The sequence below is a fragment of the Rubritalea squalenifaciens DSM 18772 genome, from assembly GCF_900141815.1.
In the GTDB taxonomy this organism is placed as follows: Bacteria; Verrucomicrobiota; Verrucomicrobiia; order Verrucomicrobiales; family Akkermansiaceae; genus Rubritalea; species Rubritalea squalenifaciens.
The window spans coordinates 633,227-690,897 of record NZ_FQYR01000004.1 but is presented as its reverse complement, the minus strand read 5'-3'; the positions used below and the strand labels follow the sequence as shown (position 1 = coordinate 690,897).

Below are 57,671 nucleotides of genomic sequence, written 5' to 3'. Positions count from 1 at the left end.
ATGGCTCCAAGAGCTCTTTGATTCGACCAAGGAGCCACGCAACAAACTCGTGGACATTCCCGGTCTTGATGTCGGCGAGATTGGCCTCACTCATGACCATGCGGAGAACTTGCGCAGTATCCGCAAAGCTCTTCAAATTTCAGAAGACGAGCAATTCACAGAGAAAGAACTCGCGCAGCGCCTTCTGGACGCGATGTCTCCAGCAAACGAGGAGCTCGATAGATTTGTAAGTGCTGTCATGAAGTCTACAGACTACGGATCCCAGTATCTCAAAGACTCCAAGGGATACGTCATGGCTCGCATCACTATGAATCTTGTCAATAGACTTACTGCTAGAGGATATGCGCGTCTCGTCCTCGACTCTGGGAATTCTAGTGATCTGGAGGCTTTGATTCACTTCCACAAGCTCGACAAGCAGCATGCTTCACTCACCCTCATCGGCCATACTGTCTCTATTGCCACTGACTTACAAATCACAGGGACCATAGCCGCCTATTCCTTTTCACCAGAGGCGAAAGCTGAAGTGATTGCAAAACTCCTCAAGCAGCACCCACTACACCTCATGCACCCGACTTTCCGGGAGATGTTCCGCGACGAGATTCCTGCAGTACTGGTCATGATGGAAGATGCTTATTTTAACGAAGACCAGCCCCAAGAAAGCTCAGGTTTTGACTCGCTGGGCTACAGTAAGGCCTCTCCGCTTATCATGCATAACCTGCGCTCGGACTATGTGCGCTTCATGATCGACCATTTCCTGCGCCCCAATAGCTCCAAGCTTATCGCACCGGGAGATCTCGACTCCATTGACGACATCAATGACCCTAGGATCAGTCACTACAGCCTCCTCAGCCGCACAGCCATATCCATCGTTACCATTGGTCTTTCCTATTACTACCACAACAGCTTGGATTCCGATATGAAGCTCTCAAGCCACCGACTGGCGCTAGCCACTCGCCTCTATCAGCTCGAGAACGGAGAATATCCAAAAGACCTCTCCCAGCTCAGCCCAGAGTACCTGACTAAGCTTCCAACCATCCCGCACAGCGGGAAATCCTACAGCTATATCCCGCCTAGCTCTCCAGAGGAGAAACCCAACTTCACCGGATCCCTCCAATTTGGCGACAAGATGATTGAGACCAATTGGCTGAATCCTATTCAGGACAAGTAGTCGCCTGTAAAAAAGCGCTAGCCCCGGCCCTCCCAGACCGAGGCTAGCTATTTACCTCACATCAAAATTGGTTGAAATTCACTTGAGTATCGATCGCCGGACATCGACCACCTTCGGACTCTTTCCGCAGGGCTGCATACAAGCAGTCATCTGGGGGGAAAAAATCCGTCTCTTGACCGAACGTTTAGAGAACAGTCCGCAATCGAAAATTTCAAGATATGACGGGGCAGGGTTCATCGGGGGGTTAAGCAGTTAAAAGCTCTATGTAACACACAGGGATCTTATCCAACAAATTGGCCAAAAAGTCAATAAATCGCTAAAAAAGAGCTACTAACACATACAGGAAAGCCCTTTATTTCAGGCATTACATGGACTCACCTTAAGCATTCTAACACTTTAAGAAATGCTTACTATCTTGCATAACTCGTTAATTATAGATCCTCGAAGACACAAAAAAGCCACCCCATGACTGAGGTGGCTACTTTGAATAAAGCGAGGTGAAGGGTTATCGCATCGGCTTACCCTCTGCTTGTCTCACCTTGGTGGGCTTATCGAACTCTAGGTAAGTCACACCAGTAAACTTGTTGGAAGCCGCATCGATGCTCTCCACACGCATGCGGCGCAGGGTGTATTCATTCCCTACTCGCATGATATCCGTGACCTGGAACTGCTTGAGCGGCTTACCAGCAGCATTGTAGCCAACGACTTTCATCAAAGCGCCCTGCTTGCTGTGAACCCAAACATAAACGATCTGGTAGTCACCCACATTCTTATTCGGGTTGATCAGGCGTAGCTTGTAACATGGCTGGCCATTGACTCTCTCCTGCCCCTCGACTTTGGCGTCTTTCCAATACAGGAAGCGCATGGACAAGTCCTCGTAAGTCAGGTCAGTTCCATTGATGGTTTCCGCCATCTTGTTATCATTAAATTTGAGCGTCTTTCCATTCTTGATCTCAAAGAGATCAAACATGTCGTCTTTCAGCCTCATGTGGAAACGGTTAGGCTGACCTTTGATCTTGTAGTGGAACTGGATATCGTCCCCACGAAGGAATAGAGATACCGGCATCTTCTTGCCATCCTTGGTCATATGACCATGCAGATCCTGATGTTGAAGAGTGGATACGTAGCGTGCTGTCGCCAGAATGCGTTCGGCCGCTTCATCAGCCTTTACCACACTTGTCATAGCACCTGCACACACGCACAGAGCGATCATTGCTTGTCTTATCATGCTAGAAAAATAACACTTCATATTTACTTAGACCTCAAGCAAATTCTTTTTATTCAAAAAAAATCGGAGATGCCGTCATGCCGAAGCACTGTATTCTCAGTCACTCGCCAAAACTGCCGACACTTTTTTCAAAAAACTCGCGCACTTGAGGCTTGAAGATTTTACACTTTCCAGCACTCATTGTCGTCAATCGCGTACACCGAAGCACCACATGAGCCTCCGCACACAACTTAACGAAGTCCTTCCAGAAATCCTCCCAGCTAATCCTAAAGAGGCCATCAAGGGGACCGAATTGATCCGACTGGTCAGAATGAGGCTCAATGGAAATTACTCGGACGCCTCCCTGCGCTATCACTTTTCTATCATGTCCTGCGACCCTGGCTCCTCGATTGCCAAGGTAGACAAAGGTCAGGGCTACTACCGCCGCACGGCTCCCGTTCCAGCCCTATCTGGAGCCCAGGAACTCCTCTCTCTGACCCAAGGCCGCCTCGATGATTTGAGTGGTGATCAGAGCACCGTCGACCAGGCTCTTATGCGCGTGAAGAAATTCCGCGCCATCGTGCATCGCTGGTGTGAGGTGAACGGACGCTTCCCTTTTGTTTTCCGTGAGCCATTCCAACAGGATGCACCAATGGGCAATCTCTGGAAATTTCCAGAACTGGTCATGGTAGACTGGGAAGGTGCCGGAGAAGATGACGACGAAAGTGCCATCCTCCAACTCAAGAAAAACCTCTCCCTCCCCCCATTCCGCCTGCATGCTGCTAGACTGCGTATTTTCCCGAGCCATCACAGCTTCAGAGAAGACTTCTTCCAGGCGCTGAGCGCATCCGTTTGGGCAAATGGTGGTGAACTCATCTATGCCGCACCTATCGAAGACGAGGCTCTTACTGAGGCCTACCGCAAGCTCAATGCCGCCTTCGGTGTAGGAGTCACCTCCTTTGGCCTGAATCCATACGCCATTGATGACCTGCCTCGCCCAGCTCATATCCTTAATGCCCACCCTCGTGAAACTGAGGCACTCATGGAGAGACTCGAAATCTCCCGTATCGCAGCTGCCCATTCCAAACCACACATCGACTGGAATGCTCTCGAGGCCATCCGCAACGATTCCTCCGAGGTGGACGCCCTCTTCAGCTGGCTCAACGAAAGCCTCGTCACAGGCAAACGTAAGCCTTACGAAACCGTCTAGGCAGAGGCGTTCCTTCCCCTAACGTTTAATACGGAGATATAATCAAGATGTCTTAATTATCAGCCTCTGGGGACTAATCTCTTTAAAATTCCCTGAATGGGCAGACGCGTTAGAATGGCTTAGGTGGGAAGTTTTTTAAAATAAGGAAAACATGGCCAGATCTCGCTTCAGGGACGCATTTTGCGCTTTCCCAGCGACTCTCCATAGAGACACTTCCCGCCACAACTTCTATGAGCGATACTCCTAATCCACTCGACTTTGTTGGCCGCATCGCAGCTGAGCTCAAACTCCGCGATGCCCAAGTAGCCTCCACAGCCAAGCTCCTTGCCGAAGGAGCTACAGTGCCCTTCATTGCCCGTTACCGAAAGGAAGCCACTGGCAGTATGGATGAGGTCGCCATTACGACGATCAGGGACCGTATGCAGCAACTCGGCGAACTCGAACGCCGCCGCCAAGCTATCGTTAAAAGCCTGGAAGAACGCAAACTCCTCACGCCCGAACTGAAAAAGAAAGTGGCAGAAGCGGATACCATGACCCGCCTGGAAGACGTCTTTGCCCCGTTCAGACCGAAACGACGTACACGCGCCACCATGGCCAAGGACAAGGGACTCGAGCCTCTAGCTGATTTCATCTGGGACAACCGCGACAACGGCAGCACGGATCTAGAAACAGAGGCCGCCAAGTTTATCGTCGAGAGCGATGACAAGGAAGTCGCCGTACCTAGCTCGGAAGAGGCGCTTGCCGGTGCCAGAGACATCATTGCGGAGCGTATTGCTGATGATGCTGAGTGCCGTGCAGAACTCCGCACCTTGATCGAAGACACTGGCATCATCACCTCCAAGGTCCTGATGTCCAAACAGGAGGACCCAGCTGCGCAGAAATTTAAAGATTACTTCGACTGGAGCGAATCCCTGCGTGATGTCCCATCTCACCGTCTCCTTGCGATGCGCCGGGGTGAAAAAGAAGGATTCCTCTTCATGCGTATTTCTGCAGATCAGGATTCAGCGATTGAAATCCTCCGCTCCCGTTTTGGCGGCACCAGAGGAGTAGCTGCAGATCAACTAGAGCTCGCACTAACAGATGCTTACAAGCGTCTGCTCTCTCTCTCCTTGGAGACCGAGTTCCGTATGAGCACCAAGAAAGACGCAGACGCTGAAGCGGTACGCGTATTTGCTGACAATCTTCGAGAACTCCTCCTCGCCTCCCCTCTGGGCCAGAAGCGCACCATCGCCATTGACCCAGGTTTCCGTACAGGTTGTAAGACTGTCGTTCTGGATGCTCAGGGCACCCTCCAGTTTGACGCAGTACTCCACCTAACCACGAGCGCATCCCAAGCCAGAGAGTCCGGTATGATCCTCAAGAAAATGGTCGAGCACTACAAGACTGAGGTCATTGCCATTGGTAACGGTACTGCCTCCAGAGAAGCTGAGGCCGCGGTCAGAGCAGCAGGCTTACCTGGCAGCATCCCCATCGTTGTCGTCAATGAATCAGGAGCTTCCATCTACTCTGCCAGTGAAGTTGCGCGTGAAGAATTCCCAGACAAAGATGTGACCGTGCGTGGCGCCGTCTCGATTGGACGCCGCCTCATGGATCCCCTCTCCGAACTCGTCAAAATCGATCCAAAGTCCATCGGTGTAGGCCAGTACCAGCACGACGTGGACCAGAATATGCTCAAGAACTCACTGGATGACACCGTGATCTCCTGCGTGAACGGCGTCGGTGTCGAGGTGAACACAGCCAGCCGCCAGCTTCTCAGCTATGTTTCTGGCCTCAACTCGACGATTGCCACAAACATCCTCGAGTACCGCAAGCTACATGGCCCATTCAAGTCTCGCGAGGAATTGAAGCAAGTTCCTCGTTTCGGAGACAAAACCTTCGAACAAGCAGCAGGCTTCCTGAGAATCCAAGGCGCTGAAAATCCACTGGATCAGTCAGCAGTCCACCCAGAGCGTTATGCACTGGTTGAAAAAATGGCTGCCGACTTGGGCTGCTCCCTGGAAGATCTCATCAAGTCCAGCGACCTCCGCAAGAAGATCAAGCTGAATGATTACGTGACCCCTGAGGTGGGCCTCCCCACCCTCAAGGATATTCTCGACGAATTAGCTAAGCCGGGCCGTGACCCGCGTGCCAAGTTTGAGGTCTTCACCTTTGCTGAGGGCATCGAAAAGCCATCCGATCTGGAAATCGGCATGAAGCTTCCTGGCATCGTAACCAACGTGACCAACTTCGGCGCCTTCGTCGATGTGGGAGTCCACCAAGACGGTCTGGTACACATTTCCCAGCTCGCCGATAAATTCGTAGATGACCCTAACGAGGTCGTCAAAGTAGGTCAGAAAGTCAATGTCACCGTGACAGAGGTAGACCTGAGCCGAAACCGTATCGCCCTCTCCATGAAGTCAAACCCTGAAACCTCCTCCAGAGGAGGCGGCGGTGGAGGTGGACGCCGTGATTCAGGCGGTGGCAGACCTCAGTCCAGAGACAGACGCCCAAGACAGCAAAACCAGCAGTTTGGCGGTAACTGGTTTGATAATGCCCTACAGAATGGCAAACGCTAGCCATGGTCATTATCTGATCACATCCAAGTCCATGGTGATCAAAGGACGATTATTACACTTATTTATTATACATTTTTGATTTTTTCTGCTTTTCAGCCTAATTTTTGATTGCTGTGATGAGTTCTTAAGGTGTCGCCCCGTAGTTACCCAGACTACAGGGCTACACCGATTACTCACACACTTCACATAGCGATCGAAAAATGAGCCTACATGCACAATTAAGCCCAGAAGCCCAAGCAGCCTTGGCTGCTCAAAAAAGGAATTCTACCATCTCAGCGATCATCATCGCCTTGCTGGTATTTGTCCTTTTGTTGGTGATACTCTTTTACATTTTCATCAACCCTCTGATTAAAGAGACTCCAGAGATCATCACCTTCAATGCTGGGAGCCAGGTTGAAGACAGAATTGAGAAGCCTGAAGTTACCAACCAAGTAGAGCGTAAGCCTTCTGCACCATCTTCCTCCATGGCAAAGGTGATTGCAGCCTCCACAGCATCTCCTACTGCTGTACCTGTACCAGACGTACAAATCACCGAACCACAGCTCGACTTCGGTAGTGGCGACGACTTTGGTAGCGGCTGGGGCGACGGCGATGGCGACGGCACTGGCGGTGGCGGATTTGGCAACATCCCAGCTTCCATGAAAAAACGCTGCTCCAAGGCTGACCGTCTTGAGCGCCTCACCAAAGAAGGTGGTACTCCTGAATGTGAGGAAGCTGTAGTCAATGCACTTCGTTGGCTCCAGAAGACTCAAAACAAGAACGGCTCATGGACCAACTCACAGCCAGTCGGCATGACAGGCCTGGCCCTCCTCGCCTATCTTGGTCACTGTGAGACCCCTAACTCCGCCGAGTTCGGACAGACCGTCAACGACGCCATCGTCTACCTCGTAGGCATCGGCATGAAGAACAACGGCTCTCTCGCTAAAGACCTTAAAGACAAACACTGGCCATATGAGCACGCGATTGCCACCTATGCTCTCGCTGAGGCTTACACATTCTGTAGCAAGCAGAACATCAACATCCCGAACCTTAAAGAGGTTGTCCAGATGGCTGGCAACCACATCCTCAACAGCCAGCACAGCAGAACTGGTGCCTGGGACTACAATTACGACATGACAGGTGGCCGTGGTGGTGACTCCTCTATCGTATGCTGGCACCTACAGGCACTTAAAGCCTGCAACCACACAGGACTGGAGTTCCGCAACATGTCCAGCGTAGTTCGAAACGCTCTCGACTATCTTGAGAAATGCCAAAAAGGCAATGGCGGTGTCTACTACACTCCAGGCGGCGGCAAGCACGCTTCCATGACTGGCGGCTCAATGCTTTGCCATCAACAGTGGGGCAAGTCCGCTCGCTCTACTGTTCGTAAAGCTGCCAAGTTTGCCCGCGACGTCAAATTTGGTTACGACACAGCAGACGCTGACCTCTACGCCCACTACTACTACGGTCAGGCTATGATGAACCGTGGTGGCAGCGAATGGAGAGACTACAATAACAAGTTCCGTGACGAGATCCTGAAGAACCAGGCTGCTGACGGCTCCTGGCGCAAGTCTCCAGGTGGTGGCCAGACACTCAATGCAGTGGCCCCAACCTTCGTCTCCGGCGAATACAGCCTCCACTACCGTACCTGCCTCTGCACCCTCATGCTGGAAGTCTACTACCGCTTCCTTCCTGGTACATCTGCCAAGTAAGCAGCCTGACCAACTGACTCTCTAAAAACAAAAGCCCCGACTCATCTCTGAGTTGGGGCTTTTTTGGTAAATCAAATGCAGCTTAGCGCCTACCTTGCAGAGCTCTGAGTAAAGTCAGCTCGTCAGCATGCTCCAAGCCTCCACCAGCAGGCAAGCCTTGGGCGATGCGTGTGACCAAACACCCCTTGGATGACAACATGTCGGTGATGTAATTTGCAGTGGCTTCACCTTCCACATCAGAACTCAGCGCCAAGATAACCTCTACCTCATCCAGAGCTTCCACTCTTTTCAGGAGCTGAGACAGACGTAGATCTTCTGGCGTCACATTGTCCAGTGGAGACAGCTTACCCCCCAGACAATGGTAATAGCCATTGAATGCTCCGCTACGCTCCAGAGGCAGCACATCAGTAGGCTGCTCCACCACGCATAGCAAATGCTCATCACGGCCTGCATCATCACAGACACGACAACCCGCCTCAGTCGCAAAGAATCCACAAACAGAGCAAGACTGAACATCCCTCTCAGCAGCTAACAAGGCCTCTGCTAGCTCATGAGGATTTTTCCTTTTATGCTGAATCATCCACATCGCAATGCGCTCAGCACTGCGCGGTCCCACGCCGGGCAAACGCTTGAGTTCAGCAATGAGATCCGTAATCGGTTCAGGATAATCTGCTCGCGCCATAGACCTCTACCCTTCTTTACGGCTAGCCTCTTCAGAGGTATTTGGCTTCCAACGACTCACGCCGTCAGACAACTCATCTGTTCCACTGGAAGATTTGGAGCTGACTTCCTGCTCTTGTTTTTTCACAGGCAGCGGAAAAGGCACAGTCTCTACTCTGATATGCTCCTCTTCGACCACCTCCTCAATAATCTCCTCGGAGGTTTTCAGGTGAATGTGTTCTTCACCAAGGTGAAGAGCTATATCACACGGCATCCGGTGCTGGGAGCTATAGACCACGGCACAAAACCATGACCAAATGACCGCTACCGCTGGAACTACAGGCGACCAGAACTTGCCCCAAAGAACAAGTAACGGAGCTACACCAATCAATAGCACCAAGGCGAAAAAGCCCACGAAAAATCGTCTCCAAGCACCTGGTGAATCTAACACCGCGAGAGCAACCAAGATGGCAAGAACCCCGCCAAGAGCCCAATCCCAATGAGGTGCCCACGTAGAAAAGTCTTGCTGATAAAACGGCTTCCCCTGAAACACCTCAGTGAGGCGCTGTTGGGCAACACCTAACACCCCCATTACATCCAGCCCTATAGCCAAGCCAGCGCCAGCCAGCCCACAGAGGAATCCTGGCAGCGCAACTTGACCAATCGGTTTAACGACATGAGTGCTCATAATATCGAGTAGATGCCGCTGACACACTAACCGCTTAGGTTATCATCAGCTGGCTTACTCGCATCATAAGACTGAACTACCAGATCACTCAAGTATTTGTCCGAATCAATTGTCGATTCTTTTGGTAATTCGAAGGTGTCGAGCCCGGTATTACGCTGAACCAACTTCAGCCCGAACTGGTAATCCTTGAATTTATCGTGGCAGATCTGAAGGACACTTCGCCCCTGTTCAGCTGAAATATCCGCCAGACAGGCTATTGCTTCTTCTGAGAATGAGATCTTCACCTTGTGTTTCGCCCTAAATTCCTTCGTGAAGAATTCTACTTCATCCCTCACTTTGGCCATATCAATACGTGTGCCTTCCTCTCGATACTTTTCCAGCACAGCAGATTTATGCTCCATCAGCTCACGATTCACTGGCAGCTCAGTGATCGAGGTCCCCGGCAGCTCAAATTTGAAATCACGTAGCTGCGCTGCGAGCACCGTCATCAGGGCACGCGCACCAGTATTCTCTTTTTCCGCCAGCTCGGCGACGTACTCAATGGCACTATCCTCAAATTTGGCACTAATGCCGTAGGCCTCAAACTCGCGCTCATACTGCCTGAGCAAACTCCCCTCCGAGTACTTCATAATATTGACGAAATCCTTCTTTTCCAACTTCTCACAAACCACCCTGACTGGAAGACGGCCGATAAACTCAGCTTCAAAGCCAAAATCAATAAAGTCCTGCGTATTTACATGCCGGAACAGCTCCCTATCCAGTACTTCCTCTTTCGCATCCACTTGGAAGCCAATGCGGGAGCTCTGCACCCTCTTGGAAATCAATTTCTCCAAACCACTGAAAGCTCCACTCACAATAAAGAGAATGTTTCTCGTATTGATGGTCTCCTTCTGCGGCTTTCTGCCGCTCTGCATGTCCATCATTGCCATCATCTGGCCCTTCATATCCATCGGGTTACGCAAGGCGACCTCCGTCTCCTCCATCAGCTTGAGCAAGGTCGTCTGCACCCCTCGCCCACTAACATCCCTACCGATGGTATTTCCACCCTTGCTAGCCAGCTTATCAATCTCATCGATGTAGATGATGCCATACTCAGCCAGCTCCACGTCACCATCAGCCTTGCGCACGAGATCGCGCACCAAGTCATCGACATCCCCTCCAACATAACCTGTCTCTGAAAATTTGGTGGCATCTGCCTTCACAAAAGGCACGCCAATGAGCTCCGCAATATGCTTCACCAGATAGGTCTTACCAACCCCCGTAGGCCCCACCACAATAACATTCTGTTTCTGGTATTCAAAACCAGCAGGCAAATCCCCGTGGTCACGCTCGTAGGCCTTGATGTATTTTGCGTGATTGTAGTGATCACAGACTGCGATCGACAAAGCCTTCTTGGCCTCATCCTGGCGAATTACAAAACGGTCCAAGTGAGCCTTGATCTCTCGAGGCCTATAGTTGAAGGAAAAGATCTCTTCTGAGTTCTGCATTTTGCTAGGCTCTGCATCCCCCTTCCCCTCAGCAGCACGCTGTTCGCTGAAGGCACTCGCTCCGCCTACAGGAATCGTAATCCCACCCAGACGCTTGAACAAATCCTCCAAGGTCTTCTGGATTTCCTTGGACTCATCTGGCTTATCCTTGTCCTTTTCACTCATACATCGCGACTATCCACCAGCTTTGGAGGGCTCGCCACTGGAAAAAGCCGGTAATTTTCTACCCACAAAAAAAGCCCGATCATAACGACCGGGCTTCTTATTTCAAACTTGTGTAGAGGCTGAATTAACCACCTGTGCGTGGACTACGCTTCTTAGGCTTCTTGTCAGCAGGCGCCTGCGCTGTCGGTTTAGCCGCTCCTCTGGCAGCTTCCTGCTGGGCCTGCACTTCCTCCATCTTCTCGGCAAGGCGCTCAAAGAAACCCTTCTTGCGTGGCTTACCGTCATCGTCTCCGCCACCTTTCTGGCCAGGCTTCTTCTTGCTAAGCTCTGGCTCAGGAAGACGCTGCATCAAGAGAGTCTGACCGATAGAAATAATATTCTGAGTAGACCAGTAGAGAGCCAAGGCTGACGCGTAGTTGTAACAGAAAAAGAAGAACATCAGCGGCATCAGCATGAAGATACGGCGCTGCAGCTTGTCTCCGGTCTGTGGTGTCAGACGCATCTGGAAGATCATGGTCACAGCCATCACGATCGGAAGCATGTTGATAGGCAGTCCCCAAATTTCGTAGACGGTATCAGGCAAGGAAAGGTCATCTACCCAAAGGAAACTAGCACCCCGCATCTCGACCGCAGAACCCAGCATCTTGAAGACACCGAAGAAGATCGGAATCTGAAGAAGCATCGGAAGACAGCCCCCCATCGGGTTCACACCGTACTCACGATACAGCTTCATGGTCTCCTGATTCATCTTCTGCGGGTTGTCCGCATACTTCTCCTTGAGCTCCTTCATCAATGGCTGAAGCTTGCCCATACGCTTCATCGTGCGTGTGGACTTGTTATGAAGCGGCCAGATCAGAATACGGATGAATAGTGTGAGAAGAATAATCGCGGCTCCCCAGGCCCAGCTATAACCCTCGAACCAGTTGTGAATGTGGTTCACCGCCCAGTTCATGAAATTCGCCACGAACCAGAACCAGCCGTAGTTCATGATAGGATCCGTGTTAGGGCCGACAGTCTTGATGATGTCACGCTCCTTAGGCCCCATATAGATATCAAAGGCGTAGCTCTGCTGCTCATCCTTACCGAGAGACTTATCCGGGAAATCAACGCCCATCTCAAACATCCAGCGCTTCTTCTGGTCGTCGTTGTCGCCAAGATCAATCTCACGGCCTGTCGCCCAGATAGAATCGGATGAGAAACCCTTCGGCATGAAGAAGGTGGTGAAGAACTGGCTATTCACACCCGCATATTCAAGGTTGGTCGTTTTTACCAACTCGACAGGCTTGGCGCTGCTGAACCAGCCTTTAGTGAAGGGTCCCTGCTTATCAAATTCAAAGCTGCCGTCCGCATAGTAGAACCAGCCAGCCTTATCTTGAAGTTCATCCGTGTGCAGAGGAGCTGCTGTCCCCGTATAAACACCCCAGTCATTGAGGTTAACACTGGAATCTCCGGTATTTTTGAAAGTAACCGCCAGGTGAAGCTGATACCCTTTGGTGTCTGCGCCGTCCTTAAGGGTCCATTCCTTGGTGACTTGAAGACCATTCTCTAGAGTCGCACGATAGGTAACATGATCGTCGCCTTCTTTGCCGCCGGAGACAATCTGATAGTAGGTCTTATCGATCTTCTTGAAATCATCAGCCAAAGCACCCACCGCATAGCTTGAACGAAGGTTCAGCCTCACGTGACCATCACCATTGACCTCCTTCTGGTTAGGAAACTCCGCATCATTCACTCCACCACCGAAGCTGGTGAAGTTATAGATCACGTCGACTTTCTCGCCATCCTTGCCGATCAGCTGGAATGGAACATCCTCACGTGTTTCTCTCTCGATCTCAGGCTTCTCAGTAATCAGCTCAGGCGCCTTCTCAGTACCTGCAGGAGCTTCAGATTGCTGCTCTTCCTGCTGCTTCTGCCGATCCAGGTCCTCCTGGTTCTTCATCATGAACTGATAGTTCAGCATCAGGCCAAGCCCGCAGACGATAAGTATGATCCAAGCTTTACGATCCATAGTAGATTTAAGTGATTAGATAGTCGTTAAGATTTTTTCGGAGGCACTGGGTCGTGCCCACATTTGCCCCATGGGTGGCAGCGGCAGATGCGGCAGATTCCCAGCCAGCTTCCATAGAGTGCACCGTGTATTTCCACGGCTTCGAGAAAATAGTGGGAGCAACTTGGTGTGAATCGACACCCAGAATGGGGTCCCCCCAAGGCCCGCAAAATCGGGTTCAAGAATTTCTGGTAAAAACGTATCCCCAGACGGATGATAATGACTGGCAGCTTTTTCACTCCGGAACCTCCTTGAGAAGCCCAAAGTGCCTGGCCTGCTTAAGCCAGTCTTTTTCCAATTCATGGAAACTCGCCTCGACAGCCCGCCACCGAGCAATCGTGACAATGTACCGGTCTGTTTTGAGCTGGTCACCATGTTTTTGGATAATTGCCCGGAATCTCCGGCGCAGTAGGTTACGCAGATGCGCCTTACCTACTTTCTTAGTAACAATAAAACCGAGCTTGAAATGATCCAGCTCGGGTTCCTGTAAAACGCTGACAACAAGATAGCGCCCCGGTCTCGACTTCCCATATTCTCTGACACGGGCAAATTCTGCCCGCTGTGTCATGGAGAACTTTCGCGGAAGGCGCATGGGGCGCATCAATCACCGGCTTGTTTCTCTGTAGGCTCACAGTCCCTAGACTATGAGCCCATGTGAGAAACGATGAATTAGCCGTGCTGTGTTGTGTGGCGCTTGAAGTGAATCTCTGCACCCTTCGGAAGAAGGCGCTTGCGTCCCTTTTGACGGCGACGACGAAGGATGTCACGGCCAGCTTTAGTAGCCATGCGTGCGCGGAAACCGTGTTGGCGCTTGCGGGAACGCTTAGAAGGTTGGTAAGTGCGTTTGCTCATGATAAAAATCCCTTGGTGATAAAATTGATGTCCCTTCCCTACTGGAGACAATAGGACGGGGCGGGCAAACTAGATATTTCCAGCCGCTTGTCAATACGTCATTCTTACTTTCTTGCAGATTCAGGCAAATTCAACTGCCAGAGAGGCTATTTTTCTGCCCCTGACCTCATTTTATAGCTGGGAGAGCGGATGTCGGCATGCTAATTTACTACTTATAACAGTGTTATTTTTTGCGAGATAATGATTCCTACTTCAGCCAGTGCCGAGCACCTCAAATCATCTGACACCCCCCGTGTAGAGACCGCAACGATCGAAGACCTGGACTCCCTGGTCGACCTCGTCCAAGAGCTTTTCGAGCTCCAAGGTGACTTCACCCCGAACCGGCAGGCTCAGGAAGACGGCCTTCGTTTGATTCTCGAAGAGCCCAGCCGCGGACGCATTTTCATTCTACGCAACGACCACCAGATACTCGGCATGGTCAACCTCCTCTTCACGATCTCCACAGCGATGGGCGGCATGGTCATTTTGTTGGAAGATTTTATCATTCATCCTACCCATCGAGGACAAGGTTATGGTAGTATGCTCATCGATCACGTGATCAAGTTTGCTAAGCAAAAGAATTTCCGACGCATCACTTTGCTCACGGACAAAATCAGCGCCGACTCCCAAAACTTCTTCAAGAAACTTGGTTTTTCCTACTCCAGCATGATTCCGATGAGAATGACATTAGAATGAAACTAGAACTGGCAGCCCTCTCCCAAAGCGATGTCCCAGCCCTTACCATGCTGGCCTTCTCATTCTTTGCGCTGGGAGTGATCGCCACGATTATCGTTCGACTCATTCGCCACAGAAACGACAAACCTAGTCCAGAAGAGCAACTCATTGAAGAGTGCTCCAAAGAGGAGCACAGTAACAAACGTCAAGCCACCCCTGTTCGTAAAAAGAAGAAACCCAAGGGCAACCCTTGGGAACGAGATCCAGATTGGTGGAAAAACGAGTAAGCTTTGCGTCTACCTATCTCTTCCTAGTAAGCTTTTCGACTCTTCGATGCTAAGCTCCGTAAAATCCTGCTTACTGATGATATCCGGCTGCTTGTACACACCACGCCTGCTCTCTGTTTTGGCATTCGCGGGCTTGGCCAGATAGTGATTTCTGTTTTGAACATTGGCCTGCCCGGCAGCATACTGGTTTGCTCCATAGTTCTGCCCGTTCACTCGAGCCAACTGCCCCTGCGCCATGGCCTGTTGCTGAACAAACTCAGGTGAGTACTGGAAATGGCTACCATCGGTCTTGCCTCCATACTGCTTGTTGGCGTAGTCCGTATTCCTGCCCCAGCGCTTCTTACCGTATTTCTCCGTAGTGTAATCCTGCCCACCGAAACTTCGAGCGGAGAGATACTCCTGTCGCCCATCGTATTGGCTGCGCACATCTTTATTAGGTCTTACTGAGCCATCAGCTTGCTGCTGGTAGCGGACATCACTCTCATACTTGGAAATCCCACTGCTCTCACCCCTGGTGTAGCTCACTTTGCGCTCGGAAGCACATGAGGACAAAAGCAGAATAGCCGCGCCTAAGCTGAATGGTAATGTCTGGAGAAGTCGCATTAGGAAGGGCTTATAGCCTATCACTCCAACCATTCAAGCTCACATTTCCGCGAAACTATTCGTCACAGATATTGTCGATACGGATTGCCATCTCCAGATCAGCCTCTGTCACTCCTCCAATCTCATGAGTCGTCAGTGCTAGCTTCACCTTGTTATAGCGGATATCGATATCCGGGTGATGGGAAGCATCCTCGGCGGCCTCGGCGATCAAGTTCACAAAGTCTATCGCATCCATAAATTCCTCGAACTCAAGTTCTCGAATGATTTTGCTCCCTTTAATCTCCCATTCGGGACATTTGCGCAGCTCTTCTTCTAATTCGCTAGGAGATATAATTTCTTCAGACATAACAACGACACTGTGATTTAAACAATTCACATAATGCTTTCATAGACATACACTTGGCAAGCATGATCGACAGAAATCCGCACTCTTCCGTGAGCTATTGATTTCTAGATGAATCCAAGCTAAACTCCAGAATGATCAAAAAACTTCTCCATGCTGTGTCGGGAGCGTTTTGCTTGTTCGCCTTTGCAAACTGCACTTCAAGCACCCCTGCTGCCCGTATCCAACAAAATCCCGTAATTTACGACAATCTAAGCTCCAAAGATCAAGAGCTTGTGAAGCAAGGTCGCATCGCCAAAGGCATGAGTAAAAAAGCGGTCTTTCTTGCCTGGGGCCACCCCAGCAACAGCATGGCCGGATCTCGCGACGGAAGTGATTTTGAGCGCTGGCTCTACAATAGCTATCGGCCTGTCTACACGAACCGGTTCTATGGTAACTATGGTTACCGTTGGGGAAGATATGGCCACCCATACTCCGGTTTCGGATTCGGCCCGGAAGTTAATTATGTACCGGAACGCACCGCCTACGTGGAATTCCGCAAGGAGCGCGTGACCAGCTGGGCCAGGAGAAGGTGAATGACTTCTGCGTTTTTTTCACCAAAAACACATTGCAACCCATAGCCGGAAATATTAGCTATGTTGTGCGTATGAAGAAGTACCTCCTTATTGTTAGTGGTATTGCTGCAGCTTTGCTTTCCTCCTGCACCAATATGTCGTCCGGATCCTACCACAGCTATGATCTGCCTGCAAAGAAGCCCAGTAACCCTTCCAATGTTAGGGTCAAGGTATCGACCAGCAATCAAATGGTCTATGTGATGGAAGGCCAAACACCACTTCTTGTGATGCCTGTATCCGTAGGTACAGCCAAGACCCCTACCCCTAAGGGAAATTTCCGCATCTTCAAGAAGGATCACTACCACAGGGCAAATAGCCATGGCTACGCTTACAATGGCAACCAGAGCGTGAAGACTTATATCTACAAAAAGCCTGCCGGCTGGAAATTCAAAGGCACTCCAATGCCCTACTGGTGTGAGTTCAAACAGCACTACGGTTTCCACACAGGCTGGATGAAGCATGCCCCGTGCACCCATGGCTGTATCCGTATGCACGAAAATGTAGCTCCTAAGTTTTATAGCCTAGTCCGTGTTGGCACCCCGGTCAACATTGCTACAAGCCAGCCGGAGGACGCCACCCTCGGCCGCAACGTGCCTCGCCCTCCTGATGCAGGCCCACTCAAAGACTACCCGAACGATTTTTACCTTGGGAAAGGCTACTTCACCAAACACAAGACTCCGACCTACAACTAAAGGCCGGATAAAAATTATCAATTTAGCCTCAAACCCGCGCAGGATCACTCCTCGCGGGTTTTTGCATTTTGTGACTCATCTTTGCCTTGGGTGAAAAAAATAGTTGCCATCAGGCGTTCTACGAGCCATCTTTCAGAAGTCTAAACGATCTGACGGAACTACTTTATGAGTCCGTCTTGGGAGTGTCACCCCACTACTTTGCGGCACAATATCTTTATGATATCCGCAAGTGACCACTGCCGGCATTCGGCTATGGAATTGTGGACGCCACCATATCGCCCCCAATCGTACCCTCTACGTAGGTTAAGACCCAAACCAAAACACCTAGTTTTATCACCTCGGACTAGAGATCCTACTCTCAAGCACACTCAGCGCTACGGCTTCAGCTCCCATGCTAGCCATCGCATTCCAATTCCCAATGAAATAGCGCGAAAGCTTTATCCCAATTTTTCACACACTAACCATCCATGAGCGAAGCTAAAACGGAAGGGGTAACTCCCGAAGAAAAAGCGGCACCTAAGAAAAAGACGGCTAAAAAAGCCGCCAAGAAAGCCACCGCTAAAAAAGCAGCCAAGAAAACTACCAAAAAAGTAGCGGCTAAAAAGACAGCCAAGAAGGCTGCCAAAAAGGTCGCCGCAAAAAAGGTAGCTGCTGACTCCGCACAAGCTGAACTTAATTTCGTCGCCGAATCTTCTGCCTCTCCAGCTCCTAAGGCTGAGAAGAAGCCTGCTGCCAAAGCTAAGAAACAACCAGCCTCTGAGACTGAAAGCACTGAAGCTCCAGTCAAAGAAGCCAAAGCCGCCGTCGAATCCAAGTCTCCATCTCCCGAGACACAAGCTGCTCCAGTCAAGGAATCAGATTCCAGAGACAAGCAGCAGAATGACCAGAACAGGGACAACTCCCAAAAGAGGAACCACCACGGACGCCAGAACAAAAACGAAGGCCGTCAGAGACATGGACGCGTAAAAGGCGGTGGCCGAGTCGACCGGAACAATAACAACAACCGCAACAAAGGCCGCAACAAGAAGAACAACCGCCACAATAACAACAAATCTCAGCACGAGGATCGCGAGCGCAAGCCAGTTGAACTCACTGGCGATCCAGTAGCTGTCGGCGGAATTCTCGAACTCAGCTCCAAAGGTTTTGGCTTCTTGCGTGAACTCAACAAGGGACTCGACCAATCTCGTGACGATGTTTTCGTCACCCCTGAACTGATCCGCAGCCTAGGCCTGCGTGACGGCGTCTGGATCAAAGGCGTAGCCAAGCAAGGTCCACGCGGTCTCCAAGTGACCGAAATCAAGGACGTCAACGGCATGAAGCCGGAGGCTGCCCGTAAGCTCCCACACTTTGAAGAACTCAAAGCCGTCAACCCGGACAAGCGCATCCCATTTGAAACTACCCCAGAACGCTTCACCACACGTGTCGTGGACATTATTTCCCCTGTTGGCCGTGGCCAGCGTGGACTGATCGTCTCCCCTCCTCGCTCGGGTAAGACCACTCTCATGATGCACATGGCAGAAGCTGTGAGAGAAAAGTATTCTGAGGATCTTCACCTCATGATCCTGCTCGTAGATGAGCGCCCGGAAGAAGTGACCGAATTCAAACGATCACTTCCCGACGCAGAGATCTATGCCAGCTCCAACGACTCCGGCGCCAAAAATCATTGCCGAGTTGCGGAGATCGCCATCGAACGCGCCAAGCGTCTCGTCGAGGCGGGCCAGCACGTCTTCCTGATGATGGACTCTATCACACGTCTCGCACGCGCCTACAACACTGCCATGGGTGGTGACAAGAAGAGCCGAGGCCGCGGCATCCAGTCCGGCGGTATCATTGGCGGCGCATTGGAAATGCCACGCCGTCTCTTTGCCTCTGCACGCAACACCCGCAATGCAGGGTCCCTGACAATCATCGCCACAGCACTGGTGCACACCAACTCCCGTGCAGATGATGCCATCTTCCAGGAATTCAAGGGCACAGGTAATATGGAGCTGGTTCTCGACCGTCGTATTGCTGAGCAGTACATCTACCCAGCTGTGGACATCTTCAAATCCGGCACACGCCGTGAAGAACTTCTTCTGCCTGAGCACATCCTGCACAAGATTCACCTCATCAGACGCGGGCTCTCAGGCCATCGCCCACATGAGGCAATGGAGCGCCTTATTTTCTTCCTGAAGCGCTTCCACAGTAATGCCCAGATGATGCTGGAGATTAAGGGCTAATCACTCCTCCCATCACATGCCGTCAGCAACCAAGCCAGTCGTCACCCGCTTCGCGCCCTCGCCGACTGGCCACTTGCACCTTGGCCATCTCTATGCGGCTCTCATTGCCCGTGATTATGCCAAGGATCACGGCGGCAAGTTTCTTCTCCGTTTCGAAGACATCGATATCACCAGAGTCCGCCCGCACTTCTACGATGATATAGAAGAAGACCTCCATTGGATGGGTATATCATGGACAGGGACACCACTCAGACAGACTGACCGATCAAGCGCTTATGAACAGGCCTTGGAGACATTAAAATCACTCGGCGTAGTCTATCCCTGCTTTTGCACGAGAAAAGACATCGAGCGCGAACTCCAGCATCTCACACGCGCCCCCCATGGCCCAGAAGGCCCCCTCTACCCCGGAACCTGCTTGAAACTCAGCCCAGATCAAGCGTCCACCAGACTTAGCCAAGGTGAATCACCAGCATGGCGCTTCAATGCCAGCAAAGCCTCCCAGCTCTGTGGACCTCTTAGCTTCGACGATCAAAATTTCGGTAAAATCGCAGTAGCCCCAAATCTTCTTGGCGACACGATTCTGGCCCGCAAGGACATCGGCACCTCCTACCATATTGCAGTCGTCATTGATGACGCCTATCAAGAGATCAGCCACGTCACTCGCGGAAAAGACCTGCTAGCCTCTACCCATCTGCACCGGATGCTGCAGACCCTACTCAAGCTGCCCACTCCATCCTACCTTCATCACGACCTGATAGCCGATGCCGAAGGAAACCGCCTGGCCAAGCGCCACCAATCTTTATCCATCCGTAGCCTGAGAGAAGAAGGCTACTCACCTGAGCAAGTATGGGTGATGCTGGAAAAGGCTCCTAAGATCTAGACCACACCAAGTGCTCACGGGCGCTGACGTGTTGCCTCCTCTGTCCTTTGCAGAACAAACTGGCGCACATCCTGAGGTGCATACTTGAAACTCTCCACCTCTTCCCGAGCGGCCTTCCGGTACCATGAAGGCTTATCGCCCTTGTCCATCCCTCGATACATTTCCGATTGAAATGCCAGATACTTCCAAGAATTGACTTCTGCAGTCGAAGCATCCTCCATTCCTCTGATCGGTTTAGAATCGAGTAGGCTGGCTCCAGAGCTCCCCGCCTGGCTGGCATAGGACTGATCCAGATTTTGCAGAGAGTTCCTGAAGCCCTGCAAATGCAGACTCGGTTCAGTACAACTCACGGCGAGAAATGCCAGAACCAAGATAAGCATTGCTTTCATAAAGATCTTCTTTGCCTAAATTTGACCGCACTCGATACTTTGATTCATCTCCAGAGCTGGAGAATCCTCTGATGCTTGGCCTACAATCACAGCTGGCACCCCAGCCACAGTCGCATGCGCCGGCACATCATTAAGCACCACGCTACCTGCACCAATCTTGGCACAGCGGCCGATTTCCACGCGCCCCAAAATCTTGGAACCCGCTCCGATCAGAACTCCGCTGCGAACGATAGGGTGACGGTCACCCTCCACTTTACCAGTACCTCCCAAGGTCACTTCATGGAGAATGGATACATTATCCTCAACAATGGCAGTCTCACCGATCACCACGCTAGTCGCATGGTCCAGGAGAATACCGCAACCGATGCGCGCTGCCGGGTGAATATCTACCCCGAACACCTCGCTACAGATGCTCTGGAAATACAAAGCCAGTGAGGTACGGTCCATCTTCCACAAGAAATGAGATACACGATAGGTCGCCATTGCCATGAAGCCTTTAAAGAACAGCATAGGCTCCATCGGTGACTTACAGGCAGGATCACGCTCATAAATGGCCATCATGTCCGCTGCGGCACTACGGGTGACCATAGGATTGTTTACGAATACATCCTTTAGCAAAGGCATCAACTCTCCGCGACTCATGTCCTCTCTGCCCAATTTACGGGAGAGACGAGCCGCCAGAGCTGTCCCCAAACATGGTCGATCCAAGATCACATCTGAGAGAAGTGACTGAAGTTGAGGCTCATTTTTTGCCAGACTTTCTGCTTTATTTCTTACTGCCTGCCAGACCTCATCAACCGTGATTGAGTGAGACTGACACAAAGTGACAGCATTAGGACTAGAATTTATGGTCATGATATGATGCTTTCTGCTCGTGAGAGTATCCCAGAAATTAGAATACGCCTGCCGTGCTATGGCTCAACTCGCAAAGCGAGCCGATGGCCAGACTATTACACGCCTTGACGAGATTGCGCAACGTGAAGACGTGTCTGCAAATTTCTTGGTGCAGATTTTGAACGACCTTCGCCGTGCAGATCTCGTTATTAGTAAGCGAGGCAAGCTAGGTGGCTACCTTCTCGGAAGAAAAGCTGAAGAAATATCACTTTACGATATTGTCAATGCTGTAGACCCATCCGTGTTGGGATCTTCTGCTACTACTGACGGTGAATCTGGAGAGCTGATTCGTCAGGCGTGGGACAATGTGGGCAACACTTTAAACAACGCCCTTAAGAATATCACTTTGGACACCCTCCTAAGCCAAGGCAATAACACGATGTTTTACATCTAAGATCCTCTGCACCGATTTTATGCAAGCCGCACCACTAACGTGCGGCTTCTTTGTTTTCACGAAAGCGCTGCAAACCTCAAAAAGTTCTCCCCTCAATTTGCGCCCGTGACATCTGGGCAAAAAAAGAAGCGACCCGAGTGAAATCTTCCCTGGAAAAACCCAAAAACCAGATGAGACATTCAATCGGGCCGCCTGCTATTGTCGCGACACGCAGAGAATAACCTCAGAATCGGATCCGTCAATACTTTTCTACTAAAAAATGTAAAAAAAGTTTTCAGCACCAGTTTTTTACAAAGAATGACTACATTTCCCCCTTGTCACGACACAGAACAGAGAAGCATCATTCGTCCGCTCTACCGCAAACCATTCACCGCCTCATGACAACACTGCTAATCGCACTGGGTTCCATGATCCTCTACCTCATTGCCTACAATACCTATGGCAAGTGGCTGGGTCAGAAAATATTCAAGCTAGACCCCAACACCAAGCCACCATCGATCGAGCTGGAGGACGGCAATGACTACGTCCCCACAAAGAAAGGCATTGTCTTTGGCCACCACTTTACTTCGATCGCAGGCACAGGCCCCATCGTAGGCCCCGCCTTGGCGGTCATCTGGGGCTGGGTCCCCGCCCTGCTCTGGGTCCTCTTCGGCTCTATCTTCATTGGAGCCGTGCATGATTTCGGTGCTCTGGTCGTTTCCATGAGAAACAAAGGGAAGACGGTAGGAGATATCGCCGGTAGCGTGATCAACCCCAGAGTGCGCTTCCTATTCCTGCTGATCCTCTTCCTCGCCCTGACAATCGTCTTGGCCATCTTCGGACTCGTGATTGCCTCTGTCTTCAAGCAATATGAAGCAGCCATCATACCCTGCCTGATCCAGATTCCACTGGCTATTATTATAGGCTTATTTGTACACAGAAAAGGAGCCAATATTCTCATCCCTTCCCTCATTGCGCTAGCCATCATGTACCTCTCTGTTGCCTATGGAGACGTTGGCGTCCTTCACGATTGGAACCATCATATGGGAGAAAAATGGTCACCACTCACCTGGTGCTCACTCCTGCTGATCTATTCCTATGTGGCCTCGGTTCTTCCCGTCTGGACCTTGCTCCAGCCACGTGACTACATCAATTCCCTGCAGCTCATCTCTGCGCTCGCACTCGTGGTGATCGGACTACTCGTGGCAGGCCTCTGGGGTGGAGCTCCCGTCGATGGCGTACGTCCTCCTCTGGAAATCGCCGCTCCAGCCATTGAGGAAAATGTCAGCCTCAAGCAGCTTCCTCTCATTTTCCCCTTCCTATTCATCACCATTGCCTGTGGCGCGATCTCAGGTTTCCACTGTTTGGTCTCCTCAGGCACCTCCTCCAAGCAACTGCGTTGCGAGACTGATGCTCAATTCGTAGGCTACGGCTCCATGCTTACCGAAGGCTTTCTTGCGGTACTGGTCATTTTAGCCTGTGTGGCCGGTCTCGGACTCGGGGTTCACCAAGAAAATGGCACCCCCCTCCTCGGGTTAGATGCTTGGAACTCCAAATACATGACATGGTCTACCTCCAGCGGCCTCGGGGCCAAAGTAGGAGCTTTCGTGGAAGGCTCCAGCAACTTCCTCACAGCCATGGGAATCTCCTCCAACTTTGCCAAAGCTCTGATGGGAGTCTTTGTCGCCTCCTTTGCGGCAACTACACTAGATACGGCTTGCCGCCTCCAGCGCTACGTCGTTCAAGAACTGGCCACCTGCTTCGACTCCAAAAAAGAAAGCACCGCAAGCGCCCCCAAGAATCCACTCTCCATTCTCAAAAACAAACACGGAGCCACGATCTTCGCGATCATTGTCGCCTTCGGCATGGCCGCCCTCCCCGGCAAGCCTGGTGCAGCCTATGGTACGGGAGGTCTCATCCTCTGGCCCCTTTTTGGCGCCGTCAATCAGCTGCTAGGCGGATTGGCCTTCCTCGTCATCCTCTTCTGGATGCGCAACCGCGGCCTTTCCACCTGGTTCGTGATGATCCCCGCTGTATTCATGCTCGCACTTCCCGCATGGGCCATGCTTTACCAAATCTTTGTAGCCTCCATCGGCTCTGAAACCAGCTGGATCGAAAATGGACGTTGGTTACTCGTAAGCATCGGCCTTACCACCATCATTCTGGAGATCTGGATGATTGCCGAAGCCCTGATGGCCTGGCGTAAACTCACCAAGCAAAATGAAGCTCTCATAGAAGGCGTCACCGAATAAATCTGCGCGTTCTGGATTGATTGACGCAAAAAATCCGCTACCACCCTCAGCGTGCTAGCGATCAAAAAATTGCGCGTCGAATTTGGCGCTCGGGTTCTCTTCAACGACCTCTCTTTCACCGTAGCCGCCAAGGAACGTATTTCCTTCGCGGGCCACAACGGAGCGGGTAAGTCCACGCTCATGAAGTGCATTGGTGGGGTCATCGACGCGAATGCGGGCGAGATTACCAAACCGCGCTCATGCCAGATCGGCTACCTTCCCCAGGAAGGCATCCATATTTCAGGCGTCACTCTCTGGGAAGAAACAGAATCCGCCTTTGGCGAAGCCAAGCGTATTCAGGAAGATATCGATCGCCTCTCCGAGCGCCTACCCACACTCGACAGCTCCACAGAGGAATACATGGAGCTCCTCCACCGTATCGGAGACCTGGAGCTGAAACTTGAGCACTTCAACCCGGCCACCATGAAGCCACGCATCGAGTCCGTCCTGACTGGTCTTGGCTTCAAGCGCAGTGATTTCCAGCGGGACTGCTCGGAATTCTCGGGCGGATGGCAGATGCGTATCGCCATGGCCAAACTCTTCCTGCAGGAGCCCGAAGTTCTCCTTCTCGATGAGCCTACCAACCACCTGGACATCGACTCCCAGACCTGGATGGAGCAATACCTTTTCAACTATCCAGGCGCGATCATCATCATTTCCCACGACCTCGCCCTGCTCGATGCCCTGACCACCCGCACCATCGCTTTCTCTCACGGCCGTGCAGAGGAATACGCCGGCAATTACTCCTTTTACCTCAAGGAATCCAAACTCCGTAAAGAGATTCTTATCAAACAGTACGAATCCCAGCAGCGCGAAATCGAGAAAACCAAGCAGTTCATCGACCGCTTCCGCGCCAAAGCCTCAAAGGCCTCCCAAGCCCAGTCACGCCTGAAGCAACTGGAAAAAATGGAGCTCATCGAGATTGAACAGGACGATGCCGTCATGAGCTTCACCTTCCCTGCTCCTCCCGCCTCCACCCAATCCGTGGCCAAGCTGGAGAAGGCCACCAAGTGTTACGGGGAAAACACCATCTTCTCCGACTTCAGCTTCGAAGTGGAAAAAGGTGAGCGCCTAGCCATCGTAGGCCCTAACGGTGCAGGCAAATCAACATTCTGCCGCTTGATCACCGGACAGGAAGAACCGGACTCTGGCGTCTATACCTTGGGCCCCAAGAGCGCCATCTCCTTCTTCTCCCAGAACCACGCAGACGAACTGGATCCGGACAAGACTGTGCTCGACATCTGCACTGAGGCAGCCTCCCGCGAGAACGCTCCTGTCGTTAGAAACATTCTTGGCTGCTTCCTCTTCCGCGGAGATGATGTCTTCAAGAAAATCGGTGTCCTCTCTGGAGGTGAGCGTTCACGTGTGGCCCTTGTCCGCATGCTGGTCCAGCCCGCCAACTTCCTGATTCTCGATGAGCCTACAAACCACCTGGACGTCCAATCCCAGGAGGTTCTCCAGAACGCCTTAAACGACTACCCAGGCTCTTACCTGATCGTTTCTCACAACCGCTCCTTCCTAGACCCCATTGTCACCAAAACTCTGGAATTTAGACCAGGAGAGCATCCCACACTCTATCACGGGAATGTTTCCTATTATCTGGAAAAGAAAGAGGAAGAGAAAAATGCGGCTAAAGCGCAAGCTGGCGCTACTAACAGCACCACTGCCGACTCTGGCTCTAAGGTCTCCCGTAAAGAACAGCGCAGGCTTGAAGCTGAAATTCGCCAAAAACGCAATAAAGTCCTCAAACCCCTCCAAGAGGAATTTGAAAAACTGGAAGGATCCATCGGTGAAATCGAAGCAGCTCAGGCAACCCTAACCGAGCACATGTCGAAACCAGATGTCGCCTCGGATTCGGCAAAAATGCAGGAGGCATCGGCCGCTTATCAAAACCTCAGTAATAAACTTGAGAAAGCCTACAGCCGCTGGTCTGAGTTAAGTGACGAAATCGAGAAACTAGAAGCAACTCTGGGTTAGTGCGTAACAAAAGAAATTTTGAGATATATCAACGCTTTCTTGATACTTTGCTAAGATTATGTAATGGTAACCGCGGGTAGAAGTTTTACCCTTTTAGATATGTGTCCGAGCCTTTGTCCCCAAGAAAAGGTTTGAACGCTTCTATCCGTCTAACAAACGAAATCAAATAATAGAATGGATTACGCTACACCAAACCCAGAAGCTCTTGATAATACTACGCCCCAAACCCCTGCCCCTACAGTAGGTCAGGCTGCCGCAGACTTGCGTCACGCAGCTTCAGACAAAGCTCGTGAGGTAGCTAGTGAAGCAAGCAGCAAGGCCAAGCAGCTGAAGTCAGCCGCTACTGAGAAGGCTCAGCAGTTCCGCTCCTACGCAGGTGAGAAGGCAAGTGCCATCAAAGAGACAGCCGTAGCTAAAGCTACACACGTAAAAGAAGCGGCTAACGAGAAGTTCATCCAGAGCAAAGACAAAGCCAAAGAAGTTCACACCGCTGCTGAAGACTACGTCCGTGCACACCCTACCAAGTGTGTACTCGGAGCATTCGGTCTCGGCATCGTGATCGGCCTGATCTCTCGCCGCTAGTAAATGCTTGATGCATTAGATTCAGGCGAATAATACTTTCAAGCCGGCTCCCCTGTTACCGGGCTGAGCCGGTTTTTGCTAACCACCCCAATCGTACCCATGCAAGAGCCAGAAACCCAAAACAAGCAAGATACTATCAGCATCAAAGACACCGTCATGTTTTTGAAAGACTCTGGGGTTGATTACCTCAAGGTCAAAGCTGAGCTTGCCTCGCTTGAGGCAAAAGAAGCTGCACAATATGGTGTCAGGAAAGCCACCATTGGAGCCATAGGCGCCTTCTTTGGCTTCATCGCCTACTTGCTTCTGTTAGCGACAGTGATTGGGGCTGGCAGCCATTATCTGGAAGGGAAAGTTCCTCAGGCTGAAAAATACATCGGTACATGGCCATTGGTGGCCTTGGCTCTTTTGATCATCCATGCTCTTGTGGCCTTCATTTGCCTGGACAAACTGAAGCGAAAGACCAACCAAGAATTCTTTACCCTCACCAAAGCTGAAATAGAAAAAGATAAATTATGGCTGCAGGAAATGAAATCGAACAGCGAAAGCTAGCGCTAGTTCAGCAGATGGAGGAGCACCGCAATTCCATCACAGGTGCCAAACTTCTCCTTAACGACCAGATTACCTCCCGTAAATCCGCCCTCAAGGAAAAGCTTAATGTTCCTAAAAAGATCAAGCAATCCATCCAGGAAAAGTCGACCAAGTGGCTCATAGGCGCCTTGGCCTCCGGCACGGTGATGGCCTTCCTAGGCAGACGCCGGTCCAAACGCAAGCAGGAGAACAAGAAAAAGAAATCTATCTTTCTCACTCTCTTGATCGCACTCTCGCGCCCATTCATCAAAAAGTATCTCGTCAATGCCCTTAGGCAATACTCTATGGCGAAGCTCCAAGCCAAAACCGGGCTACCCATCGGACGACGCGGCTATGACTACCAGCAAGCTGGCCAGGTAGAACATTACTAGGGGGAACAAGCCTCCCCCTGACTTCTTCCTAACTCCTCTTTCCCTGCTGTCAGATAGAGGATAGATTCAGTCTCAGCTTCCTTATTTTTTATCCGAATGTCATTCAGACGCCTCATCATCAGGCTACGCATGCTACTCACCCTCCTCATGGTGCTGGGCTGTGCTGCGCTGGTTGGTGGTGCTGTCTATCTCAATGAGGTCGGCCTCAATGATACTGCTAGGGACCGTATCTCCAAAGAACTGGAGGATTTCGGGATCTACACGGATTTTGACAGCTTACGTTACGACATCACCAAGGGTCTGACCGCTGACAATGTCACCATTTACAAAACCAAGAAGAAGCTCACTCCTGTAGCAAAACTCCCCAATATCGTCATCTCCGTCGATAAGACCAAATTGATGAGAGGGACGTTAAAAATCGAACGGATCTCACTGATCGACGCTTTTCTCGATCTGCCGGTAAACCCTACCGATCCAAATAGTCCGCGTCTGGTACTCCATAACGCCTCAGGCACCATCAACCTTCCGGACAAGGACGCCATCAACACGAGTGACCTCTCCGCAACTTTTCGAGGCATCCACATCAAACTGGCATGCAATATTTGGAGAGACCTGGCCGCAGAAGCTGAAGAGCCAGACGCTGAAGCATCCAGACTAAGGGCTGAAAAATACCAAGCCTTTCTTGACCACCTCTCTAACTGGACCTGGGATGAGGGCTCCCCTCCAGATATCAATCTCTTCTTACAAGGCAATTTATCAGCCCCTGAAAATATGGAGCTGGCTTTCAAAGTACGCTCCAGCGACCTCTCCTATAAGTCCTACCAAATGGAACAAGTAGACATTGAGGGGGACTACAAGAATGACCTGATCACCTTCGACAAGCTGGCCTTTATCAACCAGGATGACGACTTCAGCACGACTGCAGACTTTGACCTGATTCATAAAGAAGGAAGATTCAAAGTGAACAGCAGCATTCATTTCCAGAACTTCGCCAGACAATGCTTCAATTATGAAGTCGCGAGCAGCTTACTTATCACTGGAGGGAATTACATTCAGGCCAACGGCAGCTTCAAACTACCTGCCAACAAAAATGAGAAGCTGAATTTGAAAATGATCGGCCACGCTGTACTCCGGGAATTTAATTACAGAGGTACGCTGATCAACCAGATGGAATCTGATTTCTCTTGGAACAATGGTGATGTCTACCTCGACAAACTGGAGATTGACCATCCGGAAGGCACCATCACAGGACGCATCCTCATCAAAGACGACCTGACGAAGTTTGACGCTGTCTCCAGCCTCAAGGCCCGCACCTTCTTCCCCTTCCTGAAAAACGAGAACCTAAAGAGAATCCTCTCTCGTATCGAATTCACCGAAGAGTCCAAGATCAGAGTAACCGCCACAGGATCCATCAATAGAAATGACCCACGAGACTGGGAGTCCACCGGCCACGGGTCCTTTACAAACATCACCTACAATGGCGTCGCCTTGGACAGCTTATCCAGCGACTACAACCTGAACCGCGCCTCAAGTGACTTCTTCAATATCCGGGCCATCCTTGATTTCAGGGATTACGAACTACGTAAACAATTTGGCGGATCGGCCACAGGAACAGTAGAGGTCGCCAAAATCCATTTCGACCGGAATGAGAAATACGTGGATATCGACGAGATTAAAGCCACCTCTTGGCCATCCCCTGTGATTCGTCTTTTCAACACACCAGCTGCAGATCATGTGGAAAGTTACCGCTTCCATTCCCCTCCCACCATCACAGGTGGTGGGAGAATCGGCACCGTCAAAGGCTCTCAGGACACCAAACTCAGTCTGAATGTTGTCGCTAATAGCACTACAGACTACAACTTCCTCAAGCGTGATCTCAACCTCCGTGGACTAAAGGCTAAAGTCATTATCAGCCCGAATCTCGTCGAAGTGAATAACCTGAGCGCTAGAACCTTCAGCGGCCCGGTGAGCGGCTATGTCCACGTGGCTCTCCCTAGGGAGAAAGGAGACCCCAGCCACTACAGCGGCAGACTACAGTGGGATAAATTGCAACTGAACCAACTGGGGAGAAAATACGAACTCAACAACACCAAACAAGGCCACCTCACTGGAGCCTTCAAATTCACCGGAGAATCCACCTCCGTCAATAAACTCAACGGTCACGGCAACATTGCCTTGGCCAACGGCAATATGTTTTCAGCCCCTGTCCTGGGCCCACTTTCCACGCTGATTGACGGCGTCCTGTCCCCGGTTTCCAAGCAAAAGATGCTGCATGAGCGAGCGAAAAACGCGTCTTGCAATTTCACGGTCAAAAATGGCGTTTTCTACACGCGTGACCTCGTCTCCACTACGCCAAATATCACCTTCACAGGTGAAGGATGGATCGACCTCAACAGAGAATTGATCGATCTCACCATCCGCATGAACTACCGCGGACTCATGGGATTGGCCGAGGTCCCCATGAAAATCATCGAACTTCCATTCCAGGCACTCCGCACGATCTTGTCAGGCAAGCAGGTCAAGGGTTTGCGACAGTTCCGTGGCACCGGAAAACTCAGCGACCCGAAATGGAGATTTACGCCATTTGAGCCCCCGAGAGACGGGAAAAATGACCCGATTTTCAAAAAACCGCCACGGGCTCAAATTGTCGAATAAAGCAAATTCATAGTTTCTTAGACAATTTGCCACTACTGTGCCGATGATGTTATAGCACCACCCTAGATTTTCTTTGGAATTTTAGGCAATTAATAGCATGCTATAGGCGTATATACCTTGATACCCATAGGGGTAGACGAGTATTATACCCAGATCCCCTCCCAGAGAGTTTAATCCATCCAGACATGTCAGAAGAGAAACCCAAAACCGAACATTTGGCTCCACTACCTGAATCTCTCAGAATTCAGTTGGAGCAGTTCCGTAAACAGCTCTGGAGAATCAAGATACTTGAAGCCACTATGGCAGGCTTATTTGGCCTCTTGTTTTCCTACATTCTCGTCTATGGTTTGGACCGCTTCTGGCCCACTCCCCCCCTCGTTCGCCTCATCATCCTGATCACCGGCGTCTCACTTTTCGCTATTTTCGCACCAATCTGGATCAACCGCTGGGTATTCAAGCACCGCCGGGAAAACCAGCTCGCCAGATTAATTGCCAGACACTACCCGCGACTCGGTGACCGACTACTCGGAGTGGTGGAGCTTCAGGACCAGAATGAGGCTGCCACCTCCATGTCTCCACGGCTGAGGGCCGCAGCTATGGAAGAAGTCGCCAAAGCAGCGCGCGAGCGCGATCTTGACCGCGCACTGCCCGCATCCAGCCACCACAAGTGGGGACTGGTAGTGGTCCTGCTCTTTTTCCTGACAGTCATCGCTGGCGTGATGTCACCGGATGCCAGCTTCAATGCCTTGAAACGCTGGTTGCTGCCACTTTCTGACACCGAGAGATTCACATACACTAAGCTGGATAAAGACCAGTTACCCCAGCCCTATCATGTTCCCCATGGTGAGGACTACTCCATCGACTTCCAGCTCACCAAGGATTCAGACAAGCCAGATGAAGCCAAGGCCCGCCAAGGCATGCGTGAATGGCAAACCGTTAAACGAAACGACCGTACTTACGCCTTTGACTTTAAAGGGCAAAGCAAAGACGAAACGGTCAACCTGCGCATTGGCGATTCTTATCACGATATCCTCGTCAAGCCAGTCTATCGCCCTACCCTTACTGAGATTTCAGCCAAAGTTGAGTACCCAGAATACCTGCAGCGTAAAGCTCAGGTCATCGATCTTTCTTCAGGTGTGGCCACGATCCTCGAAGGCAGCAAGGTCACTGTCATGGCAAAAGCTGACAGAGACCTCTCGGCTGTCGAAGCAGGACCAATGGAAATCACCCCCATCTTGGAAGCCATCGATGCACAAGAACTTCCAGAGCCACCTTCTGCTGAGGAAGAAACTGCCAAGCCAAGTGCTGAAGCGTCTCAGCCCACCTTCCAAGAGCTGAAGGCCACCTATTCAGGCAACCATATCAAGACTGATTCTTTCCATGCCGTTTCAGCCAACATCAAGCTCCCTCTCAACTGGACGGACAAATATGGAATCACGGCCAGAGAGAAGAGTGTCCTTACTTTCAATAGCCAGAAAGACATGGAGCCTCATGTTTACATTCAAGGCGTCCCTTCGGAAATTTTTAAACTAGCTGAAGAAACACTCACCTTTGAGATCCAGGCCGAAGATGACTACGGACTGAAAGCTGCCGGTATCGAATGGCAGGGAGAGTTCACTAAGCCGACCGCTAAAACCCCAGCCAAGGGAGAGCTGACACTCATCCAAGGTGCACCTGACCAGACTACACTCACCGATATTGTCGACTTCTCCTTTGAGGCCTACAACATTGAGCCTCAAAAGCTCACTCTCAGGGCATGGACAGAAGACTACAAGACAGACCGAGGCCGCATCTATTCGGCTCCAGTGACTGTTTACATCCTCACTCGCGATGAGCACAGGCAACTCATCGAGCGTCGCACCAAGGACGCCATCAACCGCCTGGAGGATCTCATGCGTAACGAGCAGGAAAGTTTGGACGAGAACAAACGCCTGGACCGCAAGACCGGAGAGGAACTCCAGAAAGATGAGAACCGAGACAAGCTAGGCCAGCAGGAAAACGCGGAACTAGACAATGCTGACCGCATGAAAGACCTCGCGGAGGAAATGGAAGACATCTTCAAGGAGGCCACGCGCAATGGAGACATCGATACCGATACGATGAAAAAGCTGGCTGAAAGCGCTGAGCAAATGAAGGAAATGGCGGAGAAGGAAATGCCAGACATTGCCCAAAAGCTGCAAGATTCCCAGAACCAGCGTAACACGCAGGAGAAAACCGACCAGGACGTCCAAGACGCTGTAAAGAAGCAGGAAGAGCTACTGCAAAAGATGCAGGAAACCATCAGTAAAGCGAACGAAGCCAACAAGCAACTTGAGGCTGGCACCTTTGTCAATCGCTTGAAAAAGGCTGCGTCTGAGGAAGATGGCATCGCCAACATACTGATTCGTGAGCTTAACCGCTCAATGGATGCCTCCGAAATGCTGATCGGCCTCAGCTATGAAGATCTTGATCCTGAAGACCAGCGCACCTTCCTGGAGCTTTACACTCAACAAGACCAGACCAACTCAGATGTTCGATGGATTCAGGAAGACTTGGGGCACTTTTACTCCAGAACCCAGAAAGAAGTTCACAAGAAGCTCCTAGACAGCATGCGCGAGTCAGCCATCGACGACCGCATGGATATCCTCAAAAACGACATCAAAAAAGCACAGGCCAACCTCTCCATGAACCAGGCCAAAGACATGGCCGAGCAATTGCGAAAATGGGCTAAAGAGCTCGAGAACGCCAACGACCAAGGTGGCGGTGGCGGCGGCGGTGGTGGCCAGTCCAACAACGAAGACCAAGATTTTGAGTTCATGCTAAAAGTCATGAAGATGATTCAAAAGGAGCAAGACATACGAGCCCGTACTCGTTCACTGGAGCAACTCAAGCGTGCCCTTGAGAACAACCCCACTGTTCCTAGCCCAACCCCTATCCCATAGCCTACCGTGAAAAAGACTTTCCTCTATCTAACTGCAGCCGCTGCTATGAGCGGAATCGTGCACGCCCAATCCGACTTCGAGAAAGACTTGGAAAAGTTCAAACCGAAGAAGTCTGAAGGCTCCCCAGCAGAGATTCTCAAGAAGCATGCTACAGGTTCCAAGAAGACATCCTACGATCAGGATGAACTCTCTGCTGACGTGCAGGACCTCATCCAGGAGCAGACAGACGATAAGGTCATCCAACTTCTCGAGAAAGCAGAGATGCTCATGGGTGAAGCTACCGACAAACTCGAGGGCAAGGATACGGGCGGTGAAACCATTGCGATCGAGACGGAGATCATCGAACTTATCTACGAAGCCGCAAAACAAAAGCAGCAACAGCAATCATCCAATGGCCAGCAGCCACAGGACAGCGCCATGATGGAGATGCTCCAGCGCATGATGGGCAAACAGCCCGGTGAAGGTGAAGGCCAAGGCGAGCAACCAGGACAACAACCTGGCTCCAAAGGTGGTGAAGGCATGACTGGCGATTCAGATATGGCTCACAAAGACGTGGACGGCAATGCCGATGGCAAAAGCAGCGTGCGCCGCGTACCAAAGAGCTCTGGCACTGCAGGCTCCGCTCTTCCACGCGAGCTTCACAAAGCACTCGATGCCTTTAACAAAGCCACTTCAGAGAAAGCCAACCGCTAATACCCGGGATTCATGCGCAAATCTATCATAGCCTCTATTCTTGCATCCTCCATCCTCATGGCTGGTATTTCCAGTGGTCAAGGGATTCCCCGCCGTCAAAAAGACCCCATCCCTGCATCGGTGGAGACAGTCTACACGAAAGGTCTCCGCTATCTGGCTAACACTCAGAATGACGATGGTAGCTGGTCCGGCACTTACGGCAACTATCCAGGCGTCGTTGGCCTGTGCGTACTCGCCTTCCTAGCTCATGGAGAGGATGCCAACCACGGCCCATACGCTGACAATATTCGCAAAGGTCTCGACTTCCTGCTCAAGCAACAGAAGGAATCTAACGGGTACATTGGCAATAGCATGTACAACCACGGCTTCGCCACCCTCGCTCTAGCTGAATCCTACGGCATGGTGGAAGACAAACGCCTCGCTCCAGCACTGAAAAACGCCGTGAAATTGATTCTGACAGCTCAAGAGAACAACCCTAAAGGAGGATGGCGCTACACCCCTGAAAGCAATGATGCTGACTCCACAGTCGCTGGTTGTCAGCTAGTCGCTCTTCTCGCAGCTCGTAATGCTGGTGTGCCGGTGCCTGACGCATCGATTGAAAAAGGTCTTAAGTATATGGCCTCATGCCGCGGCAGCAATGGAGCCTATGGCTACACATCACGTGGTGGCGGCAAGCCTACCCTCACAGCAATCGGTTCGCTCTGCTATTCCCTCTCTAAAAATAAAGACGCCAAAGGCTTCCAAGAATCCCTAGAGTATCTCAAGAAGCAGATGGATTACAGAGACAAGTATTATCCATACTACTTCGAGTACTACATGTCCCAGGCTTTGTTCCATGCAGATGAAGATGTCTGGAAAGCTTGGAATGAAAAAAATGTACGTTACCTCTCCACGATTCAGGCAGCGGATGGCTCATTCCCAGGTAACAAAGGCCAAACTTTCAGCACCGCTGGCGCCCTCCTCTCCCTCGCATTGAATTACAGATTTCTTCCCATTTACGAAAAATGAACCGCATTCTTCTACCTACACTTCTATTTTCTAGCCTTCTCCCGCTATCGGCTGAAGAAGACCTTCTGAACTTTAAAAACAATGATACCCTTCACGGTTCATTCAATGGATTCTCAGCTGAAGGCAAACTCGTGTGGACAAATCAGCAGGCGGAGAAGCCCATTTCCTTTGCCACCTCTGAAATCCGCAGAGTCATTTTCAACAAAGGCCTACTGACCAAACCTTTCACACATACCCATACAGTTACCCTCATCAATGGAGATGTCCTCCCATGTGAGATACTCTCCATCGACGAGAGCAAATGCACCATACGCACTGACTATGCGGGCACACTACAGATCAATCGCAATCAAGTTTACAACTGCGAGATCCAGCCTCACGGACAACAAGTTCTCTACCAAGGTCCCTTTGTCGAAGATAACTGGAAAACGGTAGCCTTCAAAGAAGAAGAAGAGGATGAAAGTCAAAAGGTATGGGAGTACGCTAACTTCAGCTGGCTCAACGATGGCCACACTGGTGCCATCATCAACCAAAATACAGAACTGCCAGATGCATTCCGCATGACCTTCAAGGCAGAGATGGCTCGTTACTCAAATATCTATCTCGCCTTTCATGCCAATCTCTCCATTCCAGAAAGGAAAGAAGAGGACGATACCAAGGTGCATGCTTATACCAAAAGCATCACCGAAAACTTTGGCTCCTGTCTTCTCCTCCGTATTACCTCCGGTGTAACCTACCTCAGCCAATACTCATTCGATGAGAATGGTGCACCTATCGTCACGAAAATCCCTACTACTCTGGGCTCTACCTCTGCCAGATACTCCAGCGAAGATTATGCCGACACCCATTTTGAGCTGCGTGTCGATAGACAGAAGAAGGTGGTTTCCAGCTATGCAGATGGAGCCCTTATCGCACAGTGGAACTTGAGTGACATTGGCTACGAAGCAAAAGGTAATAAGTTTGGCTTTGCCAACCTCAATGGCTCAAACCGCATTTCCCGAATCTCTAACATTGTCATGACCCCCTGGAATGGCATCAAAGACTCCGCCCTGAGTCTACAGAATGAACAGAGGGATATCGCTCTGCTCAACAACGGCACTGACCGTTTCTCGGGCAAGATCCTCAAACTGCAAGACAATGTGGTCACACTCAAAGGCCCCTATGCGGAAATGGAAATCCCTACAGACCAGGTCAAGAGTCTGAACTTCGCTACTGAAGGTTTCGCTAAAAAAGATGAAGCTCGCTCCAATGATGTTGCATTCCGCTTTTATGGCAGTGGCCGCCTCACAGCGAATCCTGTCTCCGGAAATGAGGAAGGTGTAGAACTCGAGCACCCCATCCTTGGCAAACTCAAGCTCAAATACACCTATCTCTCCTCTATCGACTACACTCCTGACGCTTCAATCATTGACCGCTGGAACTTACAACTGAAATAATCGATCAGTCATGCTTCGCAAACTAACAGCCGCATCTATCGCCCTCACTTGCGCGGTCAGCGCCAGCGATACAGTAAAGTTCAAAAATGGCGACGTCATCTCAGGCACCATCATCGATATCACCGACACAGGAGCGGTTCGATTCCAATACCCGGAAGCCACAGAGACCCTGGAAATCAATGCTGAGGGCCTCGACTCACTGACCTTCGAGCAAGAAGGAACAAGCACTCATAACCATGGCGAGCGCATTTACCTGAGCAATGGTGATGAACTTCCGTGTGACCTGAAGAAAATGGATGATAAATCCATTGCCTTCTCTACTTGGTACGCTGGTGATTTCAGCATCCCACGCTCCAAGGTGACCAAGATCAGCTTTGAGAATAAGCCTGAATCCCTAGTCTATAGTGGACCGAATAGTCTCAAGGAATGGACTACGGCAGAAAACTGGGTTCTCGAACAAGGAGTACTTAACGTCAATGGCAAGGGACTGCTCGCCAAAGAGTTCGAACTTCCCAATAATTTCATCATTCGCTTCAACCTGGAATGGGATGGCAGTAGTCCGCGTTTCAGATTGCATCTCTGCGGTAGAGAGAACACCACCGTAGACCGCATCGACCGCTACTACCTCGACTTCACCTCTTCCGGCTTTCAGTTCAACCGGGTGACTCCCCGAAACTTTGACAAATTGGGCCGAGTAAGCATTCGCTCACGTGAGATCAAAAACTCCACGGTCAATGTGGAACTCAAGGTGGACCGCCAGAACCAGCAGACTGTGCTTTATCTGGACGGAGTCGAGCACGGTACATTCGATGACAATGCCGCTTCCGCCCCTCTCGGGTCTTTCGTTATTTTGGAATCCAACCAGCGGGACGGCGACACCCTGAAAATCAAAAATCTTCAAATCTTGGAATGGGGAGGAAATGCCATCACCCGTCAGAAGAATGAGGAAATTCCTAATAAAAAAGCAGATACCTTGTTTGATCGTGAGGGATTCCGCTTCTCAGGAGAATCTCCAAAAATCGAGAAGATCAACGACCAGTTGACCATCTTCTTTGATTACCAATTTGCTAAGAAACCTATGCAGGTACCGTCATCCAGAGCCTCCATCCTCTATCTGAAAGAGCAGGAGCCTTCTGAGGAGAAACTCAAATCATCCTATACCGCTACACTTGCTGGTGGTGGCAAGATTTCCTTAGGGCAGACATCTCTGAATAAAGATGTGGCCACCACACGCCACCCTATCCTCGGTGAGTGCAACATCAAGCGAACCGCTTTCAGCACTCTCAACTCCGCAGCTAGCCAAAACAAGTAGCACCCAATTAAAGACCCCAATTTGCCATGAAAACCAAGCCTACAAGACGCTTTATCTCCATGATGGCTGTTGCCTGTCTGGGTACTGTTACCAGCCCTGCTCAGGATGCTGCACCAATGACTACCCGCCTCAGTTTCCTGAATGGCGATAGCTTCTCTGGCCAAATTGAAAACTGGAAAGAAGGCCGTATCGTCGTCAAGAATCCCTCAGTGAAACAATCGGTGGACTTGAGAACTGACAACCTTCTCAAGATCGATCTCCAAAGCTCTGAATCAGAAGACAGCAAGCCCGAAAAGAAAGATCACGAAGCGATCATTTCTATCCAGCACCGATTTGGCAACGAACAAGCCCATGACCAACTCAAGGGCCAACTCGTCCAAGTGACTGATGAATCCATCACGATCGACACTGACTACGCTGGTGAAATCACGGTAGACCGGAAGTTCATCGTCAACATGGAGATCACCTCTCAAAACTCCCATATCTACTCTGGTCCTAACAGCCTCGAAGAATGGTACCAGCACGATGATGACGGCAGCTGGAACTATAAAAACGCTTCCTTGATCAGCGGTGGCACCAGCGGCGGCCAGATTTCCAAGGACATCGGCTTGGATGACCTCTCCCACCTGAGCTTCTACATGGACTGGAAAAGCTCTTTAAACCTCAAACTCTTGCTCTATTCGGACGACTTTGAGTCAACCAGGCCATCCAACTACTACGAACTGGTCATGCGCAACAGCTACATCTACATGCGCAAGGTCACCTCTGAAGATGGAAGTGACCCCATGGATGGATCCACTTCAGTCCGTCAGCTCAGTGGCATGGATACCACCTATGTGGAAATCTTCATGAACAAGAAAAAGGGCACCTTTGAAATCTATTTCGATGGCGAAAAGATCGCCGAACTCAGCGACCGCAATGCTAGCCCTGAAAACTTCGGCTCAGCCCTCCATTTCCTGAGCGATCAGCGTGCCCCCATCCGTATCAGGAACCTAAGACTCTCCCGTTGGTCCGGTCGGCTCCCTACCAATGATGACGAGAATGCATTCAAGAAACTCAAGGGTGAAGGTCAGCGTATTCTCTTGAAAAATGGAGACGCCATTATCGGTCAACTTGGAAAAGTTCAAAATGGTGTCCTCAAAGTGGAAACCAAATATACCCCCATTCCTATTCCAGTCGCAGCGATGCGCTCCATTTACATGAAGTCGTCTGACAAGCATCAGCCTAAGAAGGAACCTCAAGACGTTAAGGCCTATTTTAAAAATGGCGGCTGGGTGATCCTGAAGCTGATCTCACTCGATGCGAGCAAGCTGACCGGCTATCATCAAGCATTTGGAGAGAAGACTTTCAGTCTGGACGCCTTCAGCCAAATCGAGTTCAACATCTATGACCCGAATATGAATGCGGTCAGGGTAGGCCCAAGCTGGTAATTCCAGAGTTTCCCACTACTCGTATCACATGCAGCCCCGCTCTATTCTTGCGGGGCTTTTTCTTGCTCGGCATCTTCGCCACTTTCTTCTGCTTCAGCCGCAGCATCTTCCTCTACTTCGTCGGCAGCCTCTGGTGTCTTGGCTAACAGATCCTCCCATTGATGAAGTTCGTAGCCCTCACCTAGCCCACCGATCTCCTCTAGCAGACTGCTGCACTCCTGGTGCCACTTCTTGTAATCAGGTGCTGACTTGTCAGCATCCCGGCTACCACTGAAGACGATGTAGGTCACCGTGAGATTGGACACAGGTCTTCTGTAGGGAGAGGAGTTCGCGTTAATCTCTTTAGCCAAGCGCAAGGATGCTTCACCCACTTTAAAAGTAGGACCTCCGTCCCCTACGATCGCTGGATAGACCTTTCCGTCATGAATCACAACTGCGTAGTCGCCCACCTTGGCAGCATGCTTATCATCCCGGTTCGTGATCACATTCACAGGCATCACGATGAATGGATCATACTCTGCTATCAGGAAACTTCGCGCCTTCATATCAGCGATCCCGCGCTTCAGCATTTCGATACGATCCTTGAGCCATTGCTTGCGAGCCTCCTTGGTAGCAGGGTCGGCAATCTCCTTCTTGGCATTTTCGATCCGCTTCTTCCAGCCAGCTACCATTGGATTCTCCGTTCTAGTCTGCTTCGGCCACCCATAACTCGTAAAGGGCTGGTAATGCGTTGAGTTGACTATCTCATCAGGCATTGTCGACAAACGGTCCCCGTCCGAACCGTCAGACACTACATCCATATCGGCCTGCATCAGCAGTACTTTGCGCTTACTCTCTGGATGGCTAAGATTGAGAATTGTCTCACAATCATAGAAATTGTGCTTCGTGGTAAGGACGTTCAATTTCAGCGCATCCCGTTTCAACCTATCGACCTTGTTCTGATAAAGGTTATAGTAAAACCCAGAAACCTCAGCATCCTCTACCATGGAGGCAAGGCCCGGCAAGATGGCATCCAGCTTAGGATTCACCTTACTGAGTTCACTCATCGTCTTGGAAGGCTGTGGCAGGTTGATGTTCAGGGTGTACTCGGCGGTATAGCTTTCCTCATCCCCTCTCTCCTGAGAGGCCAAGTCGCCCTTGTCCACATTGACATGAGTTTTTAACTTAAAACCTTTGTACATCTTGCGGATGTCTCCGCCTGATTCCACCGTATGATCCTGTGGTGGAACAATCTGCTCTTCTGGCTCCTCAGGCTCCACCACGACAGGCTTGGGAAGTGGTGGAATTTCTTCCTCAGGCGTGGTTTCTGCTACAGGTTCTTTAGGTGGAGGCAATGGGGTATTAGCCGCCCGTCGAGCAGCATAGACCTCCTTAGCATAGTCTTTGAGTTTCTCTGGTACTGACGTAAAGGGAACAATGACAGCAAAACACACCAATACAAAAACAGACGCTCTTATCCACGGAAAGCCTGCTGCTCCAGCTTTCTGCTCTCTGTTTTCCTCTAGTAAAGACTCCTTCGACCGATCACTCATATTCAGACACTAGAATCTGCCACAGGATTCTAGTCTGAAAACCTAAAAATCAGGAATCTACTACATCTCTTGAAAGTCAAATGCTTCGCGGATGCCATCCATGGCCAAGAGATGAAATTCATCCCACTCTTGCTCCGCTCGAGGTAATTCAGCAGGCTCAAAAAAGCGACCTTCCTCGATTCCTTTGACGGCTCCTAGCGTCCATTCTTTTGCCGAATCCAAGAGAACCTCATCAAAGCCGCTCCATAGCGAGAACTCAGTCTCGGAGACGGCCTTAGGAAGGTTGATATATCCTATCTCTGGGATCTCATCACTTTTGAAATGCTCCATCGCAAACCAGGCGTAGAGAGGCAGCTGCAGATCTTTCCACCGATTCTCAATAAGCTTTTTACCTCTGCCTGTAGCCAATGGTAGAAGCTCTCCTAACAAAGGCCTGCACTCTTCCTCTACCCATTTAGTCAAATGAGCCATCATTGGAGTCTTTGCCTTGGCTGAAGTCTTATAGTCGAGAATACGTATCTGCCCAGTGACTTCGTGACGGTCCACTCTATCTAGTACCATGTTCACGGGATGACCTCCCACCTGCCAGGGCAGGCTTTCTTTTCCTTCCTTCCGCTCGCCTATGGAGAATTCCACATGCTGGATCCTCCAGCCATCAGCACGCTGATCAGCTTGTTTATGAGCCAAAGCTCTCAGGCGTTCACGAGCACTCTCTACCTGAATACGAATCGCGAGACTCGGCTCTGATCCATAGCGCGACTCCAGGACGCGATCCAGAACCGCATCAAAATAAGCTGCGATTTCCTGCGCCTTTGTCGACTCCCTGATTTCCTCATCACGACCAAAAGTCTCTACAACCTCGTGCACCACATTACCAAAATCCATGGCATTAAGTTCCATTTTTCCTGCTTGGTAGCGCTCCATCTTAAGGACTCTCTTAAGATAGAATCGGAATGGGCACTTCAAGTAATCACGTAGTGCACTTGGCGACAAGGTTCGCACCTTCTCATTGTCCTCCACACGATACGGGTTATCGCGCTCAAGAATCTTAAGCTTCCAGTCCCTCGTCCACGCACTTGGATTCGGTGCCTTCTCTTGGGCTTCACCGAAAAGTAACTTTACCCGCTCCGCAAGATCCTGACCGGAAGTTCTTAGTAACAGTCTAGAAACAGTCTTGGGATCTCCCGCGTCATTTACCTTACAGACAACCACATCTACACTAGCGCGGCTCTCCCATAATGCATGCATGAGATAGCTGTCTCTGGCATAGCGCTGCTTGGCTCCTGGCATTCCAATCGATTCCTTAAAATTTTCCGGCAAGAAAGAATTCTCCGGAAGGCTCTCGGGTACCGCACCTTCATGCATACCTACCAAAAAAACATGAGGAGCCGGATCATAGATCAGCTCCAGCCAGCCCTCCATGTTAAGGACAGCACCTTCCAAGTCTCCATAGACCCTGAGTCCCTTGCTGGCTTCCAGAAGGTACTCGACAGCATGCTCTACCTGCATTGAGCCTTCTTTGGACTCGATCCCCTCTAACACCTCAAAAACCTCTGCTAGGGGCTCCACGAGCACTTTGGCCACCTCTCTATCTCCACGACCAAGAATTCGTGCTACCCACCCACGTAGTGCGCGGACACCGCTCCCTTCTTCCAGCTTTCGGGTCTCATCCAGAAAAACCTCCATGGCTGACCTTAAGTGGCCAGCGGGCATTCTTCCCACCGTGTCCGTAGAACTCTCGGGCAGTCTTTTTTCCAGATACTCATCCAGCTCTTTAACTAGAAGATAGCGGTTCGCCCCCTCTGGCAGGAACCCTTCCATTTCTACCAAATTGAGCATACTTCGGAATGCCTTGATGGGTCTCCACGGCTTAAGCCACTCTAACAAAAGCCTCAAAAATTGGACAACGTTTGAAGCTTCCACTGATTTACCATCGGGGTCATAAAGCTTCCATCCGGCGTCACCAAAGGCTCGCTGAAGACTAATTCCCAACTCACGGTCGCAAAGTCCTAGGCCTAGCTCCTCAGGTCTGAGCGATTGCCGGCCAACCTTCCGCACCACATACTGAGCCGCAAGCGCAGGATCCTCCACCACACGGATTTTATCCTTCCAGTCCTGCATTGGAATTTCCTCTTCGCACCACGAATCATTTGGGCACCCCCACTCATCAAAGCGTGATTTCAAAAACTCTGGAGCATGAACAAGAGCTGTCACCAAAACGTCCCGGCCTGACAAGCTCTTCAGATCTGAGCGAGTTACCGATCCCAGCTCACAGATCCCCGCAAGAACGACCTGCTTAACACCAGCTCCCAGATTCAACTCCGAGAGAGTCTTTGGCTGTCCCCACTTTTTTAGTTGCTGTGTCACCTGCTGATCTAAGCTGGAGAGATCCTCCCAGCGCTCTGACTCCATGGACTTCCAGCCAGCCTCACGCACACTGACACCACAATCTTCTAGATCCCATCTCAGGTCCGCTAGCTGCCGCCCCATAGACAAGGCCCAACCAAAACCTTCGCTGGCCCCATCCAAAGGGTCCTTGGGAAACAAACCACGAAAATCCTCGGGTCTGCTCTTCCTGAGCACTTTCACCCAGGCTGCCAAATCCATAATCTGCTTACTTACATCGGTACGCTTACTTAGCGAGCCAATCGTCATCACCTTGGGGGCGAGTACACCACCACTGCGAGCCAGAGCCTCACGTAGACGCCGTCCACTCTGACCAGTAGGTACGACTACCGCCATCTCTGCCAGTTCATCGCGCCGAATCATCAGCCAGTCCACAAGCAGATTCAGCAAGGGAGACTCCCACCCTAGAAATTCCCGCTTCACTTGCACTCCAAAATCGAGCTCGCCTTGCATCACGCGGATAGTAGAGGCCATCCTCCCCCGACAGCAAAACTATTCTCCAAGAAATACATTCCGGGCTGTGCCGTGGCAGGATTTCTGCTAGCTATGCAGTCGTAGCCATGACCACGACTCAACTTCTCCAAGAACTCATCAGGATCCCCAGCGTGAACCCGGACAATGATCCCGGTACAGACCAAGTAGGCGAGCAACGGATCGCTGAATACCTGAGAGATCTCCTCACCTCTCATAGTTTCGAAGTCACTCTAGAAGAAGTTCTTCCCGGCAGGCCAAACCTGATCGCGCGCTGTCCCGGCCCCACAGACAGACCACGCATCTTTTTCGGACCTCACACAGACACCGTGGGAGTCAGCGGCATGGTCTTTGACCCGTTCTGCGGGGACGTCGTGGACGATACGATCATCGGCCGTGGTGCATCGGACACCAAAGGCCCCATGGCCGCCATGCTCACGGCCCTCATCGAAAACAAAGATCTGCTCGCCACTCTACCGATCGCTGTCGACTTCGTCGCCTTCATGGCTGAGGAATCTTCACAACATGGTTCCAAGCACTTCGCCAAACATCACGCAGACGAATACTCTTTTGCCATCGCGGGCGAACCCACTTCTCTAGATATCGTCTACACAACCAAGGGATCTCTCTGGCTCACGCTTGCTGCCAGAGGAACTGCAGCTCACGCTTCTCAGCCAGAACGGGGCTCCAATGCCATCATGACGCTCGCCCGCTCGCTGGATCTCATCAACCGCAAGCTTTCTAACCGACTCGCCACCTTTACCCATCCTGTCCTTGGTCACTCGACCTTGAATGTAGGTACGATCCAAGGCGGCACACGCCCGAACATCGTCCCAGACTTTGCCCAAGCTGAAATCGATATCCGCACCACTCCAGACCTGATGGAAGCTGGTGGAGCGCTACCACTGGTTACATCATTTCTGGAGGAAATGAACCTCCCACTAGAGATTCTCTCCGCCCACGAGAACCCACCGATGGCAACCCCCGAGGACAATACAATGATCCAACAAATCATCAAAGCAAACCCAAGCTGCCAGCTCGTCGGCGCTCCTTGGTTCTCTGATGCAGCCCACCTCTCAGCGGTTGGCCTTCCTTCCATCTGCCTCGGCCCCGGCTCTATCAATCAGGCACACACCAAAGACGAGTTCATCAAGATCTCCGACCTCGAAGCAGGCCATGCCTTCTTCTCGAACTTCATCAAGTCCCTCGCAGAATAAGCCAGACTGCTCCTCACCTCTCTGAAATAAAAAACACCTGCAAGGGCGAACCCTGCAGGTGTTTTGTTTTTGAATGTATCTCGGTCGTATTAGGACATCTTCAGTTTTCTCCACAACTTGAAGACCAGACCAAAGCTGACTACACTGATAACCAGCTGAATAATGGCCTGTGTTACGTCTCCATAGATCAAGTAACCAGTGGCAAACAGGGCTGTGTATACACCAAGGGATGAGAAGATGGTGCACAGAATACCTGTTGGCACGTCCCAGCCTTCTTTGATCAATGAAAGGTCGCGTCCTTCCAACTCAGCAATCTTGTGAACCTTGGACCAACCAGGGCCACCAGGTTGAACTTTGGAGTAGAAATCAAGCAAGACGGACTGGGTTGTTGGCTTAGTCAGAAGAGTTACCACAATCCAGATCGTTGTCGTTGTCAGAGCACTGATCAGGTTAATCTGCCATGCATAGTCTTTGGCAACAGATTCGCCAATGATACCAGGGAGAGAGTAAGTCACAAACATTGCCATGAAGAGAGCGACAGCCATGGCTGTGATTTCAGAAACAGCACTCACACGCCACCAGAACCAGCGGAGAATGTACACTGGGCCTGTACCAGCACCAATCAGAAGCAAGAGGTTAAACGCTTGAGTCGCCGATGTAAGGTAAAGACCTACCAGTGAACCAAGAACAAGCATGATCACTGTAACCAAGCGACCAATGTGAACCAATTCTTTAGGAGAAGCTTTTGGTTTCACAAAGCGTGCATAGAAATCGTTCACGAGGTATGAAGCTCCCAAGTTAACCTGGGTTGACATGGTGGACATGAATGCTGCGATCAGGGAGGCAGACACGAGACCGATAAGTCCAGTAGGAAGGAGGGTCAACATGGTTGGGTAACCCAAATCTTGACCGAGCTTGTCGAGTGATACGTTGTTAGCCAAATACATGTGTACCAATGCCTCTTTGGCAATTGGGTCAGCTTGGTTCTTAGACTGCTTGTATGCTTTTACATCTTTATCCCAAGAATCAGCGTGCCACAAGTAGGCCAGAGTTTTGACCTCAATGGAGTCTGGATTCTCTTTAACTAGAGATGTCAGGCGGGCAGCATCCTCAAGCTTAGCTTTGAATGCCTCTGCAGCTCTGCCAGATGAATTGTCAGGCTTAGCAGCGTCTTCTTGAATCTTGGCTACATTAGTATCGAGAGCGGCTACCATCTTAGAATAGGCTTCAGGATGTTCTGCCATCTTCTCCTCAACTCTCTTCACTGTTTCTTCATGAGGCTTGAGGTGCCCTTTGGAGTAATCACTATCAATTTTCATTGGCACCATCACGATGGATGCCAGAGCAAGTACGATCCACGGCCATGGACGAAGTGCATAGTGAGCGATATTGAAGAACAAGGTAGCACCAATGGCATTCTTTTCATCTTTAGCAGAGAGCATACGCTGAACGATGTAGCCACCGCCACCAGGCTCTGCACCCGGATAGTAAGTAGACCACCAAGTGACAGCAAGGGGCACAAGAATCATAGGGATCCAGACAGACGCGTCTGTAAAATCTGGGAACAAGCTAGTTTTGCTAGCCACCATACTTGCATTCAGGATGGTATCTATGCCTCCAACAGCATCCAGGCTCAATACATAGAACACAGCCCATACTGAACCAATCATCGCGAGAATAAACTGCACAAAGTCGGTCCAGATAACACCTTTCAAACCACCCATGGAGGAATATCCCAAGGTAACAAGGCCTGCTACCAGCAGCGTCTGCCAACCTGGTACTCCAAGAACAATTTCACCGAACTTCACAACAGCCAAACTAACGGCACCCATGATCAGAACGTTGAACACCAAACCAAGATACAAGGATCGGAATCCGCGAAGGAAAGCTGCACTGTTACCGGAGAAGCGAAGTTCATAGAACTCAACATCTGTCATCACCTCGGAACGTCTCCACAACTTGGCAAAGACGAACACGGTCAGCATTCCTGACAACAAGAATCCCCACCATCCCCAGTTACCTGCAACACCTTGCTCACGAACAAGACCTGCCACTAAGTTAGGAGTGTCTGTGGAGAATGTAGTCGCCACCATGGATACACCCAAAAGCCACCATGGCATGCTTCGACCGCCCAAGAAGAATTCCTTGGAGTCTTTACCGGCAGATTTTGATGCCCATACACCAATTCCAAGTGAAACGACAAAGAAGGCCGCTATGATTGCCCAATCAAGCGTACCTAGTTGTACAAATGCTAAGTTATCCATAATGATTTTTATGTGTGTCAGTGACGAGCTTGTAAACTAGACAGCAGGATGCGTACCGACAATCTTTAATCTCGGCATGGGTTGTGACGATTTCCGCCAAACAGGGTCATTTCCCTTAAATCCTTGTTTTTTCAGGCCTCAGAACACCCTGTATGACACATTCAAAGGGCAAATCACATGATTATAAGCAAAAAATGCGTACCTGATTAAGCGACACAGGTACGCATTGGGTCAGAAGATAACAAAATCTAACTGCCTGACTGGAAATAGACTTCCTCGTATGGCTGTACCACGACAAAGCCGTCTCCTTCAAACAGCATCTGGATAGACTCACCCGAGCCACGTCCCAGGAAGGTTTTGAAAGAGACATCGGTCTTGAACTGAGGATTGAGACTGCCGGACCAAGCCACGGTCGCATTCGGATCCGTCACAACGGGTTGCCCGGGTGTCACCCTGAGAGTCAATGGCTCGAAATGACTCGTGATAGCCAAGAGACCACTACCGTCAAAGCGCACGTTAAAGAGTCCGCCAGCCATCATGCCGGTGATCTTGCGCATCATAGTGATCTTGTGCTGTAGTGACGGTTCGAAGGCTAATACGTCATTGCCGTTCACGACGATTGATTCGTTCTCTAGCTTGAGAACGATAATCTTCTTACCAGTATCTGAGAGATAAAGCTTACCATTACCCTCGGCATAGCTGACCTTCATTCCCTCACCGGAGACAGCCTTCTTCAGAAGATTGCCAACACCTTGGTCCAGTATCCCCTCGCGCTTGAACTTGATGTTTCCCAGATAAGCCACCATGGACCCCATCTTGGTATTCATCTTCCCATCAAGATTCACCTCCAGGATACGTGGAGATTCCAACTCAAAGACTCCCTGACCACGATCACGTTGCGCAGTATCTGCCAAAAATTGTTCTAGTGAGCGGGCGGAACCCGCAGCTGTCAGAGGTGGTGGTGTAGTAGTATTCATTACCACTACACCTAACAGACAATTGGTAAGCTGCTATTATAAATTACGGTCAATTCCGTAACGCCGGCCTAACCAAAGTAGGAAGGCTCATTGCCCGGCTTCCACTTGATATTACACCCGGTGGCTGGTCTGGTGGCAGTGCTTGCGGGAGCATCCTCCAACAAGTCACGGATGGCAATCTTTAGATCCTTGCCATCGACTGGTAGAGAATTCTTCGGACGAGAATCATCAAACTGTCCTGCGTAGTAGAGACAGCCATCGCCATCCAGCAGGAAGAAATCTGGAGTACACGCTGCGTAGTAGCTTTTCGCTACTCCCTGAGATTCATCGTAAAGATACGGGAAATCCCAGCCATACTCCTTGGCAAATTCGGCCATCTTGTCAGGAGCATCCTGAGGGTACTTCTCGATATCATTGGCACTGATCGCCACCGTACTCACCCCCCAGTCCTTCATCTCCGCAGCCATCGCACCGACCTCCTTCGCCAGATGGATCACGAAAGGACAGTGATTGCAGGCAAAGATCACCAGCGTCCCCTTCTTCCCCATCACGGACTCCAGCGAATGCATCGCGCCCTGTGCATCTGGAAGTTCAAATCCCGGAGCCTTCTGCCCCGCCTCTAGTGTGAATGTAGATGGTACCTCTGCCATAGTGCTTGGAAAATTGTTTAAATGACAATGGCACCACACATCTGAGCGGCAACCCTAAATCTTAAAGTTCTGGCATCAGTCTACTTTGTTTATCCTTTTATCAGGATACTCATTCAGCATAGCCTGACACTAACAACCATCAAGCTCAATGCGTATCCATGTCCTCAGTGATCTTCACCTCGAATTCGGCTCTTTTGACTACCCAAAAGTAGATGCCGATCTCGTGGTTTTAGCTGGTGATACTCATGTAAAACTCAATGGAGCCAAATGGGCGATAGAGAATATCCCTGATGTCCCTACCCTCTATATACTTGGCAACCACGAGTACTATGGAGAAAAACTCCCCAAACTTTCTAGCAAACTGAAAGAGTTATGCGAAGGCACCAATATCCACATATTAGAGAACAATGTCTTCGAGCATAAAGGATATCGATTTTTTGGCGCTACACTATGGACCGATATGTCTCTACACGGCGACCCACTGGTAGGTGGCGTCGAAGCGCTCAGAATGAACGACTATAAACGTATTCGTCATAGCTCAACCTATCGCAAACTACGACCTATCGATACTCAGTTTCAGCATGCTGGCACTATATCGAAGATGACGAAATTTATGGAAAGTGGTGATCCGGCCAACTCCATAATCATCACACACCACGCCCCCTCCATAAGATCACTCCCCCATCAACGAAGGAATGAATTAATCAGCTGCGCCTATACTTCCCATCTAGACGACTTGGTTGAAGAACTCAACCCTCTGCTCTGGATACACGGCCACATCCACCATTCCCAAGACTACAATATAGGAAAGACGAGAATTCTTTCAAACCCCAGGGCCTATGTGGACTCACCCAACACAGGTTTCGAGCCTGAGTTAGTGATTGATTTGGAAGATGAGCTTGAGAGATACAGAGCTCAATAAGATTAAACAGCCACATCTTCTCTCAACACTTCCTCACGGAGGTTGTCGATGATGTAGAGCTGGCGGTCCGGAGTGTTCTTGCCCATGTAGAAGGCGAGCATTTCCTTCAGACTCTTACCCTCTTCCATTGTCACAGGGTCCAGACGCATGTCATCGCCGATCATGAAGGCGAACTCGTCTGGTGAAATCTCACCAAGACCTTTGAATCGGGTGATCTCAGCAGCCTTACCACATTTCTTGATCGCGGCCTCTCGTTCCTCATCGTCATAACAATAGAAGGTCTCCTTCTTATTACGCACACGGAAAAGTGGTGTCTGGAGAATATAGACGTGCCCTTCTCGAACCATTTCCGGGAAGAACTGCAGGAAGAAGGTGAGGAGCAGGAGACGGATGTGCATCCCGTCCACATCGGCATCGGTCGCGATCACAACTTTGTTATAGCGCAACCCTTCCAGACCATCCTCGATATTGAGAGCATGTTGGAGCAAGTTGAATTCCTCGTTCTCGTAGACGATCTTCTTAGTCAATCCATAGCTGTTAAGAGGCTTACCACGAAGAGAGAATACCGCCTGGGTCTCTACATCCCGACTTTTAGTAATGGAACCGCTCGCTGAATCACCCTCGGTAATAAATACGGTCGTCTCCTCACGGCGCTTGTGCTTGGTATCGAGGTGAGCTCGGCAATCACGCAGCTTCTTGTTGTGCACCTTGGCTTTACGAGCACGCTCACGAGCGAGTTTCTTGATGCCCTTGAGATCCTTGCGCTCCTTCTCAGCCAGAAGAATTCTCTTCTGCAGAGCTTCGGCCACATCCTGGTGCTTGTGCAGGTAGTTATCGAGGTGCTCCTTCAGGAAGTTTAGCATGAAGGTACGTACAGTCTCCCCTTTTGGTGAAACTGTCGTGGAGCCTAGTTTAGTCTTTGTCTGACTCTCGAAGACTGGCTCTTCCACCCGGATACTGATCGCCGCTTCGATACCGGCACGGATATCGCTCGGGTCATACTGCTTCTTGTAGAAATCTCTCAGCACCTTGACCACCGCCTCACGGAAAGCCGCCAAGTGGGTACCACCCTGTGTGGTGTGCTGCCCATTCACGAAGGTATAGTAGTCCTCACTACTCTCCATCGTGTGGGTGAAGGTAATATCCAGATCCTTGCCTGAAAGGACGATAGGATCATAGAGCGCCTCCTGATCCATCTCCTCCTTGAGAAGATCTAACAAACCATTCTTGGACTTGTACTTCTTGCCATTAAGCACCACGGCCAAACCTGGATTCAGGTAGGTGTAGTAGCGGCACATCTTCTCCACGAACTGGGAGCGGTACTTGGTCTTCTTGGGGAAAATTTCTCGGTCAATCTCGAAGGCGATGCGTGTACCATTGGTAGCTTCCTCTTTACGAGGAGTCTTCATTTCTTCCACCACGTTGCCCTTGCTGAACTCGATGGACTTCGTCTCACCATCACGCCAGGCCTGGATTTCGAAGAAATCGGAAAGAGCATTCACCGCCTTGATACCGACACCATTCAGACCCACGGACTTTTTGAAGGCCTCGGAGTCGTACTTGGCGCCCGTGTTGATCTTGGCCGCACAGTCCATCAGCTTGCCCAGTGGGATACCACGGCCGTAGTCACGTACCTCCACCCGGCTTTCCTCGTCGATACTGACAGTAATCTCATTACCAAAGCCCATGACATACTCGTCGATCGAGTTGTCCATCACCTCCTTGAGAAGGATGTAGATACCATCTTCTGGATTGGAGCCATCGGCAAGTTTACCGATATACATACCAGGACGCAGCCTGATGTGCTCCTTCCAGTCCAAACTCTTGATATCGTCTTCTGTGTAACTTGCCATAATGGTAAATCGATCCTGAGATGCTTAACTTGACTTAAATATCGCAAGCCCGCAATCCCTATTGCTCCCCAATTCACTAAACCATGCTTTTCTAACCTCCAACTGCAAATTTGCGGAAGCCATCCGTCTCCCCCAAGATTCCCCACTCCATCCTTGCCCATGAGGGCTGTCGCTGCTTACATCGCCGCCCCGAGACGGCGCAGCGCGCCGGTGACTTTCCACCTTTTCGTTTTTCAGGTCATGTCCAAACCAAATTTCAACTCTCTCCCCGGCTTCCGGGACTTCGCCCCACGCGACTGCGCGATCCGCAACTATCTCTTTGAAACCTGGCGCGGCGTCGCCCAGCGCTACGGCTTTGTAGAGTACGAGGCTCCTATCGTGGAATCTACCGAACTCTACCTCAAGAAGACCGGTGATGAGCTCCCCACGCAGCTTTTCCGCTTTGAGGACCAAGGCGGCCGCGACATCACCCTCCGCCCAGAGGTGACTGCCTCCCTTGCCCGCATGGTTGGCGCCAACCAGCGCAACTACCCGAAGCCGATGAAGTGGTTCGAGATCGGACCTTGCTTCCGCTTTGAAAAGCCACAGAAGGGCCGTACCAGGGAATTCATCCAGTTCAATGCCGACATCATCGGTGAAGCAGATCCCGCTGCCGATGCCGAGCTGATTGCGCTAGCTATCGACACTATGCTAGCCCTTGGCTTCACCAAGAAGGACTTCGTCATTCGCGCCTCTGACCGTGAGTCCTGGTTGCGTTTCTGCTCCGAACGCGGCATCGAGGACACCACCGCCTTCCTCCAGATCATCGACAAAATCGAGCGCGACAAGCCAGAAGTGCTCGCCGAGAAGCTCGCCAAGTACGACCTCACCGAGGAACAAGTCCGCGAGTTCATCAATGATCCAGCCAACGCCTCCCCTGCCTTCCAGCAGATCCAGGCAGACCTGACAGCACGAGGCCTCGGCGAATACCTGCAGCTCGATCTCACCATCGTGCGTGGCCTCGCCTACTACACGGGTACCGTTTTCGAGATTTTCGACACCTCCAAGTCCATGCGAGCCATCGCTGGTGGCGGCCGCTACGATGAGCTTATCAAGGGCCTCTCCGACGGAGCCGTGGATCTCCCATGCACCGGTTTCGCGATGGGTGACGTGGTCATCCGCAACTTCATCGAGGAAACTCCACACGCGCTGATGCAGCTGGAATGCTGGCTGCAGAACCAGCCTGCTTGTGAGGTTTATGTAGTCGTGGCTGACGAAGACCAACGCCCGAACGCCCTCAAAGCGATCGCGGACCTGAGAACTGCCGGAATCAAAGTGGATTTCTCTATGACTCCGACTAAATTCAATAAGCAGTTCAAATCAGCCCAAAGTTCCGGTGCCCGTTTCGCATTGATCATCGGTGCCGAGTATCCGGAAATGCAGCTCAAGATCCTCGAATCACGTACCGAGGTGACGATTTCAGCAGAAGAATCTGTCGTGGAAGTCATCCAAGAAAGACTCACTCAGCCGGATGGCCCGCTCATTGCTTAGTATCCTGAGTACACTGACCAACCTTAGACTCGACAATCCCTTTCAACCCGCTACACCCAGCGGCTCAACCTTTCTTCATTTTAAATACTATGAGAACGCATACATGCAACGAACTCCACCACTCCGACATCGGTAAAACCGTCACTCTCATCGGTTGGGTGAATTCCAATCGTGACCACGGTGGCGTTGCATTCATCGACCTGCGTGACCGCGATGGCGTGACCCAGTGTGTTTTCCGCCCGGAAACCAACGCCAAGATCGCCGAGGTCGCCAAGACTCTCCGCCACGAAGACGTGATCCAGATCACTGGTGAAGTAGAACTCCGCCCAGAAATCGACGGCAAGTCCACCGTGAATACTGAGATTGCCACCGGCTCCATCGAAGTTTCCGTTTCTGAGCTCAACATCATTAACCGCTCCGAGGTTCTTCCATTCCAGCTCGACAAGGAAATCAACAACGAGGACATGCGTCTCAAGTACCGTTTCCTCGACCTTCGCCGTCCAGGCATGGCTCGCAACATGAAGCTTCGCCACCGCATCACCAAGACTACTCGTGACGTACTGGACGAAGACGGCTTCCTCGAAATCGAGACCCCAATCCTTTCCAAGTCCACACCAGAAGGTGCTCGTGACTTCCTCGTACCATCCCGACTGCACCCGGGCAGCTTCTACGCGCTGCCACAGGCTCCACAGCAGTACAAGCAGCTCCTGATGTGTGGTGGTATTGAAAAATACTTCCAGATCGCACGTTGCTTCCGTGATGAAGACCTTCGCGCCGACCGTCAGCCTGAATTTACTCAGATTGATATCGAAGCTTCCTTCGTCAACCAAGACGATGTGATGACTCTCGTCGAAAAGCTTCTCGGCCGCATCTTCAAGGAATCCATTGGTGCAGACGCACCAGTCAAGTTCGACCGTCTCACCCACGAGGAGGCAATGAACACCTACGGTTCCGACAAGCCTGACCGCCGCTTCGACATGCACCTTACAGCTCTCGACGAGGTCTTCGCCAACTCCGAGTTCAAGGTATTCTCTGGCGCACTCAAGGCAGGTGGTTGCATCAAGGCGATCAACGCCAAGGGCTTCGCTGGAGCTTCCGTAGGTCAGATCGACAAACTCACCAAAGCCGCTATCGAAGCTGGCGCCAAGGGCCTTGCCTACATCCAGGCCCGCGGAGCTGAGCCATCCGAGTGGCGCTCCCCAATCACCAAATTCCTCAGCGAAGGCGAACTCGCTGCCCTGAAGGACACTATGAACATCGAAGAAGGCGACCTCGTTCTCTTCGGTGCTGGCGACTGGGAGACAGTCTGTGAAGTTCTTGGCCGCGTTCGCCTCATGTGTGCTGACATGCAGAATCTGCTCGAAGGCAACACCGAGCTGAACTTCCTCTGGGTTACTGATTTCCCACTTCTCGCCTATGACAACGAAGAAGGTCGCTGGCATGCCGTTCACCACCCATTCACCCGCCCTGTCAAAGAGGACGAGGAGAAGCTTAAGAATGGTGAGTACGCTGATCTCCGCGCCCAGGCCTACGATGTAGTCCTCAACGGCTACGAGCTCGGTGGTGGCTCCATCCGAATCCACGAAGCCGACCTGCAGGACGCTATGTTCACCGCTCTCGGCGTAACTGAAGAGGAGAAGAAGACCATGTTCGGTCACATCCTTGATGCATTCTCCTTCGGAGCTCCTCCACACGGTGGTCTCGCTCTCGGCCTCGACCGTATCGCGATGCTCGTCTGCGGCACAGACTCCATCCGTGAAGTCATCGCCTTCCCGAAAAACAACCGTGGTGCAGACCTCATGTCTGCCTCCCCTGCGGAAGTCGACTTCAAGCAACTGCGTGAACTCTACATCCAGAGCACAGCCAAGAAGGACAAGCCAAAGCCACAGCCACAGCCTGCACCTCAAGCCTAAGCCAGCCTACCCATTTCATTCCTTTAATACAAAAGCCAGCATCCAAAAGGTGCTGGCTTTTTTACTGTCCTGACGTCCGGCACATCCAGACTACTCAGCGAACTCAGGGAATCTGACTAATACTTCCTCCAAAGAGAAGGAATGAAGAGCACAAGAACGGCATAGAGCTCCAAACGCCCCAGAATCATCAGCAAGCAGAGGAAGATCTTCGTGGCTGGCATGAAGTGCGCGAAATTGTCCGTAGGCCCCACAGCCCCAAATCCAGGACCAATGTTTGGCAAAGTTGCCAGCACAGCACCGAGCGAGGTTTCCATATCAATACCTGTACTGTACTCGAGCATCCCCATGAAGAGGGCTGAAATCATGACGATGAAGCTGTAGAGAGCCATGAAAATCACAATCTGGGAACGAGCATCCGGACCGAGTGAATTTCCGTTCACCTGCATCGGGAAAACCTTGTTGGGACGAAATGCCTTCACCACCTCAAAACGCGCGGTTTTCAGGAACACAATCAGTCTGCTCAATTTGAGGCCACCAGCAGTAGAACCGGAACAACCACCCAGAAACATGAGAATCCCCAGAATGATCAGCGCGTAACTAGGCCAGACTTCATAATCAACCGTACCAAACCCCGTGGTCGAGGCAATGGAGACCACGATAAACCAAGCATGCCTCAAAGCCTCCAGATACCCCTCACTATTCTGATGCGCCAATCCGAAAGCAATCAGGAAGGCTGACCCCAGACACACAAGAGAGAACCATTTGCCTTCCTCCTCTGACTTCAGACGCTTCCAGCGCTTCTTCACGATCACTACCCAGATCAAGAAACTCACACTACAAGCCAGCATGAACAAACTCAGCCACAGCTCAATCATCCAGCCATTTCCCCAGTCTGAGTAATAGCCAATACTCGCATTGTGTGGACTAAAGCCCCCCGTGGAGACCGCAGTGAAGGCATGACTAATCGCATTGTACCAAGTCAGCCCCATGAACTTGAGACCCAGAAGACACAGAGTCGTAATCGAGATATAGACCTTCCACAGGCTGAGGGCAGTATCTCGTATACGAGCCGTGCTCACTTCACCTGTCTGAAACGAAGATTCATTTCGAAAGAGAGACTTCGAACCCACTCCCAAGTAGGACAGCAAGGCCACGAATAATACCAGAATCCCCAAACCTCCAAGCCACTGGGTCACGGAGCGCCACATGAGAATACCGCGAGGCCATGACTCAATGTCCGTCATCACCGTAGAACCTGTAGTCGTGAAGCCCGAGACACTCTCAAACAAAGCATCCGCCGGGTGCATGCTTGGCTCCCCAAGCACATAAGGTAAACCTCCAAAGATTCCGGACAGAATCCAGCCCATCCCCACAATCACTACACCTTCACGTCTGGGGATTTTATGAATTTTCCCGATACCCAAAATCATCATTACTCCACCTACCACAGCCGTTATGAGAGCCCCATAGAACAAGGACTGCGGAGAAGACTCTGAATGCCGAAGTGGATCAATAATCGTAAATATTCCACAGACCGCCATCGCCAGACTTTCCAAGACCAACAAGGCTCCGAGTATTTTTGCAAGGATACGAAAATTCATGGCTGTTTCAGCTCAAATTAGCGAACTAGCTTTAAGAATTGCTTACGCACTTTAGGCGTAACCATGGCGTAAACCAAATCACCGGACTCTAGCACATCATCAGGTCCTGGCACCGCCGCATGGAGCCCGTGCATACGGGCAACGAGAATACAGCCTTCCGGCCAGTCGATTTCCCCGACCATCTTACCCGCGACAATGGAGCCCTTCTCCACAGAGGTCTCAATAATTTCTCCAGCACCAATCTTTTTGACGACGTGGAATTTGTCCGAGGTAATAAATTTCTCTAGGTCACGACGCGTGGCTTCCCTGGGACTGACAGCAGCCAGCATTCCAAAGTGACGGCCGCTTCCAGAAATCGCCTGAGCATAGTCAGCTCGGTGAATCAGAGTCAGACAGTTCTTCGCTCCCAGATTGTTGGCCTGGAGACAGGTCATCACGTTATCCTCATCACTCCCACTGGTAGCCACAAAGAAATCGACTTCACCTACCTGCTCTTCTTCAAGCTCTGCAAGAACCGTACCATCCGTGTTGATCACCGTGGTATTGGCAAGACGATCGGTCAGCTCCTGCGCCCTTCTCGGGTCTTTCTCAAAGATGCGTACTCGGCAGTTCCAGCTCTCCAGCATCTGGGCGAGGGTAAAGCCATATTCACCGCCGCCAAAAATCACCACCCTTAGCTCACGGTCCTCCTGACTTCCTTTCTGAAGTCTATCCGCCAGAGATCTCAGCTTTCGAGGCTCACCGAAAATCGTGACTTTGTCTCCCTCCTCGAGAGCATCCTGAGCGGTAGGAATGAAATCCACCTCTCCACGCGTGACTGAGGCAATCCGTGTACGCTCAGGGGCTTTGATATCCTTGAGCTTTTTCCCGATGACATCACTCTTGCCGTTAACACGAACACGCTGCAGCTCGATACGTCCGCGGGCAATCTCCTCGACCATGAGTGAATCTGGATTCCGGATAAACTTTGCTAGCTCGATCGCACTCAGTCTCTCTGAGCTAAAGATGTGATCGATACCGAAATGTCCCCGGTAATCAAAGAGCCATTCCTCACGTTGCACTTCTGGGTGCACACGAGCGATCACTTTCTTTGCCTGCAGTTTATTGGCGACAGAGGCAGCCATCACGTTGATCGTATTCTCACTGGTCAACGCCAGGAAGAGATCACACTCCCCGATGCCCGCTTCCAACAAAGTTCCCACACTTGTACCATCAGCACACATAACACGGGCGTCCAGTGTCTGCTCCAGCTCCGAGGCCAATACCTCATTACGCTCAATGACGGTAATGCTGTGAGCTTCCCTTGATAAGGAGATAGCCAAATGCCTACCAA

The 57,671-nt window shown here is 51.0% G+C and carries 47 protein-coding genes (2 of these 47 running past the window's edge); 27 read left to right on the top strand and 20 right to left on the bottom strand.

The features are described from left to right. Positions 1–1,168: the 3' portion of a hypothetical protein gene (locus BUB27_RS13140; protein WP_143184302.1), read on the top strand. It extends 251 nt beyond the left edge of the window; only the last 1,168 of its 1,419 coding nucleotides appear in the window; the start codon falls outside the window, past its left edge; it ends in the stop codon at positions 1,166–1,168. A 505-nt stretch (positions 1,169–1,673) separates the two neighbouring features. Here BUB27_RS13140 and BUB27_RS13135 read toward each other — a convergent pair. After that, complete coding sequence (locus BUB27_RS13135) at positions 1,674–2,396, bottom strand: outer membrane lipoprotein-sorting protein (protein ID WP_159434957.1); 723 nt, start codon at positions 2,394–2,396, stop codon at positions 1,674–1,676. A 211-nt stretch (positions 2,397–2,607) separates the two neighbouring features. On the opposite strand from BUB27_RS13135, the gene BUB27_RS13130 reads away from it, so the two are divergent. The 3 genes from BUB27_RS13130 to BUB27_RS13120 all read left to right on the top strand — a co-directional run bounded on the left by BUB27_RS13130 (position 2,608) and on the right by BUB27_RS13120 (position 7,831). After that, positions 2,608–3,585 carry a hypothetical protein gene (locus BUB27_RS13130; RefSeq protein WP_143184300.1) on the top strand — a complete coding sequence of 326 codons (978 nt, stop codon included), beginning with the start codon at positions 2,608–2,610 and terminating at the stop codon, positions 3,583–3,585. A gap of 230 nt (positions 3,586–3,815) precedes the next feature. After that, complete coding sequence (locus BUB27_RS13125) at positions 3,816–6,140, top strand: Tex family protein (RefSeq protein WP_143184299.1); 2,325 nt, start codon at positions 3,816–3,818, stop codon at positions 6,138–6,140. Positions 6,141–6,340: 200 nt separating this feature from the next. After that, positions 6,341–7,831 (top strand): prenyltransferase/squalene oxidase repeat-containing protein, encoded by a 1,491-nt coding sequence (locus BUB27_RS13120; RefSeq protein WP_143184298.1) that lies wholly within the window; start codon positions 6,341–6,343, stop codon positions 7,829–7,831. An 82-nt stretch (positions 7,832–7,913) separates the two neighbouring features. Here the strand turns inward: BUB27_RS13120 and recR are convergent, their stop codons facing one another. The 7 genes from recR to rpmH form a co-directional block, all read right to left on the bottom strand. Continuing rightward, positions 7,914–8,513, bottom strand: a complete 600-nt coding sequence (gene recR, locus BUB27_RS13115; protein ID WP_143184297.1) for a recombination mediator RecR — start codon at positions 8,511–8,513, stop codon at positions 7,914–7,916. A gap of 6 nt (positions 8,514–8,519) precedes the next feature. Continuing rightward, positions 8,520–9,179, bottom strand: coding sequence for a hypothetical protein (locus tag BUB27_RS13110; RefSeq protein ID WP_143184296.1), 660 nt, complete (start codon positions 9,177–9,179; stop codon positions 8,520–8,522). 26 nt (positions 9,180–9,205) lie between these two features. Beyond that, a complete protein-coding gene (locus BUB27_RS13105) occupies positions 9,206–10,831 on the bottom strand; it encodes an AAA family ATPase (protein WP_200797122.1) in 1,626 nt (541 codons plus the stop codon). Between the two features lie 124 nt (positions 10,832–10,955). Further along, complete coding sequence (yidC, locus tag BUB27_RS13100; protein ID WP_143184295.1) at positions 10,956–12,839, bottom strand: membrane protein insertase YidC; 1,884 nt, start codon at positions 12,837–12,839, stop codon at positions 10,956–10,958. Between the two features lie 26 nt (positions 12,840–12,865). Beyond that, the gene (yidD, locus tag BUB27_RS13095) at positions 12,866–13,117 is read right to left on the bottom strand and encodes a membrane protein insertion efficiency factor YidD (protein WP_234991751.1); all 252 of its coding nucleotides are present in this window, start codon (positions 13,115–13,117) and stop codon (positions 12,866–12,868) included. Then, complete coding sequence (gene rnpA, locus BUB27_RS13090; protein ID WP_159434956.1) at positions 13,114–13,470, bottom strand: ribonuclease P protein component; 357 nt, start codon at positions 13,468–13,470, stop codon at positions 13,114–13,116. Before rnpA ends, yidD begins: the two co-directional genes overlap by 4 nt. A gap of 77 nt (positions 13,471–13,547) precedes the next feature. Next, the gene (gene rpmH / locus BUB27_RS13085; protein WP_143184293.1) at positions 13,548–13,730 is read right to left on the bottom strand and encodes a 50S ribosomal protein L34; all 183 of its coding nucleotides are present in this window, start codon (positions 13,728–13,730) and stop codon (positions 13,548–13,550) included. Between the two features lie 240 nt (positions 13,731–13,970). On the opposite strand from rpmH, the gene BUB27_RS13080 reads away from it, so the two are divergent. Further along, complete coding sequence (locus BUB27_RS13080) at positions 13,971–14,465, top strand: GNAT family N-acetyltransferase (protein ID WP_143184292.1); 495 nt, start codon at positions 13,971–13,973, stop codon at positions 14,463–14,465. Next, the gene (locus BUB27_RS13075) at positions 14,462–14,731 is read left to right on the top strand and encodes a hypothetical protein (RefSeq protein ID WP_143184291.1); all 270 of its coding nucleotides are present in this window, start codon (positions 14,462–14,464) and stop codon (positions 14,729–14,731) included. Before BUB27_RS13080 ends, BUB27_RS13075 begins: the two co-directional genes overlap by 4 nt. Before the next feature lie 9 nt (positions 14,732–14,740). On the opposite strand, the gene BUB27_RS13070 is transcribed toward BUB27_RS13075, so the two are convergent. Both BUB27_RS13070 and BUB27_RS13065 read right to left on the bottom strand, forming a co-directional pair. Further along, complete coding sequence (locus tag BUB27_RS13070) at positions 14,741–15,334, bottom strand: hypothetical protein (RefSeq protein WP_143184290.1); 594 nt, start codon at positions 15,332–15,334, stop codon at positions 14,741–14,743. A gap of 55 nt (positions 15,335–15,389) precedes the next feature. Next, the gene (locus tag BUB27_RS13065; RefSeq protein WP_143184289.1) at positions 15,390–15,680 is read right to left on the bottom strand and encodes a 4a-hydroxytetrahydrobiopterin dehydratase; all 291 of its coding nucleotides are present in this window, start codon (positions 15,678–15,680) and stop codon (positions 15,390–15,392) included. Between the two features lie 131 nt (positions 15,681–15,811). Between BUB27_RS13065 and BUB27_RS13060 the strand changes: the two genes are divergently transcribed. The 4 genes from BUB27_RS13060 to gluQRS all read left to right on the top strand — a co-directional run bounded on the left by BUB27_RS13060 (position 15,812) and on the right by gluQRS (position 20,082). Then, a complete protein-coding gene (locus BUB27_RS13060) occupies positions 15,812–16,252 on the top strand; it encodes a hypothetical protein (protein ID WP_143184288.1) in 441 nt (146 codons plus the stop codon). A gap of 71 nt (positions 16,253–16,323) precedes the next feature. After that, positions 16,324–16,983, top strand: coding sequence for a L,D-transpeptidase (locus BUB27_RS13055; protein WP_143184287.1), 660 nt, complete (start codon positions 16,324–16,326; stop codon positions 16,981–16,983). A gap of 467 nt (positions 16,984–17,450) precedes the next feature. Beyond that, positions 17,451–19,202, top strand: coding sequence for a transcription termination factor Rho (gene rho, locus BUB27_RS13050; RefSeq protein WP_143184286.1), 1,752 nt, complete (start codon positions 17,451–17,453; stop codon positions 19,200–19,202). A gap of 16 nt (positions 19,203–19,218) precedes the next feature. Beyond that, positions 19,219–20,082: a tRNA glutamyl-Q(34) synthetase GluQRS gene (gluQRS, locus tag BUB27_RS13045; RefSeq protein ID WP_143184285.1), complete on the top strand. Its 864-nt coding sequence runs from the start codon at positions 19,219–19,221 to the stop codon at positions 20,080–20,082. Positions 20,083–20,096: 14 nt separating this feature from the next. On the opposite strand, the gene BUB27_RS13040 is transcribed toward gluQRS, so the two are convergent. After that, a complete protein-coding gene (locus BUB27_RS13040; RefSeq protein WP_143184284.1) occupies positions 20,097–20,471 on the bottom strand; it encodes a hypothetical protein in 375 nt (124 codons plus the stop codon). A 15-nt stretch (positions 20,472–20,486) separates the two neighbouring features. After that, a complete protein-coding gene (cysE, locus tag BUB27_RS13035) occupies positions 20,487–21,326 on the bottom strand; it encodes a serine O-acetyltransferase (RefSeq protein ID WP_143184283.1) in 840 nt (279 codons plus the stop codon). A 19-nt stretch (positions 21,327–21,345) separates the two neighbouring features. Between cysE and BUB27_RS13030 the strand changes: the two genes are divergently transcribed. From BUB27_RS13030 to BUB27_RS12970, 13 genes are all read left to right on the top strand, one after another. Beyond that, the gene (locus BUB27_RS13030) at positions 21,346–21,759 is read left to right on the top strand and encodes an RrF2 family transcriptional regulator (RefSeq protein ID WP_268793976.1); all 414 of its coding nucleotides are present in this window, start codon (positions 21,346–21,348) and stop codon (positions 21,757–21,759) included. 377 nt (positions 21,760–22,136) lie between these two features. Beyond that, on the top strand, positions 22,137–23,990 hold the full coding sequence (locus BUB27_RS13025) for a carbon starvation CstA family protein (RefSeq protein WP_143184281.1): 1,854 nt from the start codon (positions 22,137–22,139) through the stop codon (positions 23,988–23,990). A 51-nt stretch (positions 23,991–24,041) separates the two neighbouring features. Next, positions 24,042–26,006 (top strand): ABC-F family ATP-binding cassette domain-containing protein, encoded by a 1,965-nt coding sequence (locus BUB27_RS13020; RefSeq protein ID WP_143184280.1) that lies wholly within the window; start codon positions 24,042–24,044, stop codon positions 26,004–26,006. A gap of 174 nt (positions 26,007–26,180) precedes the next feature. Continuing rightward, positions 26,181–26,588, top strand: coding sequence for an ElaB/YgaM/YqjD family protein (locus BUB27_RS13015; RefSeq protein ID WP_143184279.1), 408 nt, complete (start codon positions 26,181–26,183; stop codon positions 26,586–26,588). Positions 26,589–26,687: 99 nt separating this feature from the next. Next, positions 26,688–27,137 carry a phage holin family protein gene (locus BUB27_RS13010; RefSeq protein ID WP_143184278.1) on the top strand — a complete coding sequence of 150 codons (450 nt, stop codon included), beginning with the start codon at positions 26,688–26,690 and terminating at the stop codon, positions 27,135–27,137. Then, positions 27,101–27,547, top strand: coding sequence for a hypothetical protein (locus BUB27_RS13005; protein ID WP_143184277.1), 447 nt, complete (start codon positions 27,101–27,103; stop codon positions 27,545–27,547). Before BUB27_RS13010 ends, BUB27_RS13005 begins: the two co-directional genes overlap by 37 nt. A gap of 96 nt (positions 27,548–27,643) precedes the next feature. Then, entirely contained in the window at positions 27,644–30,202 is a 2,559-nt protein-coding gene (locus BUB27_RS13000; protein ID WP_143184276.1) for an AsmA-like C-terminal region-containing protein, read from the top strand. Positions 30,203–30,387: 185 nt separating this feature from the next. Next, positions 30,388–33,123 (top strand): GtrA domain-containing protein, encoded by a 2,736-nt coding sequence (locus BUB27_RS12995; RefSeq protein ID WP_143184275.1) that lies wholly within the window; start codon positions 30,388–30,390, stop codon positions 33,121–33,123. A gap of 6 nt (positions 33,124–33,129) precedes the next feature. Next, on the top strand, positions 33,130–33,816 hold the full coding sequence (locus tag BUB27_RS12990; protein ID WP_143184274.1) for a DUF4175 domain-containing protein: 687 nt from the start codon (positions 33,130–33,132) through the stop codon (positions 33,814–33,816). 12 nt (positions 33,817–33,828) lie between these two features. Next, on the top strand, positions 33,829–34,824 hold the full coding sequence (locus BUB27_RS12985) for a prenyltransferase/squalene oxidase repeat-containing protein (RefSeq protein WP_143184273.1): 996 nt from the start codon (positions 33,829–33,831) through the stop codon (positions 34,822–34,824). After that, positions 34,821–36,260 carry a hypothetical protein gene (locus BUB27_RS12980; RefSeq protein ID WP_143184272.1) on the top strand — a complete coding sequence of 480 codons (1,440 nt, stop codon included), beginning with the start codon at positions 34,821–34,823 and terminating at the stop codon, positions 36,258–36,260. Before BUB27_RS12985 ends, BUB27_RS12980 begins: the two co-directional genes overlap by 4 nt. Positions 36,261–36,270: 10 nt before the next feature. After that, positions 36,271–37,572, top strand: a complete 1,302-nt coding sequence (locus BUB27_RS12975) for a hypothetical protein (protein WP_143184271.1) — start codon at positions 36,271–36,273, stop codon at positions 37,570–37,572. Between the two features lie 26 nt (positions 37,573–37,598). Next, on the top strand, positions 37,599–39,002 hold the full coding sequence (locus BUB27_RS12970; RefSeq protein WP_143184270.1) for a hypothetical protein: 1,404 nt from the start codon (positions 37,599–37,601) through the stop codon (positions 39,000–39,002). A gap of 41 nt (positions 39,003–39,043) precedes the next feature. Here BUB27_RS12970 and BUB27_RS12965 read toward each other — a convergent pair whose 3' ends face one another. Then, complete coding sequence (locus BUB27_RS12965; RefSeq protein ID WP_143184269.1) at positions 39,044–40,534, bottom strand: glycoside hydrolase family 75 protein; 1,491 nt, start codon at positions 40,532–40,534, stop codon at positions 39,044–39,046. Positions 40,535–40,594: 60 nt separating this feature from the next. Continuing rightward, positions 40,595–43,414, bottom strand: a complete 2,820-nt coding sequence (locus BUB27_RS12960) for a PD-(D/E)XK nuclease family protein (RefSeq protein WP_143184268.1) — start codon at positions 43,412–43,414, stop codon at positions 40,595–40,597. An 86-nt stretch (positions 43,415–43,500) separates the two neighbouring features. Here BUB27_RS12960 and BUB27_RS12955 point away from each other — a divergent pair, with 86 nt between their 5' ends. Further along, positions 43,501–44,628 (top strand): M20 family metallopeptidase, encoded by a 1,128-nt coding sequence (locus BUB27_RS12955; RefSeq protein WP_143184267.1) that lies wholly within the window; start codon positions 43,501–43,503, stop codon positions 44,626–44,628. Positions 44,629–44,717: 89 nt separating this feature from the next. On the opposite strand, the gene BUB27_RS12950 is transcribed toward BUB27_RS12955, so the two are convergent. The 3 genes from BUB27_RS12950 to BUB27_RS12940 all read right to left on the bottom strand — a co-directional run bounded on the left by BUB27_RS12950 (position 44,718) and on the right by BUB27_RS12940 (position 48,519). Next, positions 44,718–46,892: a sodium:solute symporter family protein gene (locus tag BUB27_RS12950; protein ID WP_143184266.1), complete on the bottom strand. Its 2,175-nt coding sequence runs from the start codon at positions 46,890–46,892 to the stop codon at positions 44,718–44,720. Positions 46,893–47,140: 248 nt separating this feature from the next. Continuing rightward, positions 47,141–47,869, bottom strand: a complete 729-nt coding sequence (locus tag BUB27_RS12945) for an AIM24 family protein (protein ID WP_143184265.1) — start codon at positions 47,867–47,869, stop codon at positions 47,141–47,143. Positions 47,870–47,937: 68 nt separating this feature from the next. After that, positions 47,938–48,519 carry a thioredoxin family protein gene (locus tag BUB27_RS12940; protein WP_143184264.1) on the bottom strand — a complete coding sequence of 194 codons (582 nt, stop codon included), beginning with the start codon at positions 48,517–48,519 and terminating at the stop codon, positions 47,938–47,940. A 148-nt stretch (positions 48,520–48,667) separates the two neighbouring features. Here BUB27_RS12940 and BUB27_RS12935 point away from each other — a divergent pair, with 148 nt between their 5' ends. After that, positions 48,668–49,441: a metallophosphoesterase gene (locus BUB27_RS12935; RefSeq protein WP_143184263.1), complete on the top strand. Its 774-nt coding sequence runs from the start codon at positions 48,668–48,670 to the stop codon at positions 49,439–49,441. Positions 49,442–49,443: 2 nt separating this feature from the next. On the opposite strand, the gene BUB27_RS12930 is transcribed toward BUB27_RS12935, so the two are convergent. Further along, positions 49,444–51,294, bottom strand: coding sequence for a DNA topoisomerase IV subunit B (locus BUB27_RS12930; protein ID WP_200797121.1), 1,851 nt, complete (start codon positions 51,292–51,294; stop codon positions 49,444–49,446). 240 nt (positions 51,295–51,534) lie between these two features. Here BUB27_RS12930 and hisS point away from each other — a divergent pair, with 240 nt between their 5' ends. Next, complete coding sequence (gene hisS, locus BUB27_RS12925; protein WP_143184261.1) at positions 51,535–52,824, top strand: histidine--tRNA ligase; 1,290 nt, start codon at positions 51,535–51,537, stop codon at positions 52,822–52,824. A gap of 89 nt (positions 52,825–52,913) precedes the next feature. Next, positions 52,914–54,737 carry an aspartate--tRNA ligase gene (aspS, locus tag BUB27_RS12920; RefSeq protein WP_143184260.1) on the top strand — a complete coding sequence of 608 codons (1,824 nt, stop codon included), beginning with the start codon at positions 52,914–52,916 and terminating at the stop codon, positions 54,735–54,737. 116 nt (positions 54,738–54,853) lie between these two features. Here aspS and BUB27_RS12915 read toward each other — a convergent pair whose 3' ends face one another. Both BUB27_RS12915 and trkA read right to left on the bottom strand, forming a co-directional pair. After that, the gene (locus tag BUB27_RS12915; protein WP_143184259.1) at positions 54,854–56,338 is read right to left on the bottom strand and encodes a TrkH family potassium uptake protein; all 1,485 of its coding nucleotides are present in this window, start codon (positions 56,336–56,338) and stop codon (positions 54,854–54,856) included. 17 nt (positions 56,339–56,355) lie between these two features. Continuing rightward, on the bottom strand, positions 56,356–57,671 hold the 3' portion of the coding sequence (gene trkA, locus BUB27_RS12910) for a Trk system potassium transporter TrkA (RefSeq protein WP_143184258.1). 31 nt of this gene lie beyond the right edge of the window; the window shows 1,316 of its 1,347 coding nt (coding positions 32–1,347); its start codon lies off the right edge, out of view; the stop codon is at positions 56,356–56,358.

What these genes read in the sequence shown, in the direction of transcription:
- BUB27_RS13135 (WP_159434957.1), bottom strand. Translation starts at nt 2,396, where the DNA reads ATGATAAGACAAGCAATGATCGCTCTGTGCGTGTGTGCAGGTGCTATG.
- BUB27_RS13130 (WP_143184300.1), top strand. Translation starts at nt 2,608, where the DNA reads ATGAGCCTCCGCACACAACTTAACGAAGTCCTTCCAGAAATCCTCCCA.
- BUB27_RS13125 (WP_143184299.1), top strand. Translation starts at nt 3,816, where the DNA reads ATGAGCGATACTCCTAATCCACTCGACTTTGTTGGCCGCATCGCAGCT.
- BUB27_RS13120 (WP_143184298.1), top strand. Translation starts at nt 6,341, where the DNA reads ATGAGCCTACATGCACAATTAAGCCCAGAAGCCCAAGCAGCCTTGGCT.
- recR (WP_143184297.1), bottom strand. Translation starts at nt 8,513, where the DNA reads ATGGCGCGAGCAGATTATCCTGAACCGATTACGGATCTCATTGCTGAA.
- BUB27_RS13110 (WP_143184296.1), bottom strand. Translation starts at nt 9,179, where the DNA reads ATGAGCACTCATGTCGTTAAACCGATTGGTCAAGTTGCGCTGCCAGGA.
- BUB27_RS13105 (WP_200797122.1), bottom strand. Translation starts at nt 10,831, where the DNA reads ATGAGTGAAAAGGACAAGGATAAGCCAGATGAGTCCAAGGAAATCCAG.
- yidC (WP_143184295.1), bottom strand. Translation starts at nt 12,839, where the DNA reads ATGGATCGTAAAGCTTGGATCATACTTATCGTCTGCGGGCTTGGCCTG.
- rnpA (WP_159434956.1), bottom strand. Translation starts at nt 13,470, where the DNA reads ATGCGCCTTCCGCGAAAGTTCTCCATGACACAGCGGGCAGAATTTGCC.
- rpmH (WP_143184293.1), bottom strand. Translation starts at nt 13,730, where the DNA reads ATGAGCAAACGCACTTACCAACCTTCTAAGCGTTCCCGCAAGCGCCAA.
- BUB27_RS13080 (WP_143184292.1), top strand. Translation starts at nt 13,971, where the DNA reads ATGATTCCTACTTCAGCCAGTGCCGAGCACCTCAAATCATCTGACACC.
- BUB27_RS13075 (WP_143184291.1), top strand. Translation starts at nt 14,462, where the DNA reads ATGAAACTAGAACTGGCAGCCCTCTCCCAAAGCGATGTCCCAGCCCTT.
- BUB27_RS13070 (WP_143184290.1), bottom strand. Translation starts at nt 15,334, where the DNA reads ATGCGACTTCTCCAGACATTACCATTCAGCTTAGGCGCGGCTATTCTG.
- BUB27_RS13065 (WP_143184289.1), bottom strand. Translation starts at nt 15,680, where the DNA reads ATGTCTGAAGAAATTATATCTCCTAGCGAATTAGAAGAAGAGCTGCGC.
- BUB27_RS13060 (WP_143184288.1), top strand. Translation starts at nt 15,812, where the DNA reads ATGATCAAAAAACTTCTCCATGCTGTGTCGGGAGCGTTTTGCTTGTTC.
- BUB27_RS13055 (WP_143184287.1), top strand. Translation starts at nt 16,324, where the DNA reads ATGAAGAAGTACCTCCTTATTGTTAGTGGTATTGCTGCAGCTTTGCTT.
- rho (WP_143184286.1), top strand. Translation starts at nt 17,451, where the DNA reads ATGAGCGAAGCTAAAACGGAAGGGGTAACTCCCGAAGAAAAAGCGGCA.
- gluQRS (WP_143184285.1), top strand. Translation starts at nt 19,219, where the DNA reads ATGCCGTCAGCAACCAAGCCAGTCGTCACCCGCTTCGCGCCCTCGCCG.
- BUB27_RS13040 (WP_143184284.1), bottom strand. Translation starts at nt 20,471, where the DNA reads ATGAAAGCAATGCTTATCTTGGTTCTGGCATTTCTCGCCGTGAGTTGT.
- cysE (WP_143184283.1), bottom strand. Translation starts at nt 21,326, where the DNA reads ATGACCATAAATTCTAGTCCTAATGCTGTCACTTTGTGTCAGTCTCAC.
- BUB27_RS13025 (WP_143184281.1), top strand. Translation starts at nt 22,137, where the DNA reads ATGACAACACTGCTAATCGCACTGGGTTCCATGATCCTCTACCTCATT.
- BUB27_RS13015 (WP_143184279.1), top strand. Translation starts at nt 26,181, where the DNA reads ATGGATTACGCTACACCAAACCCAGAAGCTCTTGATAATACTACGCCC.
- BUB27_RS13010 (WP_143184278.1), top strand. Translation starts at nt 26,688, where the DNA reads ATGCAAGAGCCAGAAACCCAAAACAAGCAAGATACTATCAGCATCAAA.
- BUB27_RS13005 (WP_143184277.1), top strand. Translation starts at nt 27,101, where the DNA reads ATGGCTGCAGGAAATGAAATCGAACAGCGAAAGCTAGCGCTAGTTCAG.
- BUB27_RS13000 (WP_143184276.1), top strand. Translation starts at nt 27,644, where the DNA reads ATGTCATTCAGACGCCTCATCATCAGGCTACGCATGCTACTCACCCTC.
- BUB27_RS12995 (WP_143184275.1), top strand. Translation starts at nt 30,388, where the DNA reads ATGTCAGAAGAGAAACCCAAAACCGAACATTTGGCTCCACTACCTGAA.
- BUB27_RS12985 (WP_143184273.1), top strand. Translation starts at nt 33,829, where the DNA reads ATGCGCAAATCTATCATAGCCTCTATTCTTGCATCCTCCATCCTCATG.
- BUB27_RS12980 (WP_143184272.1), top strand. Translation starts at nt 34,821, where the DNA reads ATGAACCGCATTCTTCTACCTACACTTCTATTTTCTAGCCTTCTCCCG.
- BUB27_RS12975 (WP_143184271.1), top strand. Translation starts at nt 36,271, where the DNA reads ATGCTTCGCAAACTAACAGCCGCATCTATCGCCCTCACTTGCGCGGTC.
- BUB27_RS12970 (WP_143184270.1), top strand. Translation starts at nt 37,599, where the DNA reads ATGAAAACCAAGCCTACAAGACGCTTTATCTCCATGATGGCTGTTGCC.
- BUB27_RS12965 (WP_143184269.1), bottom strand. Translation starts at nt 40,534, where the DNA reads ATGAGTGATCGGTCGAAGGAGTCTTTACTAGAGGAAAACAGAGAGCAG.
- BUB27_RS12960 (WP_143184268.1), bottom strand. Translation starts at nt 43,414, where the DNA reads ATGGCCTCTACTATCCGCGTGATGCAAGGCGAGCTCGATTTTGGAGTG.
- BUB27_RS12955 (WP_143184267.1), top strand. Translation starts at nt 43,501, where the DNA reads ATGACCACGACTCAACTTCTCCAAGAACTCATCAGGATCCCCAGCGTG.
- BUB27_RS12950 (WP_143184266.1), bottom strand. Translation starts at nt 46,892, where the DNA reads ATGGATAACTTAGCATTTGTACAACTAGGTACGCTTGATTGGGCAATC.
- BUB27_RS12945 (WP_143184265.1), bottom strand. Translation starts at nt 47,869, where the DNA reads ATGAATACTACTACACCACCACCTCTGACAGCTGCGGGTTCCGCCCGC.
- BUB27_RS12940 (WP_143184264.1), bottom strand. Translation starts at nt 48,519, where the DNA reads ATGGCAGAGGTACCATCTACATTCACACTAGAGGCGGGGCAGAAGGCT.
- BUB27_RS12935 (WP_143184263.1), top strand. Translation starts at nt 48,668, where the DNA reads ATGCGTATCCATGTCCTCAGTGATCTTCACCTCGAATTCGGCTCTTTT.
- BUB27_RS12930 (WP_200797121.1), bottom strand. Translation starts at nt 51,294, where the DNA reads ATGGCAAGTTACACAGAAGACGATATCAAGAGTTTGGACTGGAAGGAG.
- hisS (WP_143184261.1), top strand. Translation starts at nt 51,535, where the DNA reads ATGTCCAAACCAAATTTCAACTCTCTCCCCGGCTTCCGGGACTTCGCC.
- aspS (WP_143184260.1), top strand. Translation starts at nt 52,914, where the DNA reads ATGAGAACGCATACATGCAACGAACTCCACCACTCCGACATCGGTAAA.
- BUB27_RS12915 (WP_143184259.1), bottom strand. Translation starts at nt 56,338, where the DNA reads ATGAATTTTCGTATCCTTGCAAAAATACTCGGAGCCTTGTTGGTCTTG.